At 46.1% G+C, this 57,671-nt stretch carries 52 protein-coding genes (1 of these 52 running past the window's edge); 32 read left to right on the top strand and 20 right to left on the bottom strand.

Annotated elements, in window-relative coordinates:
• The 4 genes from GVJ32_RS17900 to GVJ32_RS17885 all read left to right on the top strand — a co-directional run.
• Positions 1–968: the 3' portion of an arylsulfatase gene (locus tag GVJ32_RS17900; protein ID WP_235035194.1), read on the top strand. Its footprint begins 772 nt before the window's first position; the window shows 968 of its 1,740 coding nt (coding positions 773–1,740); the start codon falls outside the window, past its left edge; the stop codon is at positions 966–968.
• A gap of 6 nt (positions 969–974) precedes the next feature.
• Positions 975–3,224, top strand: coding sequence for a multiheme c-type cytochrome (locus GVJ32_RS17895; protein ID WP_159241449.1), 2,250 nt, complete (start codon positions 975–977; stop codon positions 3,222–3,224).
• Between the two features lie 28 nt (positions 3,225–3,252).
• On the top strand, positions 3,253–3,633 hold the full coding sequence (locus tag GVJ32_RS17890; RefSeq protein ID WP_159241448.1) for a hypothetical protein: 381 nt from the start codon (positions 3,253–3,255) through the stop codon (positions 3,631–3,633).
• A gap of 100 nt (positions 3,634–3,733) precedes the next feature.
• Positions 3,734–4,684 carry an AEC family transporter gene (locus GVJ32_RS17885; protein WP_159241447.1) on the top strand — a complete coding sequence of 317 codons (951 nt, stop codon included), beginning with the start codon at positions 3,734–3,736 and terminating at the stop codon, positions 4,682–4,684.
• A 41-nt stretch (positions 4,685–4,725) separates the two neighbouring features.
• Here the strand turns inward: GVJ32_RS17885 and purK are convergent, their stop codons facing one another.
• Positions 4,726–5,799, bottom strand: a complete 1,074-nt coding sequence (gene purK / locus GVJ32_RS17880) for a 5-(carboxyamino)imidazole ribonucleotide synthase (RefSeq protein ID WP_159241446.1) — start codon at positions 5,797–5,799, stop codon at positions 4,726–4,728.
• Complete coding sequence (purE, locus tag GVJ32_RS17875) at positions 5,799–6,290, bottom strand: 5-(carboxyamino)imidazole ribonucleotide mutase (protein WP_159241445.1); 492 nt, start codon at positions 6,288–6,290, stop codon at positions 5,799–5,801. The genes purK and purE overlap by 1 nt, the downstream gene beginning before the upstream one ends.
• Before the next feature lie 343 nt (positions 6,291–6,633).
• On the opposite strand from purE, the gene arsS reads away from it, so the two are divergent.
• On the top strand, positions 6,634–7,587 hold the full coding sequence (gene arsS / locus GVJ32_RS17870; protein WP_159241444.1) for an arsenosugar biosynthesis radical SAM (seleno)protein ArsS: 954 nt from the start codon (positions 6,634–6,636) through the stop codon (positions 7,585–7,587).
• A 48-nt stretch (positions 7,588–7,635) separates the two neighbouring features.
• Complete coding sequence (locus GVJ32_RS17865; RefSeq protein WP_159241443.1) at positions 7,636–8,076, top strand: DUF2834 domain-containing protein; 441 nt, start codon at positions 7,636–7,638, stop codon at positions 8,074–8,076.
• A gap of 49 nt (positions 8,077–8,125) precedes the next feature.
• Here the strand turns inward: GVJ32_RS17865 and GVJ32_RS17860 are convergent, their stop codons facing one another.
• The 6 genes from GVJ32_RS17860 to GVJ32_RS17835 all read right to left on the bottom strand — a co-directional run bounded on the left by GVJ32_RS17860 (position 8,126) and on the right by GVJ32_RS17835 (position 12,211).
• Positions 8,126–8,878 carry a siderophore-interacting protein gene (locus tag GVJ32_RS17860; protein WP_159241442.1) on the bottom strand — a complete coding sequence of 251 codons (753 nt, stop codon included), beginning with the start codon at positions 8,876–8,878 and terminating at the stop codon, positions 8,126–8,128.
• Between the two features lie 13 nt (positions 8,879–8,891).
• Positions 8,892–9,329 (bottom strand): MarR family winged helix-turn-helix transcriptional regulator, encoded by a 438-nt coding sequence (locus GVJ32_RS17855; RefSeq protein WP_159241441.1) that lies wholly within the window; start codon positions 9,327–9,329, stop codon positions 8,892–8,894.
• Positions 9,330–9,609: 280 nt separating this feature from the next.
• Positions 9,610–10,320 carry an arsenical resistance protein ArsH gene (gene arsH, locus GVJ32_RS17850; RefSeq protein WP_159241440.1) on the bottom strand — a complete coding sequence of 237 codons (711 nt, stop codon included), beginning with the start codon at positions 10,318–10,320 and terminating at the stop codon, positions 9,610–9,612.
• Between the two features lie 30 nt (positions 10,321–10,350).
• Entirely contained in the window at positions 10,351–11,370 is a 1,020-nt protein-coding gene (gene arsB / locus GVJ32_RS17845) for an ACR3 family arsenite efflux transporter (RefSeq protein WP_159241439.1), read from the bottom strand.
• Positions 11,370–11,861, bottom strand: a complete 492-nt coding sequence (locus GVJ32_RS17840; protein ID WP_159241438.1) for an arsenate reductase ArsC — start codon at positions 11,859–11,861, stop codon at positions 11,370–11,372. Before GVJ32_RS17840 ends, arsB begins: the two co-directional genes overlap by 1 nt.
• A gap of 14 nt (positions 11,862–11,875) precedes the next feature.
• Positions 11,876–12,211, bottom strand: a complete 336-nt coding sequence (locus GVJ32_RS17835) for a metalloregulator ArsR/SmtB family transcription factor (RefSeq protein ID WP_159241437.1) — start codon at positions 12,209–12,211, stop codon at positions 11,876–11,878.
• A 4-nt stretch (positions 12,212–12,215) separates the two neighbouring features.
• Here GVJ32_RS17835 and GVJ32_RS17830 point away from each other — a divergent pair, with 4 nt between their 5' ends.
• Together GVJ32_RS17830 and GVJ32_RS17825 are read left to right on the top strand one after the other, a co-directional pair.
• On the top strand, positions 12,216–12,395 hold the full coding sequence (locus tag GVJ32_RS17830) for a hypothetical protein (RefSeq protein WP_159241436.1): 180 nt from the start codon (positions 12,216–12,218) through the stop codon (positions 12,393–12,395).
• A gap of 11 nt (positions 12,396–12,406) precedes the next feature.
• Positions 12,407–13,438 (top strand): NADP(H)-dependent aldo-keto reductase, encoded by a 1,032-nt coding sequence (locus tag GVJ32_RS17825; RefSeq protein ID WP_159241435.1) that lies wholly within the window; start codon positions 12,407–12,409, stop codon positions 13,436–13,438.
• Between the two features lie 31 nt (positions 13,439–13,469).
• Here GVJ32_RS17825 and GVJ32_RS17820 read toward each other — a convergent pair whose 3' ends face one another.
• On the bottom strand, positions 13,470–15,578 hold the full coding sequence (locus GVJ32_RS17820) for a TonB-dependent receptor (protein WP_159241434.1): 2,109 nt from the start codon (positions 15,576–15,578) through the stop codon (positions 13,470–13,472).
• Between the two features lie 263 nt (positions 15,579–15,841).
• Between GVJ32_RS17820 and GVJ32_RS17815 the strand changes: the two genes are divergently transcribed.
• Positions 15,842–16,714: a bile acid:sodium symporter family protein gene (locus GVJ32_RS17815; protein WP_159241433.1), complete on the top strand. Its 873-nt coding sequence runs from the start codon at positions 15,842–15,844 to the stop codon at positions 16,712–16,714.
• Between the two features lie 62 nt (positions 16,715–16,776).
• Here the strand turns inward: GVJ32_RS17815 and GVJ32_RS17810 are convergent, their stop codons facing one another.
• From GVJ32_RS17810 to GVJ32_RS17800, 3 genes are read right to left on the bottom strand one after another with little or no spacing between them, the layout of a single operon-like run.
• The gene (locus tag GVJ32_RS17810; RefSeq protein ID WP_159241432.1) at positions 16,777–17,529 is read right to left on the bottom strand and encodes a hypothetical protein; all 753 of its coding nucleotides are present in this window, start codon (positions 17,527–17,529) and stop codon (positions 16,777–16,779) included.
• Positions 17,513–17,938, bottom strand: a complete 426-nt coding sequence (locus GVJ32_RS17805) for a hypothetical protein (protein ID WP_159241431.1) — start codon at positions 17,936–17,938, stop codon at positions 17,513–17,515. The genes GVJ32_RS17810 and GVJ32_RS17805 overlap by 17 nt, the downstream gene beginning before the upstream one ends.
• Complete coding sequence (locus GVJ32_RS17800) at positions 17,938–18,168, bottom strand: hypothetical protein (protein ID WP_159241430.1); 231 nt, start codon at positions 18,166–18,168, stop codon at positions 17,938–17,940. Before GVJ32_RS17800 ends, GVJ32_RS17805 begins: the two co-directional genes overlap by 1 nt.
• Before the next feature lie 126 nt (positions 18,169–18,294).
• Between GVJ32_RS17800 and GVJ32_RS17795 the strand changes: the two genes are divergently transcribed.
• Positions 18,295–19,251 (top strand): SDR family NAD(P)-dependent oxidoreductase, encoded by a 957-nt coding sequence (locus GVJ32_RS17795; RefSeq protein ID WP_159241429.1) that lies wholly within the window; start codon positions 18,295–18,297, stop codon positions 19,249–19,251.
• 961 nt (positions 19,252–20,212) lie between these two features.
• Here GVJ32_RS17795 and GVJ32_RS17785 read toward each other — a convergent pair.
• A complete protein-coding gene (locus GVJ32_RS17785; RefSeq protein ID WP_159241427.1) occupies positions 20,213–20,815 on the bottom strand; it encodes a TetR/AcrR family transcriptional regulator in 603 nt (200 codons plus the stop codon).
• A gap of 307 nt (positions 20,816–21,122) precedes the next feature.
• Here GVJ32_RS17785 and GVJ32_RS17780 point away from each other — a divergent pair, with 307 nt between their 5' ends.
• The 7 genes from GVJ32_RS17780 (at position 21,123) to GVJ32_RS17750 (ending at position 29,574) form a co-directional block, all read left to right on the top strand.
• Entirely contained in the window at positions 21,123–22,364 is a 1,242-nt protein-coding gene (locus GVJ32_RS17780; protein WP_159241426.1) for a cytochrome P450, read from the top strand.
• A 56-nt stretch (positions 22,365–22,420) separates the two neighbouring features.
• Positions 22,421–22,930 (top strand): SRPBCC family protein, encoded by a 510-nt coding sequence (locus GVJ32_RS17775; protein ID WP_159241425.1) that lies wholly within the window; start codon positions 22,421–22,423, stop codon positions 22,928–22,930.
• Positions 22,931–23,045: 115 nt separating this feature from the next.
• Positions 23,046–24,650 (top strand): GMC family oxidoreductase, encoded by a 1,605-nt coding sequence (locus GVJ32_RS17770; RefSeq protein WP_159241424.1) that lies wholly within the window; start codon positions 23,046–23,048, stop codon positions 24,648–24,650.
• 107 nt (positions 24,651–24,757) lie between these two features.
• The gene (locus GVJ32_RS17765; protein WP_159241423.1) at positions 24,758–25,552 is read left to right on the top strand and encodes an SDR family NAD(P)-dependent oxidoreductase; all 795 of its coding nucleotides are present in this window, start codon (positions 24,758–24,760) and stop codon (positions 25,550–25,552) included.
• Positions 25,553–26,474: 922 nt separating this feature from the next.
• Positions 26,475–27,557, top strand: coding sequence for a hypothetical protein (locus tag GVJ32_RS17760; protein ID WP_235035193.1), 1,083 nt, complete (start codon positions 26,475–26,477; stop codon positions 27,555–27,557).
• 389 nt (positions 27,558–27,946) lie between these two features.
• Positions 27,947–29,281 (top strand): type II toxin-antitoxin system HipA family toxin, encoded by a 1,335-nt coding sequence (locus tag GVJ32_RS17755; RefSeq protein ID WP_159241421.1) that lies wholly within the window; start codon positions 27,947–27,949, stop codon positions 29,279–29,281.
• On the top strand, positions 29,278–29,574 hold the full coding sequence (locus tag GVJ32_RS17750; protein ID WP_159241420.1) for a helix-turn-helix transcriptional regulator: 297 nt from the start codon (positions 29,278–29,280) through the stop codon (positions 29,572–29,574). Before GVJ32_RS17755 ends, GVJ32_RS17750 begins: the two co-directional genes overlap by 4 nt.
• A 127-nt stretch (positions 29,575–29,701) precedes the next feature.
• Here GVJ32_RS17750 and GVJ32_RS17745 read toward each other — a convergent pair whose 3' ends face one another.
• The gene (locus GVJ32_RS17745) at positions 29,702–30,937 is read right to left on the bottom strand and encodes a type II toxin-antitoxin system HipA family toxin (RefSeq protein ID WP_200841473.1); all 1,236 of its coding nucleotides are present in this window, start codon (positions 30,935–30,937) and stop codon (positions 29,702–29,704) included.
• 631 nt (positions 30,938–31,568) lie between these two features.
• Between GVJ32_RS17745 and GVJ32_RS17735 the strand changes: the two genes are divergently transcribed.
• Positions 31,569–33,875 (top strand): TOTE conflict system archaeo-eukaryotic primase domain-containing protein, encoded by a 2,307-nt coding sequence (locus tag GVJ32_RS17735; RefSeq protein ID WP_235035192.1) that lies wholly within the window; start codon positions 31,569–31,571, stop codon positions 33,873–33,875.
• A gap of 282 nt (positions 33,876–34,157) precedes the next feature.
• Here GVJ32_RS17735 and GVJ32_RS17730 read toward each other — a convergent pair whose 3' ends face one another.
• The 3 genes from GVJ32_RS17730 to GVJ32_RS17715 form a co-directional block, all read right to left on the bottom strand.
• Entirely contained in the window at positions 34,158–34,370 is a 213-nt protein-coding gene (locus GVJ32_RS17730) for a hypothetical protein (protein WP_159241417.1), read from the bottom strand.
• Positions 34,371–34,512: 142 nt separating this feature from the next.
• Positions 34,513–35,922: a DUF2130 domain-containing protein gene (locus GVJ32_RS17725; RefSeq protein WP_159241416.1), complete on the bottom strand. Its 1,410-nt coding sequence runs from the start codon at positions 35,920–35,922 to the stop codon at positions 34,513–34,515.
• A gap of 1,299 nt (positions 35,923–37,221) precedes the next feature.
• Positions 37,222–37,938, bottom strand: coding sequence for an exonuclease domain-containing protein (locus tag GVJ32_RS17715; protein WP_159241414.1), 717 nt, complete (start codon positions 37,936–37,938; stop codon positions 37,222–37,224).
• A 159-nt stretch (positions 37,939–38,097) separates the two neighbouring features.
• Here GVJ32_RS17715 and GVJ32_RS17710 point away from each other — a divergent pair, with 159 nt between their 5' ends.
• The 3 genes from GVJ32_RS17710 (at position 38,098) to GVJ32_RS17700 (ending at position 40,740) form a co-directional block, all read left to right on the top strand.
• Entirely contained in the window at positions 38,098–38,946 is an 849-nt protein-coding gene (locus GVJ32_RS17710; RefSeq protein WP_159241413.1) for a DnaB-like helicase C-terminal domain-containing protein, read from the top strand.
• An 83-nt stretch (positions 38,947–39,029) separates the two neighbouring features.
• Positions 39,030–39,863 carry a DnaB-like helicase C-terminal domain-containing protein gene (locus GVJ32_RS17705; protein ID WP_435808096.1) on the top strand — a complete coding sequence of 278 codons (834 nt, stop codon included), beginning with the start codon at positions 39,030–39,032 and terminating at the stop codon, positions 39,861–39,863.
• 346 nt (positions 39,864–40,209) lie between these two features.
• Positions 40,210–40,740 carry a hypothetical protein gene (locus GVJ32_RS17700; protein WP_159241411.1) on the top strand — a complete coding sequence of 177 codons (531 nt, stop codon included), beginning with the start codon at positions 40,210–40,212 and terminating at the stop codon, positions 40,738–40,740.
• 10 nt (positions 40,741–40,750) lie between these two features.
• Here the strand turns inward: GVJ32_RS17700 and GVJ32_RS17695 are convergent, their stop codons facing one another.
• On the bottom strand, positions 40,751–41,737 hold the full coding sequence (locus GVJ32_RS17695) for a helix-turn-helix transcriptional regulator (RefSeq protein WP_159241410.1): 987 nt from the start codon (positions 41,735–41,737) through the stop codon (positions 40,751–40,753).
• Between the two features lie 285 nt (positions 41,738–42,022).
• Between GVJ32_RS17695 and GVJ32_RS17690 the strand changes: the two genes are divergently transcribed.
• On the top strand, positions 42,023–42,532 hold the full coding sequence (locus tag GVJ32_RS17690; protein WP_159241409.1) for a YqiA/YcfP family alpha/beta fold hydrolase: 510 nt from the start codon (positions 42,023–42,025) through the stop codon (positions 42,530–42,532).
• 238 nt (positions 42,533–42,770) lie between these two features.
• Here GVJ32_RS17690 and GVJ32_RS17685 read toward each other — a convergent pair whose 3' ends face one another.
• Together GVJ32_RS17685 and GVJ32_RS17680 are read right to left on the bottom strand one after the other, a co-directional pair.
• On the bottom strand, positions 42,771–43,418 hold the full coding sequence (locus tag GVJ32_RS17685; protein ID WP_159241408.1) for a HEPN domain-containing protein: 648 nt from the start codon (positions 43,416–43,418) through the stop codon (positions 42,771–42,773).
• Between the two features lie 154 nt (positions 43,419–43,572).
• Positions 43,573–44,448 carry a helix-turn-helix transcriptional regulator gene (locus GVJ32_RS17680; RefSeq protein ID WP_235035191.1) on the bottom strand — a complete coding sequence of 292 codons (876 nt, stop codon included), beginning with the start codon at positions 44,446–44,448 and terminating at the stop codon, positions 43,573–43,575.
• Between the two features lie 100 nt (positions 44,449–44,548).
• Here GVJ32_RS17680 and GVJ32_RS17675 point away from each other — a divergent pair, with 100 nt between their 5' ends.
• The 10 genes from GVJ32_RS17675 to tnpA form a co-directional block, all read left to right on the top strand.
• The gene (locus GVJ32_RS17675) at positions 44,549–44,893 is read left to right on the top strand and encodes a hypothetical protein (RefSeq protein WP_159241406.1); all 345 of its coding nucleotides are present in this window, start codon (positions 44,549–44,551) and stop codon (positions 44,891–44,893) included.
• A gap of 147 nt (positions 44,894–45,040) precedes the next feature.
• Positions 45,041–48,457 carry a TM0106 family RecB-like putative nuclease gene (locus GVJ32_RS17670; protein ID WP_159241405.1) on the top strand — a complete coding sequence of 1,139 codons (3,417 nt, stop codon included), beginning with the start codon at positions 45,041–45,043 and terminating at the stop codon, positions 48,455–48,457.
• A 194-nt stretch (positions 48,458–48,651) separates the two neighbouring features.
• Positions 48,652–49,551 carry an AbaSI family restriction endonuclease gene (locus GVJ32_RS17665; protein WP_159241404.1) on the top strand — a complete coding sequence of 300 codons (900 nt, stop codon included), beginning with the start codon at positions 48,652–48,654 and terminating at the stop codon, positions 49,549–49,551.
• A gap of 1,001 nt (positions 49,552–50,552) precedes the next feature.
• The gene (locus GVJ32_RS17660; protein ID WP_159241403.1) at positions 50,553–51,170 is read left to right on the top strand and encodes a hypothetical protein; all 618 of its coding nucleotides are present in this window, start codon (positions 50,553–50,555) and stop codon (positions 51,168–51,170) included.
• A gap of 844 nt (positions 51,171–52,014) precedes the next feature.
• Positions 52,015–53,913, top strand: coding sequence for an HsdM family class I SAM-dependent methyltransferase (locus tag GVJ32_RS17655; RefSeq protein ID WP_159241402.1), 1,899 nt, complete (start codon positions 52,015–52,017; stop codon positions 53,911–53,913).
• 2 nt (positions 53,914–53,915) lie between these two features.
• On the top strand, positions 53,916–54,866 hold the full coding sequence (locus GVJ32_RS17650) for a restriction endonuclease subunit S (RefSeq protein WP_159241401.1): 951 nt from the start codon (positions 53,916–53,918) through the stop codon (positions 54,864–54,866).
• A 137-nt stretch (positions 54,867–55,003) separates the two neighbouring features.
• Complete coding sequence (locus GVJ32_RS17645; protein ID WP_159241400.1) at positions 55,004–55,741, top strand: LEM-3-like GIY-YIG domain-containing protein; 738 nt, start codon at positions 55,004–55,006, stop codon at positions 55,739–55,741.
• 24 nt (positions 55,742–55,765) lie between these two features.
• Complete coding sequence (locus GVJ32_RS17640) at positions 55,766–56,227, top strand: hypothetical protein (protein WP_159241399.1); 462 nt, start codon at positions 55,766–55,768, stop codon at positions 56,225–56,227.
• 91 nt (positions 56,228–56,318) lie between these two features.
• A complete protein-coding gene (locus tag GVJ32_RS17635; protein ID WP_200841471.1) occupies positions 56,319–57,023 on the top strand; it encodes an HNH endonuclease in 705 nt (234 codons plus the stop codon).
• Between the two features lie 481 nt (positions 57,024–57,504).
• Positions 57,505–57,671, top strand: a 167-nt coding sequence (gene tnpA / locus GVJ32_RS18555; RefSeq protein WP_435808097.1) for an IS66 family insertion sequence element accessory protein TnpA, incomplete at its 3' end; no start/stop codon positions are given.

Here is a 57,671-nt window from a genome sequence, read left to right as displayed (position 1 = left end):
GGCTGGTGTCGTCGTCAGCTACTTTGCTTGAGATGGATAGCACCGCCGATTGGGGCGCGCTCACCGAAGTTGAGCAGCGCGATTGGGCGAGACGTATGGCGGTCTATGCGGGCATGGTTCAGGCGATGGATCATCATATTGGCCGTCTTGTTGCGCACCTGAAATCCATAGGGGAATACGATAATACGGTGTTTGTTTTTATGTCGGACAACGGCCCTGAGCCGGCAGATCCGGTTGGCCAGTTTGGCTTGCCCTTTTTCTTGTGGATGAAGGCGATGGGCTACAACACGGATTACGAAACGTTGGGCGAACCCGACAGCTATGTGGTGATCGGTCCGAGTTTTGCGAGTGCGGCAGCTTCGCCGCTGTCGTACTACAAATACTATGCTGGGGAGGGCGGCCTGCGGGTGCCAATGATTATCGCCGGTGCGGGGGTGGAGCCAAGAGGGCAGCTATCATCCGCGCTAACCCATGTCACCGATATTGTGCCGACCTTGCTCGAACTAAGCGGCGCTTCTATGCCGAGAGCGCAGTATCGTCAGCCAACAGGCAAAAGTTTGCTGCCTCTGCTGCTTGGGCAAGATGATAGAGTAAGGTGGGAGCATGACACCCTTGGTTATGAATTGGGCGGTAATGCGGCCTTGTTCAAGGGGGATTACAAACTCGTAAAAAACTTGCCCCCCGCCAGTGACGGTCATTGGCATTTATATAATATTGTTGATGATCCTGGAGAGAGCCGCGATCTGGCTGCGAGCATGCCAGAGCGGTTTGCAGAAATGCAGGCTGACTATGAGGAGTATGCGCGGCGCAACGGTGTGCTACCCGTACCAGATGGTTATGATCAGCTTCAACAAGTGAGTTGGAATTCGATTATGGCAAGAAAAAGGGAATGGATTTCTGCACTACTGATTATAGCCGTGCTGATGTATGTCGGTATTCGCCGGCGACGTAACAAAAATAGAGGCTAGCTGGCTTTGCTATACCGTATGGCCGCGTGGGCGGTATTCATCAGCTTGTACTGCTGCATTGCGTGGGCGGAGACATCACCTGCACCTGCTGTAGCCAATCAGCCTGAGAGTTGTGCTGCTTGTCATCAGTCCGAGTTTAAACAATGGCAGGCATCACAACATGCCGCCGCTATGCAGGTAGCTAGTGAGCAGACGGTACTTGGTGCCTTCGACGGTCAGTCACTGGAGCATCAAGGCTTACGTTATCGGTTTTTGAAGGATGGTGGCCGCTTCTGGATTACCCTAAATGAGCCTGAACAGGCGTTGCGTCGGCTGGAAGCGCGGTACACGTTTGGTGTCTATCCGCTGCAACAATATTTGGTTGCGATGTCGGGTGGGCGCATGCAAGCGCTGCCCATTGCCTGGGACAGTCGCAGTAAGGCAGAGGGCGGTCAGCGCTGGTACGGGCTGGACTCTGATCTGGGCTGGGATCATTACGCGTTTACCTGGAATACCAGTTGTGCGGAATGCCATTCTACCGGTTTGGAAAAGGGCTATAGTCCTGAGCAGAATCGCTTTGATACTCACTGGCAATTTATTAATGTCAGTTGCCAAGCTTGCCATGGCGATGCGAGCGGTCACGGTCAGTGGCTGAAGGGTAAGCAGCCTTCCTCGATCGCCCATGGCGGATTTTCCGCCACGTTGGCTGAGCGGGGCACTTGGCATTTTTCTGAAGGTGCCACTATTGCCCAGCGTCGTGATCGCCCCTTTGGGCGCCAGCTTTCGGCTTGTGGTCAGTGTCACAGTCTAGGCACCCGTATTGATAACTGGCAATTGGATTCACAGTTGGCAGACCACCTAAGCTTGATGTTGCCTAATACGCCTCTTTACCATCTTGATGGCCAGATCGATGCTGAAGTGTTTGTTGTCGGTTCTTTTATGCAAAGCAAAATGCATGACGCTGGCGTGGTGTGTAGTGATTGTCACAATCCCCATTCGCTTGCACTTAAGGTTGAAGGTAATGCCCTTTGCGCTCAGTGCCACTTACCGAGTAATTACAACCAACGACAGCATCATGGCCACGCTGAAAATAGCAGTGGCGCGCAGTGTGTGAACTGCCATATGCCGTCCAAGCTTTATATGGGCGTGGACGCACGGCGTGACCATCGTTTTGGAATTCCCAGTCATGCGTTAAGTGAGGCGATAAGTGTGCCCAATGTTTGTAGTCAGTGCCATGAGGACAAAGGCGCGGACTGGTTGCGCGCGCAAACTCTGGGTAGTAATCCTGATGTGAATGATGTGGCAATGTGGCTGAGCGAGTTAGATCGCGGTGCACTGGCAAGCTTACCCAAGCTATTGGAGTACGTCACGGATCCGCAGGGTTTGACGTTTCGGCAGGCGAGTGTGATGGCGGGGGTGGGGGCACGAATAGATGATCCAGCCCTCAGCGAGTTGGCTCGACAACAAATGCAACGTGGTGATCCGGCTCTGCAAGGGGCGGCGGTGGAGATTCTGGAGCGGCTACCGCTCGAAGAGCGCTTGCCAATCTTGTTGCCTTATCTTGATAGCCAGAGCAAGTCTGTGAGAATCGCCGTTACTCGAGCACTGGCCGAGGCATTGTCTAGCGGTAGTCTGAAGGGGGAGCCTCGTAAGCGTCTGTCTCTGTATGTAGACGAGTACCGGCAGTCACTGCTGCGTAATGCCGACCACCCTGCGTCGCAGATGGCGCTGGGGAATTTGTCACTGTCACTGGGTAAAATTGAACTTGCAGAACAGGCCTATCGACAGGCGCTGCGTATAGATGCCACTTATGCGCCAGCGTCCATAAATCTTGCCGATCTGCATCGGCAGCGCGGCGACGAAGGGCAGGCACAAACTGTGCTGCTATCGGCGCGGACGCTAAATGATGATGCTGCTATTTCCTATGCTTTGAGTATGAGCTACTTTCGACAGCGCAAGCTGGACGATGGATTGAAAGCCATCATTCATGCTGTGGAGCTGGCTCCGATGAACAGTAATTACGCTTATGCCCAAGCCGTGGCGCTGGAACAATCTGGCCAGCCTCAGGCGGCGATTGCCGCCCTTGAACACGCCTTGCAGCGCCAAGGTTCGCGCCGCGAATTGTTAGAGCTACTAAGTTTGTATGCGGTGAATTATCAATCGCCGAGACAGGCTTTACCCTATGTTCTGCGCTGGCGAAAACTGGTGCCGAATAACCCTCGGGCGGCGGCGATTGAGCAGCGCTTACGATGGCAGCTCGGTCAGACCGCCCAATAAAAAATGCTATTAAAATAGGATAATAATGATGACGAAATTATTGAATGTGCTGCTGTGGGTGTTAGGGCTATTATTCATAATCTTGGGTTTACGCTGGTTAATTGATCCGCAGGCAGCCGCCGCGACCTTGGGAATGGCTTTGTCTGACGGTGTTGGGCGCAGCTCGCAAATTGGCGACTTTGGCGCTTTCTTTTTTACCGGCGGGCTTTGGGTGTTATTTGGTGTTTGGCATAAAGCGCCAATTTTTCTGTATGTTTCGGCTACCACTTTGGGTGTTGCAGCGCTGTTCCGGTTGATTGCGTGGGCGGTGCAGGGCGCGGCGCTGACCGTGGATATGATTGCGGTGGAAGTCGTCATTGCAGTTATTTTATTGGTAGCGGCAAAGCAATTTGAGCGCTCGGCCGAGTAGTTAGCGCTGTCGTGTTTTTCTTAACGGTATAGATTGTCGTGCATGGTAAGCTAGTGGTGGATTTGCCGTCACTATTCTTGAATATCTAAGAACTTATTCCATGCACGATTTTTTACAATCACTCGCCTTTTCATTTTCGATCACCGGCCCCATTTTTGTGGTGCTGGCCCTAGGCGTTTACCTGCGGCGTGTTGGTCTGATTAACGACAACTTTATCGACGTCGGTTCTAAGCTGGTTTTCAACGTTACCTTACCCGCGCTGCTGTTTTTAAATATTAGTCAGACTCATATTGCTGACTCTGCAAATATTTCTCTGGTCGTGTTGGGCTTGGTTGGCACACTGATCGCTTATTTAATGTTGGAATTATTGGCGGCGGCCATGGTGCCAAAGCGTGAAGATCGCGGCGTGGTGGTGCAGGGTGGTTTTCGCTCTAATATGGGAATCATCGGGCTAGCCTATTGCGTAAACGCGTTTGGTGACGCGGGGCTGGTGGCGGCGTCTTTGTATTTGGGTTTGGTTACAATTTTATTTAATATTTTGGCGGTTATTACCCTTAATCGGTCTTTGAATCACCGTGGCGGTGTCGCTTCAACGCTGAAAGGTATTGCTCGTAACCCCTTAATTATAAGTATTGTTGCAGCTTTATTTGTTGCGGGCTTAGAGTGGGAGCTTCCTGAGCTATTGGTTCAGAGCGGTGGCTATTTCTCGCAAATGACTCTGCCCTTGGCATTAATATGCACGGGGGCGAGTTTGGATTTTAGAGCCTTGCGAGCGGATTTTCGCAGCGCAATGATTAGTGCGGTCTGTAAATTAATGATCGTGCCTTTGCTGCTAATTGCAGCCGGTATCTCAGTTGGGTTTAGGGGCTTGGAATTAGGGGTGTTGGCTTTGATGTCATCGGCACCTTCCGCCGCAGCGAGCTATATTATGGTGCGAGCAATGGGCGGTAATTCGGCCTTAGCGGCAAATATTATTGTGCTGACGACGATAGGTTCGCTGTTTACAACGAGCGTATTGATGATGGTACTGCATGGTTTTGCATTGCTGTAGTGCAGCAAGCTCCGCTGGCTAAGCGGAGCTTAAACACGCAATTAAAGGCTAGAGAGTTCTTCTTTTACCCAGTCAAAAACATCGCCGTAGTTTTCGGGCAATAAATTACGCAGCTCATTCAGTGCGGTTTGCACGGCGCTCTTCTTGGGATGATTGATATTGATATGGCCAAGCTTGCGTCCGGGGCGAACGTCTTTGCCATACCAGTAGCACTGGGTAGATGGAATTTTTAACCAGTTGGTTTCGCGCTCAACACCAATCACATTGATCATCACGCTTTGGCCGCGCACTTCGGGTGCTTTAATGGGCAGGCCACTTACTGCGCGTAAATGCATTTCAAACTGGCTGACACAGGCACCGGCTTGGGTCCAGTGACCGCTATTGTGAACGCGCGGTGCAAGTTCGTTGACGATGAGTTCCTCGCCAACGCGGAAGCATTCCATCGCCATAACGCCAATGTAGTCAGCGGCATCCATAATTTTGCCAAGCATCGACTCGGCCTTGCCTTGCAGGTGATCAACCCTAGCAAGCGGCGCAACAGACGCCATTAAAATGCCGTTGCGGTGCAGATTCAGCGTTAAAGGATAAAAGACTTTATTGCCGTCTTTGTCCCGCGCACCAACCAGCGACAATTCTTCATTAAAAGGGATTTTCTTTTCGGCGATGCCGGTGCCTAACCAATCGCTAGGAACGTCGAGCCCCTTGTCTTGGTAAAGCCAAAACTGGCCCTTGCCGTCATAACCACCTTCGCGGCGTTTTAATAAAACGTCGGGGCCTAAGGCCGCATGAAGTGATTTGGCTTGGGTATCTACTTCGACAGAACGCCACGGCGCGGTGTTAATGCCGAGGGTGTCGAGCATGGTTTTTTGATGGAAGCGGTCGGCGATCTTGCCAAAAATATCCGCGTTCATAAAGCCAGATTGCTGGCTCATGTGGCGGGTTACGGCTGTGTCTGGCCACTGCTCGCGCTCAACGGTAATGATGTCACCGTCTTTGATCGCTGGTAGCTGTTCGCTCTCAGGCTCAACGGGCTCGACGCGGAGCGCCAATGGATATGCAGCCTGCTTTAGCATGGCACCTAATTGTCCGGCGCCGAGAACCCAAACCGTCGGCATTAAGCGTCCCTCGGATCCGGATTGTCTAACACGTCCTGGGTCTGCTTCGCGCGGAAGGCGTCAAGTCGCATAGCTAAATCAGCGTCAGTAAGTGCCAAAATCTGACAGGCCATGAGGCCAGCATTAAAAGCGCCGGCGCTGCCGATCGCCAAGGTGCCAACGGCAATGCCTTTAGGCATTTGGGCGATAGAAAGTAAGCTGTCGACACCGTTTAGCGCCTTGCTTTGCACCGGCACACCCAGCACAGGTAGGCGAGTTTTGGCTGCCACCATGCCCGGTAAGTGCGCCGCGCCGCCGGCGCCGGCAATAATGACGTCAAAGCCACGGTCTACGGCCTGGCTGGCAAATTCCATTAGTTTGTCCGGAGTGCGATGCGCCGAGACCACTTCTACGTGGTGCTCCACGCCAAGTTCGCTCATGATCTCGGTGGCTGGGCGCATTGTTTCCCAGTCACTTTTTGAGCCCATGATCAGGGCAACTTTTGCGGTCATTGCTTTGCTCTCTTCGCGTGAAAGCGGCGTATTATACGGGAATTCTTGGTTTTAGGCCGAATATCAGTGTAAAACTCGTCAAAACATCAATTTTAGTGTGTTGATTTTGATGAGGTTAGACCCGCCTTATGTGCTAAGTTATTGTAAGTATAAGAAAAATAATTCGATATTGAGGTTTTCTAAACAGTATATTTTTTGGCCAAAAAGACGGTGTTAATACCTTAGACTGCTTTGCAGTGTGGCCTGTTGCCATATCGTGGTCGTAGAAGCTGAAATTACCCAGTTTGTAACATTGACGACGTTGCTGAGTCAGTGTGTAACGGATAGATAAATAGAGGCGAAAATGCACGATACCCTGGCACTTTTAGAGCTGACAGATTTTCCCGCAATAACGCGAAAGCCGCTGGATACCTTACAGGTCAACCTTGGCTATAAATGCAATCAGCGCTGCTTACATTGCCATGTTAATGCTGGGCCAACACGGACAGAAATGATGCCGGCAGAACTCATCGCGCTTATTCCTGAGGTGCTGGCGGCCAGAAATATACAAACCCTCGACTTAACAGGTGGTGCGCCAGAGCTACATGAGCAATTCCGAGAGTTGGTCAGTGCTGCTACTGACATCGGCGTTAAAGTTATTGATCGCTGTAATCTGACGATATTGTTTGAGCCGGGTCAGGAGGGCTTGGCCGAATTTTTAGCAGCAAATAAGGTTGAGATCGTGGCTTCCTTGCCCTGTTACTCCCTAAAAAATGTGGATGCACAGCGCGGTGAAGGCGTATTCGACAAAAGTATTGCTGGTCTGCAATTATTAAATTCCTTGGGCTATGGCATGCCTGACTCGGGTTTGGTGTTGAATTTGGTTTATAACCCGCAGGGCGCATCGCTACCGCCAAATCAACAGGCATTAGAGGCAGATTATCGGCGGGAGCTGCGCGCCCACTTCGGTATTGAATTTAGCAATCTATTTGCTTTGGCCAATATGCCCATCAAGCGCTTTGGTTCTACCTTGGTATCTAAAGGCGAATTTAAACCCTATATGGACTTGCTGAAAAATAATTTTAGCGAAGAAAATTTAGCTTCACTCATGTGCCGTAATTTGGTGAGCGTAGATTGGCTGGGAAATCTATATGACTGTGATTTTAATCAGCAGCTAGATTTGCCGGTGCTGGGTAAAGAGAGCAGGCATTTGCGTGATCTTTTGAATGTGGATATTGCAGGTAGTGAGATCGCTATTGCCGATCATTGCTTCGGATGTACTGCCGGGCAAGGTAGTAGCTGCGGTGGTGCCTTGTAAGGTGCGTGGAATGCGCTAAATACTTTAATAAAATAATAAGGAATTAACATGGAATTAAAAGCTAAGCCATTAGTCATCGTCTATTTAATAAGCGCATTATTAGCGCTCATTATGACCTGGATTCATGTGCCTGCGTATTTAGGTGATGGCTTTGTAAATGCAAATATAAAATTTTGGAACGACGCATTATTTAATGCGAATCCAGCGGGAAAATTTTTAACCATAGATATTTTATTTTTAGCTTTTGTCTGTAATGTGTGGATGTTTATTGAGGGCAGGCGCTTAGGGGTTAAATATATCTACCTCTATGTTATTGGGGGTGTTGTTATTGCTATCAGTGTCGCCTTTCCTTTGTTTATGGCGGCTAGAGAGTTGAAGTTGGCCGCAAAGGAATCATCAGCGGTGTCGTATAAAATAAAAAGTGTAGACCTTGTTGCCTTGCTGTGTTTGTTTTTAACAGCGGTGCTGGCTAGTTATGCGGTGTTGTGAACCCTTCTGTTTGTATGTTGCTATAGGCTGACATTAATTAAGGCGACCGTTACGTCGCCATTTCTAGTTGGTCAGCGTCTTGCCGTTTTTCTACTTTGTGCTGATCTTCGTCATTGCCTATTTTCCAATAGCTGGAAATATATAACTGCTCTTTGTTTAATTGCTGGGTTTGTTTTAGATACTTGCGCAATTGGCGCATAGAATTAAATTCACAGGCAACCCACGCCGACACTTTTCCCGGTAGCCATTTTAAATTCTCTACGTAGTTCAGCAACGTTTCACGGCTGGGGTCTGGTTGGGGATTGATCAGCCAATGCACGTTAATATTGTCTGGCACAGGCAGTTCTTGAATGTCTTCTTTGTCAGGCACTTCAATGACTACGTAGCCGCGGGCACGCTGGGGCAGCAATGTTATATTCACGCTTATGGCGGGAAGGGCCGTCATATCGCCCACCATAAGAAACCAATCTGCTTCCGCATCTATCAGCTTTTTAGGGCCGGGGCCGCCAATGAGTATTTGATCTCCTGTTTGCGCTGAGCGCGCCCATGCTGAGGCGGGGCCGTCGGCATCGTGGATGACGAAGTCTACGTCAATTTCGTGTTGGCGTTGCTGGCGTACAGTGTAGGTTCGCATTAGTGGTTTGGCGTTGTCACCCTGCGGAAAAATAAGCTTTATATAGGCGCTTGCTTGATCTGCCGGGAAGTTAGTCATGCCCTCGCCGCCGAGGGTGACTCTGAGCATGTGCGGGCTAAGTTGGCTGCTGCGAATGACATCGAGTGTTCTGGGTGCGGGTTTGTTCATGGGGGTGTTCCTTTTATTGCGACGTGTCTGCGCTGAGATTGCTAATCATGGTATTGGCGATACGAATAAATAATGTCATTTCCTCATCGCTAAGGTTGGCGGTCATCGCGCAGCTGGTTTTCTGTTCAATGGTGTCGAGCTGGGCGACGATTTTTTCTCCTGCTTTTGTAAGATGAAGTAGTTGGCTGCGGCGATCCTCAGGGTTATCTGATTTGCTGATAAAGCCGTCCTGCAGCAGTTCGTTTAGCACTCGGGTGATTTGCGCCTTGTCGCGTTGCATACGCTGAGCAATTGACTGTGCTGTGCAGTGTGGATTGCGGCGAATGCCTTTTAGCGCGCGTATGTGCGTGATGGGTAGTGGAATTTGATGTTCTTTAACACCTGCGCGTAACCCCGATTTGTAGGCGTGGGTAAGGCTGTGCAAAATCTCGTTCAGAGCAAGGGGCGGCATATTGAAATTCCATATTGGTTGATATGGTCAACTATATTTATATTGATTGACTATGTCAACTACTTTACTGTGCGGGGTATGTCGGAAGACGCAGTAATATCGCGGTTCTGTCGTACAGGGAGCGTAATAAATAATATAACGGGGCTTTGGCGTGATCTGGTTTTGTCGCTATTACTGCGATGGCAATTTTTGGCGATGAGGCGAGTAAGCCGAATGGATTTATCGTGTGGGGGCAGAGAAGCTAGACCACGACATGTCGTGGTCTAGCTTCGGCATATATTTAGTTGGTTTCTGTGCGCTGGGCGATGCGCTTTTTAAATTCAGCGAGGTCTTCTTTGCGCTCGGAGTAGCGGTCTACAAAATAGTCCGCGCTGCCTCTGGTGAGTAATGTGAACTTCACTAGCTCTTCCATTACGTCCACTATGCGGTCGTAGTATGAGGACGGTTTCATACGGTCATTCTCGTCAAACTCCAGCCACGCTTTGGCGACGGATGATTGGTTGGGTATGGTGACCATGCGCATCCAGCGGCCTAACACGCGTAATTGATTCACCGCATTGAAGCTTTGTGAGCCACCGCAGACCTGCATGACCGCAAGGGTTTTACCTTGGGTTGGGCGTACTGCGCCAATGGAAAGTGGAATCCAATCTATTTGTGCTTTCATGATCCCGGTCATTGCGCCGTGGCGCTCGGGTGAGCACCACACCATGCCTTCGCACCAGCTGGCGAGTTCTCTTAATTCTTGAACCTTTGGGTGGTTGGCGTCGCAGTCGTCGGGGAGCGGCAAGCCAGATGGGTTGAAAATACGCGTTTCGGCGCCGAAAAATTCTAGCAAGCGCGCGGCTTCTTCGGTGGCGAGTCGGCTAAAGGAGCGTTCCCGCACTGAGCCGTAGAGCAGCAATATTTTTGGTGGATGCTCTAATCTTTTAAATAATTTACTCGTGTCGATTGGCTTGAGTAAGTCGGCGTCGATATGTTGAAGATCGCTCATCGTATTTCCGTTAATAAAGTAGATGTGTGTTTAGGCTGGGAAGCTGTCGCGACTGTGGTTTATTAGCGCGACCAGTGACAACATGACGGGGACTTCTACTAATACCCCGACCACAGTTGCCAGTGCCGCACCGGAGTGTAATCCGAATAAGGATATGGCGACGGCGACGGCCAGTTCAAAAAAGTTGGACGTGCCAATAAGGCAGGCTGGTCCTGCAATATTGTGGGGTAGGCGCAGGGCTTTTGCGCCGTAAAATGCAATGGCGAATATGCCGTAGGTTTGGATTAGCAGTGGTATAGCAATCAGTACTATCGAAATAGGGTTTTGCATAATGACTTCTGCTTGAAAGCCAAATAATAGTATGACGGTGGCCAATAGACCGCTTATTGAGATGGGTTTTACTCGGTCTAAAAAATTCTGTAGGTGTTTGTGGTTGTCGGGTTTGTCGAGTGCGCGGCGGGTTAGCACACCAGCTATGAGTGGAATAAGCACATAGAGTACAACAGATAGTAATAAGGTATCCCACGGCACAGTAACATCGCTAATACCCAGCAAAAATGCGGCAATAGGCGCAAAAGCAAAAACCATGATGACATCGTTAATCGAGACTTGCGCCAGTGTGTAGTTGGCGTCACCTTTAGTGAGTTGGCTCCAGACGAAGACCATCGCAGTACAGGGCGCTACGCCAAGTAAAATCATACCGGCGATATACTCAGTCGCAGTTTGCGGGTCTACCCAGTCGGCAAACAGCACGCGGAAAAATAACCAACCCAGCGCAGCCATGGTAAAGGGTTTGATCAGCCAATTAATCACCAGTGTTAAAGCTAAGCCCTTGGGCTTTTTGCCAACGTCTTTGATGGATGAAAAATCGACTTGCACCATCATTGGGTAAATCATTACCCAAATAAATAGCGCGACGGGTAAGTTAACGTGGGCGATTTCCATACTCGCAATGAGTTGGAATAGTTCTGGCACGATATTACCTAAGAGCAAACCTGCGATGATGCAGAGCCCAACCCAGACACTTAAGTAGCGTTCAAATAGACCCATTAGATGAGGCTCCCTTCCGAGGCATTAGTATGAATTTGTTTTAAAGACGCGATGAGTTCGGTCTTGCTTAGCTGTTCTAAATCGAGCGCCAGCAGTGCTTTTATTCGCGCTTGAATTGAAGCGATGCAGTCATTAAATGCGGCGTCAATTTCTGCATCGCTGCCGTTGAGTTTGGATGGGTCGCTAAGTCCCCAATGCACTTTTGGTGAGCCTCCCAGCCACAGTGGGCAGCTTTCACCTGCGGCACTATCGCAGACGGTAATGGCAATATCGATGGTTTGATCGGCAAAGTCATCCCAGGATTGGCTGCGTAAATTAGCCGTTGAAATACCGTGTGCGGCGAGATGTTTCAATGACAGCGGGTGCACTTCGCCGGCGGGTTGGCTGCCGGCGCTGAAGGCTTGAATGCGCGGATCATTGAAGTGATTGCTAATGGCTTCGCACAGAATGCTGCGGCAGCGATTATGGGTGCAGATAAATAATATATTCATGTAATCCTCTTAATTTATGTGCAGCTTTCGGGGCGACAGTCCATGGTTTTTAATTTCTGTAAGCAGGGTTTTAATCGTTCCAGCTGGGCGGCATATGTTGTGGCAAGAATATCTGTCACCCATTGTGGTAGTTGCGGGTGTAAACGATAGTAGACCCACTGACGATCACGTCTATCGGTGAGAATTCCGCAGTTTCTTAACTGGGCCAAATGCCGCGAGATTTTGGGTTGGCTGTCTTCCAGCGCTTNCATTAACTCGCACACGCAAAGCTCGCCCTCGGCCTGAATTAACAGGGTGGACAGCAAGCGCGTTTCGTCTGCTAGACATTTAAAAAGCTGTTCTGGGTTCATGCGAATGAAGCTTACTTTGTTGATGTTGCGGGAATGCTATCGTAAATTTGAATATATGTATATCCATATATTAGTATTTGATGTGTTCAATGTGACGGCCTTGGTGTTGTTCATGGCAGGCGAAATTGCCGTACACTTAGAAAATACATTTGATGAATATGGCGAAAATAGACAATTGAATTAAGAGGAGCTCAAATGAAAACGCGTGAATTGGGACGAACGGGAATTAGCGTTAGTGAGATTTGTTTAGGCACTATGACATGGGGTGAACAAAACACGCTGGATGACGCATGTGAGCAAATGGATTATGCGGTGTCGCGGGGTATTAACTTTTTTGACACCGCTGAAATGTACCCCGTGCCGCCAGTCCCTGAAACCCAAGGTAAGACCGAGGAGTATATCGGTGAGTGGTTTCGACAAAGTGGTAAACGCAAGGAGATAGTGCTGGCCAGTAAGGCAACTGGCCCCGGCCACCCGCATGTGCGCGAAGGTAAACCGCTTGGTCGCAGCGGTATTTTGAACGCCATAGAAGGGAGTTTGGCGCGGTTGCAGACGGACTATATCGATTTGTATCAAATCCATTGGCCCAATAGGGCAACAAATTTTTTCGGCAAATTGGGTTATCAACACGGTGCTGACGATGCCGAACGTGATTTGCATGAGATATTAGAAACACTATCGGAGTTGTTTAACAGCGGTGTGGTAAAGGCCATTGGTATTAGCAATGAAACGCCTTGGGGTTTGATGAGCTATTTAAATTTGGCCGAGCAATATGGCTTGCCGCGCATAGCGAGTATTCAAAATCCTTACAGTTTGCTGAATCGCACCTTCGAAATTGGTTTGGCTGAAATGGCTATTCGCGAAGACGTCGGCTTGCTGGCATATTCACCAATGGCGTTTGGAATGCTAAGTGGAAAATACCGCAATGGGGCTCGCCCAGTTGATGCTCGTATAACTTTGTTTGAGCGTTTTCAGCGCTATAGCAATCCACAGGCCGTGGCGGCCAGCGAGGCTTATGTCGCGCTGGCGGAGCGTCATCAACTGTCTCCCGCGCAGATGGCCTTGGCCTTCGTGACGGGGCAAAGTTTTTTGACGAGCAATATTATTGGCGCAACGACAATGCTGCAATTAAAGGAAAATATAGATAGTTCGGAATTGCAGCTTAGTGATGATGTTATGGAAGAGATTGAGGCAATTCATCGGCGCATACCTAATCCTGCGCCGTAGCAAAGCTGGCGCAGGGCTGGGTAATTGCAGATTAAAACTTATATGTAATACGCGCGCCGATTTCCTTTGGGTCACCAACGTAAACGGCGTTAATGCCCAGTGAGGGGCTGTTGAAGCGATCTGTAATATAGAATTTATCCGTTAGATTTTGGCCATATAATTCTGCGCCAAAGTGCTCACCTTGATAGCCAATACGGGCGCCAAATAAATCGCGAGCATCAGCTAGTAATGTGGGCGTGTTCTCGCGATCTATATAGCTGTCGTCAGTTCTTGACCAGCTAATATCGCTATAAAAACCTTTGTCAATTGCGTAGCGCAAGCTGAGGTTGGCGGTGTTGCGCGGTGCGTTGGGGAAGTGATTGCCTGCGTAATTTACGCCGTCATCTTCGTATTCAACAAATGCGGTGTCTACATAACCAATGCCGCCGAATACGCTAAAGCCCTTGCCAAGTTCGCCGCGAAACTCCAGTTCGGCCCCTTCTGATTTTGCTTCACCGGCGTTGTCGGTACGAAAGTTAGAGGCGTCAACGCGCACACCAATTTGCATGTCATCGTAGTCAATGCGAAATACCGTACCCTGCACAAACCAACTACCGCGCTGAAACTTTACGCCAAGATCATAGTTGTTGGTGTATTCCGGCCCGTAGCTAGGGGAATTGCCTGAGCTAACAAAATCTACCGAACCGGCACGATAGCCTTGGCTGCGGGTAAAAAATGCACTTAATTCGTCATTAATTTGAAAGCTCACTGCTACTTTTGGCAGCAGAACGTCGTCGCCGCTAGGGGCGCTGGTGTCGTTGTCGAGTATGGGCTTTAACACTGGGCTGATATCGCCGGGGATGGTGGTGCCGGTGACGGGGTCGATTAACTCTGCGCCGGTAACAATAAATGCACTGCGGTTTTTGGCTTCATTTTCTTCATAGCGTGCGCCGAGGGTCAGGGTCCAGCGCGTGCTTAAATTAATATCGGCTTCGCTGTATATGGCACGGGTAGTCGCGTCGCGATCTGCAGCTAAGTCAGCGTCGGCACGTAATTGCATACCGCTAACATTGTAAGGTAGATCAATTGAGCTTGAGGTGCCGACTAGCTCGTCGCTGCTGTAGTACAGGCCAGCGACGGCTTTGATTAAAGAGCTTTGGTATTGCAGGCGAACTTCTACGGCGTCGTTTTCGGTGTTGACGGTATTAATGAAATAGCCGTTGTTGTCGTCAGAAATATCGTAGTCGCCTTTGCGTTGGTTGTAGTTCTCAGAGTGGCTGGCAATGAGGCTTAGGCGCAGCTCATTGCTGAGTTCGGCGTGTTGGCTCAGTACCCAGAGTTGGCTGTTGTCATCGTAAAAGCCGTCGACGTTGTCGGTAGAAATGCCATCTTCAGCGGTTTCTGGGGGGAGGTATTCATTGCCTTCCCGCAGCTTGCTGTCTTGAATGGTCAGCATGGCGGAATACCATTCATTGGCATCCCAGCTTAGTTTTAAACGCTGCATATAACGCTTGCGAGCCTGCCATTCATCGTCGTTTAGAGTGGTGTTGGTGACTTCGCCGTCGGTTTGATTTGTTTCTGCGGCGTAGCGAAATGCAAGGCCACCGATTAGCGGCCCACCCAGCGCAATACCTGCTTCACGGCCGCCATAATTGCTGGCGCCGACTTTTATTTCGCCGCTGTATTCTTCATTTGACGGATCACGGGTTTGAACAACAACGGCGCCGGCTAGTGAGCCGGGGCCAAAGGCGGTGGATTGCGGGCCGCGGTAAAATTCTATTTGCCGTACGTCCCAGCTATTGGCAATACCACGGCCAGGTTGCCGCGCACCGTCAATAAAAATGCTCACTGTTGGACGGCCGGTGCCCCCTGGACCAATGCCTTCATTGGCAATACCGCGCACCGAGAATTTGTCTTCCCGCGCGGCGTTTAAGTTGGGGCTACGTAATAGAAGATCGTAAAGGTCGCGAATATTCAGTGCGCGTAGCTGATCTTCAGGCACGATGCTAATGCTGGAAACAGTGTCTAAACTGTTGCGCCTCATTGGGTCGCCAGTTACCAGCACTTCTTCGATCTTTTTTGTGTTGGTGGTTTCGGCGACAACGGTGACGAATGGGGTGCAGAGTACTGTGGCTGCGAGTGCGTATCGCATAGATAACATGGCTTGAGTCCGACGCTGGGAAGTTGGAGGCGATGAGTGAGTTCTTAGATTAACACTACTGAAGGTACAAATGATAATTATTACTATTTAGTAATGCTGAGGTTTTGTTGATACCGTTTATTGGGTGCAGCGCGCAGGCGTCGACGGTTTAAATAATTCGATGGTTTAGCAGAAGTTGTCACCTTTGTAACAGATAAACACAGCGTTTAAGCCTAAACTGCGGTATGAGAGTTATTTCATTCTAACAATAAAGAAGAAAACCTATGGAACAGAGTGTGTTTATTAGTATTGGTTTACCAGTTTCTCTTTTTATCATCATGATCGGTATGGGGCTTGGTTTAACACTTGGTGATTTTGCCAAAGAGGCTCGGCTTCCACGAGCGGCCATTGCGGGTAGCGTTGGGCAATTGTTGGTTTTGCCTGCTCTTGGGTTTTTGGTGGCGTGGAGCTTGGATTTATCTCCCGCGATTGCTGTTGGTTTGGTGATATTAGCGGCATGCCCCGGCGGTGCGACGTCTAACGTTATTACCTATTTAGCGAGAGGAAATGTGGCGTTATCGATTGTGGTTACCGCCATAGCCAGCATTGCCACCATTATGACTTTGCCGTTATTGGTCAATCAGGCCTTGAGTTGGCAGCTTGGGCAGTCCGCTAATGTCACCATGCCGGTCGTCGACACCATTGCCATGTTGGTGATTATTGTATTGCTGCCCACGGGCATTGGTATGCTTATTCGAGCCAAGGCGCCTAATCTTGCCGCCCGCGCGGAAAAGCCCCTAAATGGTTTTGGCGCGGTGGTGTTACTGGGTTTGATTGTACTTATATCTTACGGTCTGCGTGATCAGCTCTTAGGTCTGCTGATTCAAGCAGGACCTGCGTGCTTGCTTCTTAACACCGTGGGAATAGGTGCAGGCTTTGCTATAGCGCGTATTGCGGGTGTGGCAAAAGTGGATCAGCTGGCGATTGCGGTAGAGCTAGGAATAAAAAACAGCACCATCGGGATTCTTGTCGCGACCACCATTCTTGGCTCGCAGGAAATGGCGATTCCGTCAATGGTATACGGACTAACCATGTATGTTTTTGGCGCGGGTTTGGTTGCGTTTGGGCGGTCTACCGTTGCGGCTACAAAGGTATAAATAGCGGATCTTTACTTCGTGTTGGGCGTTGCGTGAAAGCGGTATAAATTTGCGGTACTGCTTTACGGCGTGCTTTCTGGTTGCGAGTGCTGACGCCGTAAAATCTCATGTCGGTGTTTTGTGGCGATAATGGTCAATAGCACCGGCATCAATTTATTCCAGTCGGTGCCTGTTACTTTAAAAAAACCATAGGTTGCCAGTGCGAGCCAGCCCGGCGGGCCAATGAGCTGAGCGATCGTTGCCGATAAGCCCGTGTAAGCGGCATAGGGTAGTGTTATACCTACTGCGTGGGTGGCAAAACCGAGGGCTGTGGTAGCTCCGGCATACACTGCATAGCCAGATGCATTTGCCAGTGCTAATACGCTGGCCGCCGTGCGGAGACCACCGATTTCACGGCTTTTAATGCCTGCTGCTTCCCACATGGGTGAGGCATTAAATTCTTCAGTAAAAAAACGATCTCGTTGCGCGGGATTCATTTTTGTTAGTGCCGCAACAATTACAGCTTGAGGAATGTAGCGTTCGTGCTCGTCTATTGATGTGCAGTGCTTGTGAATGCCGAGCTTTTTAGCGGCGCCCGCTAATAAAACTTCGTACGTTGGACAGGGCATGTCCTTGGTCACGTCTTGCCTTGTTACGCGTTTAAAATTGCGTTTGATGCTGTGTCTGGTGCGTGAGTTGTACATCCAGCGTATCTGTTCGGTAATGGCATTAGTCGACGTGGTGTTTTCGTCGAGATCGCAGAGAATAGCCATGATGGTTTTGTCGCGCTCGTCCCAGTCGGCCAGTATCGTCGTGAGCTCAGTCTGTTTGGTCACGTTTTTTCCGTTCCAACATGATGTCTGCACGTGAGCGCAAAGGGGCGTTATGGCGTAAGGCATCGAAGCCATCGTGTTGTTCGACGGGTTTTGTGGCTACCGGCTTGGTTTTCGCTTTACCAGAGTCTGTGCCCTGAGTTTTGGCTACTTTAGCGACTTTGGAAATCTTCCGTTCAACAAACCATAAATAGCCGACCCCGGCCATTAGCCAGCCCAGCCACCGAAAATAAAAAGCCAGCGGCGTTAGATCGAGTCGTTCTGTTGCTTTAAAGAAGGCGACGGCTTCCGAGTGAATTAAATTCACCGCCAAAACGAAGAGTACGGTAACCACCAAGCCAAGTGCGCGCTGCCTAATGTGGCGTCGCCAAATCATATACAGCACGCCGCTGCGTAATAAGGGGATTAACATTAAAAATGACCTAGTGTTAAGGCGGCAATCAGCGCAGCAAGGCTGTAATTTTTCAGTCTGCCTCGCAGCTTAACTTCTTCATCGTGTACCAGAATCTCCAGCTCGTCTGGCCCTAGCTCTCCCGGCGCGACACCTCTCATAGCAAGTTGCTTCTTGGCGTTGGCAATGGCGCCTTCGCGGATGCGCGTGCGATATTTGTTGAGTAGTTTGTCTTTAGCTTGTGTAATCATGGGCTTGAAGGGGCTGCTCGTTAGTTGCTGGTATCCAATTGTGATGGCTAGGTATTGATAGTAAGTCCATCCCAGCGATGGTTTGATGAGATATTTTATTAGATATAACAAAGGATTATGAAGGCCATGTTTGGAAAAATACAGGGCTTTATCAGCGGTGCAAAAATGGCTGAAATTAGTTGCTTGCAGGGGCGTCATATTCTTGTAACTGGTTGTGCCGAAGGATCTTTGGGGTTTGCCACGGCATTGCAATTGCTGGAGCAGGGCGCGGTGGTATCCGTCACTGTGCGTAATAATAGCGCGGCGATTGCCGAGGCTTTGTGCCAGCATTTGGATCGTAGCTACCATCAAAATATTCATGCCTTTGATTTAGATTTGTCGCTCTATGATTCTGTTGAATCTTTCGTGCAAGCCTATAAAGAAACGGATTTGGCTTTAGATGTGCTTATTAATAATGCGGGAATCCATCTTGATCTCATGTCTAGGTGGGACTCACCGCAGTTAAGTGCCGATGGTTTTGAAATTCAGTGGCGCGTTAATTATCTAGGTACTGCACATTTAACGTATCGTCTGCTGCCCTTACTACAAGATTCGGCAATGACATCAGGCGATAGTCGCGTGGTGAATGTGGTTTCACAACTGCATAGTAAAGGGCTCAACAGTGAATTTTTTAATCCGCAGCGCCCTTATACTTCGTGGAACGCGTATGGACAATCCAAGTTAGCCTTGGTGCATTTCACGCGTAGTATTGACACCCATTTCTCTAAAGATGGTGTTACTAGTTATTGCCTACACCCCGGCGCGGTATACACGAATGTGGCAGGCAAAGGTTTAGCTGACACCGGCATAATAGAAAAAATACGCAAGGCCTTGGCGCCAGTAGAAAAGCTTTTTCTGAAAACCCCAAAGCAGGGTGCTCAAACCCAGATTCACTGCGCCACCGCAGCGAAAGGCGTATTAATGTCGGGAAAATACTATCGCAACGCGCAGATAGCCGTGGCCAGTACGGAAGCGGATGATTCTGATGTGGCTGAGAAGCTCTGGCTTGAATTAAAGAGTTGGTTGGCTGCAAATCAAGAATAGCCGCGCGTGCCCTCAAAGTTCATCAAGACTATATTCTAATAATAAAGCAGGCGCTCCATTCTGTGGTCTGTGAGTGCTGATATTGGTTTTCCCAGTTTTGCCGAGTTCTGAAAAAGTTTGAGCCGGTACTCCTCCAGCTACCGTTCTGCTTTGAAGTTTATGATTGTTGATTTTGACGTAAATTTATGACGATTTGCGTAAAAGGATAACAAGTCTGCGCCGAGTGAAAAGCGCGGCAAGCATAGTTTTTCTAGTATCGGTATTAACAATATTTGTCAGTGACGACAATGCCAATCATTTTTGAGCGATAGAAATGAGGGGTGCCGCTGAATTTGAATTCTGCCACAGCCAAAAAATACATGGGAAGGCCGGGCATCAATCGTGTCGCCATAGCTAATGCAGATTTGTAAAAGGTGTGCGGACTTTTACATTTGGCGACGGCTGGATATTTTTGCAGATTGAAGATTATAAAGCTGTAGATTTAAATTTTGACGAAGGAGAGCAATCATGAAAAAAAGTGGGAATAAAATTATTTTGAGTCTAGGACTTTGTGGCGCAATATTCAGTGGCGGAGCGTTTGCGCAATTAAACATACCCATTGTTCGCACCTTGCCCGTGATTGGCGATCCACCGATTGGTGTTCTTGCCAAACTTCCGGTACTTGCTGAGCTGGATCAAAGTATTGGNTATGTGGATTTGCTGGGTGCGAAAGCATTGCCCGATATAGAGCCTTTGCTGTCGCTGGAGAAAATGCTTGATATTAAGTCGCTGCTGGCATTGGGTAGCCTACCTTTGCTTGGCGACCTCCTTAGTTTGGGTGGCATGTCGGGTTTCGGTACTCTGCCTGGATTAGGTGGCTTGTCCGGCCTTGAGTAATCGTTGATACCTGTAGTGTGGGTATGATTTGTAGTTTATCTATACTTAAAAATAGGGCGTCTGTTGATGGCGCCATATTTTAATTTTAATGGTCTTTTTTAAGGATTAGGTCCGCAATATGCTGCTTGAGTTCCTGCATCCTTTGTGTGGCGGGATAGCTGGGGTCACTCACCCAGCTTAAAATGATTCCCACGGATGCATTTACAGTAAGGTCAGCAATAAAGCCTATGTCAAAGTCGTTATTTGTATCGATATCTTTTTTGCACTCGTTAAAATAATGAAAGGCGGCCTCACGATATTCTGAAAATTTACCGGAATATGCTGACAGTCTCATTGTCATGTTCTGGATTAGCTGAACAAATACTTCAATCTTTTCTCCCTGATAAGTGCTTAGTGGGATACTGAGCTGAGTGAAGGTTTGATTCATCCGGTTTTGCGTACCTGTAACTTCTTTGAGTGGGTCAGTAAACGCGCTGATTGCTCCGGTAAACATGACTTGTTGGCTGACAATATCGAGTATTTCTTCCTTACTTGAAAAATGGCCGTATAGCGTCTTTCTGGCTACATTCGCTTGCTTGCAAATGTCGGTGACGGAAATTTGCTGGAAACTCATTTCTCCAAGCAGCTCTATATAGGCTTGGATAATCTTCTGTCGGTTTTTTTGTTTCTGATCTTCACGCTTTGACATTTTTGAACCTTATAAAAATCTCTTTACTATCAGTGCCTTATTTGGCCTGTCGGGTCTCAATTTCAATTTATGTAGACTATCGGTCTACTTTTGATACACTGATGGTAGATCGACAGTCTACCTTTAGTGTCGTCAATTGACGAATACAAGGCTCAATTGATCACACCTTGGCCATCTGGGCGCGATTGAGCGATGTGGTGTTCGGTGGCCTGTATGAGTGGTGACCGTGCTTTAAGAGCCGGAGACTGACAAGAAGAAAATGAAGTCCAAAGCAGGCTAGTAAAAATAAAAAAATAAGGATTCCAGCATGTCGACCTGTCCCTATCAAAACCTGTTAGACCCTAACCTTTATGCTCAAGGTAATCACCACAAAGTGCTTGCAGAAATTAGAGGGAGCGGTGGAGCTTTGGTCGAAATTGACGACCCCTTAACTGGCGTGCCTTATCGTGCCGTGATGAAACGTGACTTGGCCGATAAGATTTGCAAAGAGCCAATGCTATATTCAAGTGAGCGAATGACGGCTGTTCCCAAGGAAATGCCGGAAGAAGAAATGTTATTGCAGCGCTTAATGATCGTCAACATGGATCCCCCCCACCACATCAAATACCGACGTATTGCTCGCAAGGCTTTTACACCTAAAGCAGTTGAATCCTATGAGCCACGTTTTAGGGAGGTCGCCAAGCAGGTTATTGATAATGTGGCCGCGAAAGGGCGCTGCGAGTTTGTGTCTGATGTGGCTGCAGAGCTGCCGCTAATCGCCATCATGGAGCTTTGCGGCATCGGCATGGAGTACAAGAAGCAGTTTTTTGACTGGACGAATACCATGTTCTTTACCGAAGACGAAGACATGAGTGGAGAAGAGAGCGCGACTGCGGCGCAGACGGCGGCGATGGAGGTATATGCTTTTGCGGCTTCTCTGGCAGAAAAGCACAAACAAGAGCCGCTAACCGATATTGTGGGTGCGCTTCTTGACGGTGAGGTTGACGACGAAAAGCTGACACCCGACGAGTTCCAATTATTCTTTTTGATGCTCATTGCCGCTGGTAACGAAAGCACTCGATCTGTAACTGCTCACGGCATGCGCTTACTTATAGAGAACCCTGATCAGCTCAAAAAACTGGTGGATAACCCCGCATTAATTCCGCATGCCGTTGAGGAAATGCTGCGGTTTAATCCGGCGTTTGTCCAAATGCGCAGAACGGTAACTGCGGATGTTGAGGTCGAGGGGCAGCAGCTAAAAGAAAACGACAAGCTGATTCTGAATTGGCATGCAATTAACCACGATCCAGATATTTTTGAAAATCCAGAAAAATTTGATGTGGAGCGATTCAAAAAGATGCCAGATCTCCACAGCCAGCACAGGGCGTTCGGTAATGGCGAGCATTTCTGCATTGGCGCGCATTTGGCGCGCTTGGAACTGAAAGTCATGTTTGAAGAGTTGGTTCCTCGATTGAAGAATCCAAAGTTCAGCGAGCCGGTGAACTATGTTAAGGATTTCTTTGTGAATGGTATCAAGACCATGCATATCGAGTTCGATCCTGAATCATGATTGATCGGCGTCATTGTTTGTAATGTTAATTTCCAACTCATATAAAAGGTATAGCGATGAGTGATGAATTTGAGTGTACGCCAGTCGGTGTCGACTTCCTGAATACCGCCAGAAATGTGTTTAAAGCGGAGCAGGTGATCAAGGCTACCCCAGAACAGATATTTGAGGTGTTTGAGGATGCGGTGTCTTGGACGATCTGGGCGCTGCCTATACAGAAAGTAGAATGGACATCGCCCAAACCCTTTGATGTGGGTACGACGCGCACCGTGTCTATGATGGGTGATATTGTAGGGTATGAAGAGTTTGTCGCGTGGGAGCGCGGGAAGCGTATGGCATTTACCTTCGTGCGCTGCAGTAAGAAAGATCCCGAGAAATTTCTTGAGGACTATCGCGTGACCGATTTGGGAGATGGAAGTTGCCATGTAGTTTGGTATATGGCGATGGAAAACCGCGGCGGTCCTCATTGGTCGGAAGGCTTGGTGCGTCCCATTATGACGATGGCAAATAGATGGATGTTTAAACGCTTTAAGAAGTACACGGAAAAATACGCCTTAAATGCTGGCTAAGTGATTGAAGTGTAGATCTCACGGTTGGCTAATTTCAGGGGGGCTCTTGTTGGGTCAATGCTACCCCCAATTCTGTAAATAATATTCATCGTTATTGAATCGAAGAATCAAAATAATGAAATACGATTATATTGTTGTTGGTGCCGGCTCTGCTGGCTGTGTTGTGGCGAATCGCTTGTCTGAGAACCCTGGAAATTCGGTGCTGCTTTTGGAGGCGGGCGGTAAAGATAATAATCCTCTGATTCACATGCCTGCCGGTTGGACTCAAGTAGCTTACAATCGGAAAGTTAGTTGGGTTTATTATTCTCAGCCCGAGAAAGCGATGGCGAATCGCTGTATTCAATCTCCTCGTGGCAGGATCATGGGAGGCAGTAGCTCAACGAATGGCATGGTATACGTTCGCGGACAAAAGGCCGATTACGACAACTGGGCTGCCCTTGGTAATACCGAGTGGAGCTATGAAAAAGTATTGCCATATTTTAAAAAATCAGAAAATTGCGAAATTGATTCTTTAAATGAAAAATTTCACGGGAAGGGCGGGCCACTGAATGTGGCTGTGATTCGCTTTCAAAGCCCGTTGTCAGATATCTATATGCGAGCGGTGGAAGATGTTGCTTGCCCTCGAAACTCGGATTTTAACGGCGATAGCCAAGAGGGCGTTGGGCGTTACCATGTTACGCAAAAAGCGGGTAAGCGTCACAGTGCAGCGGCAGCATTTATCACACCTATCCGAAGCAGAAAGAATCTACACATTATTACCCAGGCCTATGCGAGCAAGATCCTATTCGATGCTGACCGAGCTATTGGTGTTGAATATTTAGACAAATCTAATAATAGACAAGAGGTATATTGCGACAAGGAGGTGGTGTTGTCTTTGGGGAGCTATCATTCTCCACAGTTGCTTGAATTGTCAGGAATTGGTAACAGTGAACACCTCTCAGCACAGGGTATAGAGACTAAGGTCAATTTGCGCGGTGTAGGTGAAAATTTGCAAGAACACCTCACGATTAGTGTCGTTCAAAAAGTAAAAAATACTAGAACTATCAATGAAGAAAGCAAATCGTTCGCACTACTTAAACACCTATTAAACTACCTGTTTAATAAGCGTGGTTTGCTAACCTTACCTGCTGCAGAGGTAGGCGCATTTATTCAATCATCAGAAGTGGCCGGTCGGCCTGATATGCAAATTCATTTTGCTCCTGCTGGGGGTGAGATCACAGAAGACGGCCCAGTAGATCCTGAATTTCCGAGCGTTACGTCAACGGCGTGTGCATTACGGCCCGAAAGTCGGGGCTCGGTTCACATTCAATCGAATGACCCGAGGCAGGCACCCAGTATACATTTTAACTTTCTGAGTTCTGATTACGATCAGCGCTTAATGATTGAAGCAGTGAAGGTTCAGCGAAAAATTTATCAATCAGAACTGTTTGACGAAGTGAATAACGGTGAGTTAACGCCTGGAAGCCACGTGCAGTCAGACGAGGAAATATTGAACTTTGTCCGTGAAAAGGCGCAGACCGTTTATCATCCGGTTGGAACCTGCAAAATGGGTAATGATGAAAGTGCGGTTGTTGATCAATACTTGCGCGTAAAAGGGGTGAGAGGGTTGCGAGTTGCTGATGCATCCGTACTGCCTAATATTATCTCGGGAAACACCAATGCAGTTTGTTTTATGATTGGTGAGAGATGCGCTGACTTTATATTGACTGGTCAAGGCTGAAATCTACACTCCTAATATTAGAGCTGTGGGGCATTTCTAAAGAGATTGAATGCTGACAAATTTTCCGGATTATTTTTTGTAATAACTCCCATAAGGACGCCTCAGTTATGAGTAAAGATTTTTGCAATCTCTATGGTCCGTGGGCTCTGATCACCGGCGCTTCATCCGGTATCGGCGAAGCTTTTGCCCATGCGATAGCGGCGCGAGGCGTCAACGTCATTTTGCTGGCAAGGCGCGAGGAAGAGTTGTATCGGGTTCGCGCTGACGTCGTAGCGAAGCACGGCGTTGAGTGCGAGACGCTTGTGGTGGACTTGGCTGTCCCAAGCTTTATCGATCAGGTGGAAGTCTTTCTTGGTGATCGCGAGCTTGGCTTAGTCGTAAGTAATGCTGGTTACAATCCGATTGGTAGCTTTGAAGATATAGATCGTGAAGCGGTGCTGCGTATTTTAGATGTTAATGATCGGGCTCCGTTGTTGCTAGCCCAGAGCTTTTTGCCGGGCTTGGCAAAGCGAGGTCGGGGTGGGTTTTTAATAGTTGGCTCTATTGAAGGATTTAATGGCACGCCATGGTCAGCAGTGTATTCAGCGAGCAAAGCGTTTGTGCAATCACTAGGTGAAGCTTTATGGGGGGAGTATCGCAAGCGCGGAGTAGACGTATTAGTGCTTTCTCCAGGTGCAACAGACACACCGATACTTCGAGCCCGTGAAGTAGAAGTACCGGGGATTATGACGCCAGCAGCTGTAGCAGAGTACGGTTTGAAACACCTCGGTAATGGCCCCTGTGCGATCCCTGGGCTGAGTAACCGCATGATATTGGGCGTGCTCAAATTTATGCCAAGAAAGTTAGTATCGAAGGCTATGGGTAAAGCACTTAGAGCGGTGGTAGAGCGTAGCAAGATTTGATTAAGGCAAGGTTAAGTGGCAGGTTTACGGGTGGAGGCGTGAGTCTTGTTCAGCCATATGGCGCTCAAATAATCCGGAGTATTCTGTTGCGAAGTGGCATCTCGTAATGCCTCGGCTTCTATAAAAAGTGATTTAATTCCATTGCGAATGTCGCTTTTTTTGCAAGATATATCGATTGAGTTTGTTTGTATTTAGGGAAGCATAGAAACTTGCAAATAAGGGGCGCGAATAAAGCCCGATTTGTATAAGGTTTGCATAGATTCCGGCAATGTAAAAAACGATGTCGCGCCTGTGCGAAGATGCAGCATGATTGAAATTTTGGCTGCTTTACGAGTTAGTTCAATCAAACTCAATTCAAGAACTCCCAGAGTCAAGGTTGCTTAGGGAGCTAGGGTCTTGTTGTCAGAATGTCGGTATATAGGCGACCGCTGTATTTCTTCAGCGGTACTCCGGATTAATTTCCCATTTAGTCCTTTTTCGTCCAACGGCACCAGCTATTGTAAGGTCCGCTTTAATGTCATTGGCGATGCTCGGTATCACTCGTTGTAATTTGTGTTTATTAAATCTAGGCATTATTAATGCGTGTGGTACGGTATGAGCGGCAATAGTGATGGGCAATTGAGTTTGTTCGTTAGTATTGCGACGTCGTCTGATAAGGCGTTTAACGATAGAAGGCTTGGGCCTCGCGGTAGTGTTCTGCCATATAATACGGAGGCAAGTATCGCAGCTCTAAATTGACGTCGTCTAGATGGCAATGTAAAGTTAAAAGTGTAATTACCAGTCTGAATTTTCTGTATAGAGCCCCGTTTTAATGTCAATTATTTCCCTAAGAAGTATGCAATCGATGCGTGCTATTTTGCGTGTGTTATGTCTGGCTTTTATTTCAGCGGTCACAACTTACGCATACGCTGAAACTAGCGACATGAGAGCCGAGTTAGAGGATGTCGGCGAGCAGATGATTCTGGTATTGAGCGAGCTAGCCTTACTAACGGGTGAATCGATAGAGGCTGAACAGATTACAGAATTACGTGCTTCTATTGCTAGCGCTCCTGATGATGAGGTGGCGGAAATCTTAGAGAACGCCTTAAACGCGATTGCTATGGCAGAGCAGGAAATTGAGCGTTTAAAGACGTCTCCGCCCGAGAGCGATGATTCCGAGGACGTTGGCGACGAGTCGGTACAGCTGCGCAGCCAGTTTTATGACCTGTATTCAATGTGTAATAGTCAGTTTCGTAAATATAAAAAATCACAAGAAATTTTCAAAAATAGTCCGTGCTCAGAACATGAAGAGCGTGTTGAGATGTCGATATACCACGCAGATAATAAATTGGAGAAAATTGAAGCTTACCAAGAGGGTATCGCTACCCTTACGGCAATATACAAGCAACTGGCTGAAACAGATGCAGAAGAACTAGTCCGTATTTACGAGCAAGCTAAGTCCTTTAATGTCAGTCATAATCGGATAGTAGGGCTCGTGGGAGAGCGTGAAAACCTTGAGAAGAGCCTGACTCCTATCATTGAAAAGATGGATAACCTTCGAAATAGAGCCGAGTCTTATGTGGATGATGCGAGCTTGAATTGCCGCGCAGAACAGGTCGATTTTGATTGCGGTAACCGATGTCAGCGAAGTGTTAAAGATCCCATTTTTGGCACATACCGAAATGAACCAGATATGAGATGTTTAAACAGTTGTAATTTTCAAGAGCAGCAAGCGATAGATGATGTTAACGAACAAATTGATGATTGTATCGACGAGCGGGATTGGGCTAGCGATAAATTAGAAACGCTAGAATCTGAGTACAATAGTGCAAGATCAAACGCATTGTCGCTTTCTAATCAATTTGATCGGGTGAATGATGAAATTAAATCACTTATCAATGTTAACAAAAGCGTAAACGGCGAATTGGACCAGTTCTTAGGCCAGTTACATCCGGTCGTTTTTTACGCGATGAACGATGAAATTGGACGTTACGTGATGAACGCGATGTCGTATCAGTCAGATTAACGCAGCGATTCCTGAGTGTTTTTTGATAACTCTAGAGATCTGCGCCGTAGCCTCTAGTGAGTTTTTCCTGAGTCCCAAAATCAGACCCCAAATATCACTCTATCCCTAAAAAGTCCAAATGTAGTCTCGTCACGCGCAATGCTTGTTAGTGGCGAGGTGACAAGTTCTTATTGGCTATTAAAATAGCTACTTCCGTATCTCCTTTCTTATTTATTAGCTGCTTTAATGACTAAATTATCTGTTAAGCCTATATGGGGTTTACTGGAAAGTAGTAGTAATACGTCGGGAGCGTCGCGATTTTATTTTTGGCTATCATAATGTCCAGTTTTATTGACCTATTGCTATTTATTAGCTATTTTAATGACTTATTTATTGATTAAGGGCTTTTTGTGGATACAGCAACCATTGAAATTTATCGCGAGGGTGAATGGCAGGTCGCTGCCACCATCTGCGTTGCTGGCTCCAGCCACCTTGATACATCTCGCCTGCAATATGACGATGATTATGCGATCGCCCGTATTCAAGAGAATACCGAAAAGGCCGCCGGACTTGCCTGCAACTATCCCGTTGAGCTGCTGATTCGCGATATTGCCAGTTGGCCAGCGTTTCTTTTGGATGTTCTTCCCAGTGGCGCAGGTCGAGATCACTGGGTGAAACGCCTAGGGATAACAGACGGCTACGATGCAGACCTTGAGTTACTTTTGCATGGCGCTGGCTCGCCGCCAGGTAATCTGCGCATTCGCGAAGCGGCGATGGCTCGCGACCCCAATATGCAGGCGCCGGGGCCAGACGGCGCGGTAGTTAAAATGGCTGACCACGCTGGTTTCACGCTCGATGAGATTTGCGAACGCCAAGAACATTTTATTGAATATGCTTACCAAAACGGTGCTCACACCTCAGGTGCCTCAGATGTGGCGGGTGTCGCCCCAAAGTTCCTCATGGTGCTTGATGAAGCTGGTCGCTGGCATGCAGAAGGCGCGTTGCCTGATACCGCTATCGCCTCATCTTGGCTAATTAAGTTTCCGCGTGGCAAAGCCGACAGTGACCGGCAGGTGTTGCGTTTAGAGGCCACCTATATGAAGTTAGCTAAAGCACTTGGTATTCGGGTGCATGGCGAGCTGCAATGGACAAGAAATACCCTGTTGATTCCACGCTTTGACCGTCCTCGCACGGCACAAGGGCTTCAACGTATCGGTATGGAGAGTCTATTGTCCTTGGCAGAGATTTGTCGCTACGGCGGGGAAGCGGGAGGCACACCTTCGCACAGCGTGCTGCTCAACGCTTTGATCGCTCATACCACTGACCCGCAGCGCGAAGTGACGGAATACTTAAAGCGCGATTCCTTGAACATTGCCCTCGGTAACAAAGATAACCATGGCCGGAATACGGCGGTATTTCGTCATGAGGATGGTCGCGTTGAGCTGACCCCCTTATTCGATTTTGCGCCGATGTATTTGGACCCTGAAGGCATTGCCCGAGTAAGCCGATGGGAGGGTGATCAGGAAAAGGGCGGTATTCCAATTTGGGAAAAAGTGATTGATGCCATGCCGACAATTATCAATAAAAAGGCGCTCATTGCAGAGCTTAAGGCGTTTGGTCATCGCCTGGCGACGTTGCCTGACATTATGGCGCAGGAGGCAATTGAACCGGCGGTAATAGTGCAGCGCAAACACGCTATTGAGCGAGAGGCATCTGCACTCATAGACCTAAAGGTGATCTCATGAAGCGCCCTAATAATCCCACCGAAAAAAAGTTGGAGCTGCAACGGCAGCTCGCAGACGGCGAGCTCACCCTGGGCCAAGCTGCGCGAAAAATGCGCAAAATTGTTGGCATGACCCAAGAAGACTATGCCAAAAATGTGCTGCATATTGCGCCAAGGGCGTTAATGGAAGTAGAGCGAGACAAGGGCAATCCAACACTGGAAACCCTGAAGAAAATTGCTAGACCTTTTGGGCTAGAGGTGGGTTTTATTATTCCCGCCTCGCGGAAGCCGGCTAAAGACGGTGGAGACGTATAAGCCCTTCGTTGCTGCTTGCTTTTTGAGGTGTGTTGTTGCGAGTTTTTACTCTGACCCCGAATAGCTCCCCAGGGCATTAAACGAAAATGGGGAAACTGCTGAGCGGCGTCAAAGTAGTGGATATATTTTATATCGAAAGTAGGCGCTTTATTGCAGAATAATCTGAATCGCTGACTTTGCACTCTGCCGCGAAATTCTCCCATTGCTGAATGGCATCCATAATCTGTTCAGCTATGTTTTTTACCGTGGTTTTGTCTAAACCGAATACTTTTCCTTGGTTAATGACCTCGCTGGGTTTTGGCGGATAAGGCGAGTATTGATAACCAGCAACATGATATGCCCCGGCTGTTAGGCTGGGTACTAAGTCGTATGCGGGCGATAAGCGATAACCGCTGCCATCATTGATCATTGAAAAATTGCGCTCGTGATCGTCGGTATTATTGATCGCTCGATTAAACAGCATTTGTCGCAACAGCTGCTCGGCATCCTCGCGAAAATCGACACTGTGTGATTGCAGTAGCTTATGAACGTCGTCATAACGAAATACACCCGCGTCGTCCCGCTGGTAAGCGTCCTTACGTAAACCGTTTATAGAAATAAGATGGCGCCGATGTGATTCGGAAATATCAAAGCGTTGCAGCAACAGGACATCACGGCCGGCTATATCCTCAACCAGCTCGCCGCCATACACATTAATTCCCGCCGCTTTTGCCATCTTAAGAGAGGCTAACTCAACGCGAGCGACGTTGAATTGATCACTTCCTAGCCGGTTAAATTTGGCAAGAAAAGCTTCGTCACCACGGTAGATCAGTGATTTTGGGCGGGCACCGCCAGCTCCTGATCCTTCGTTGGCGAGATAAATTAAATCGAGAGATTCGTGTGGGATTTCCTCGAATGACAAGGTGTCGATTTGGTGGGCAATTTTTTCTGCTTGAGCGAGCTCTCCCCAGGCGATACCTAATTGGTACAACGGCCTTTCGTTGTTTGCGGTGAGCTCTAGAGCGCCAATCCGGCTGCGACGTAAGGCGTTTAAGCAAGCAATAGCGCTGTTGGCGTTCATCTTCTCGCCGCTCTGTTTTAGCACTGCATAACTTAATACTCGGCGCCCCCATGCATCGGGTAAATAATCGTCAAGGAATGCGGGGATGCCGCCGCGGCATTCTATGGCGCGCTCTTTGGGTGACAGCGGCAGGCAGATCGGGTCAATGGCGATGGCGCCGGGCAGCTCAAGGTATTCAGGTCGGTATCGAAAACCGACTCGCTCAACATGCCCGCGATCTTCCACGATCACAACGTCGGCGGCCTGAGTTCGCCCAGTGCTCGGCAGATCTATATGTAGTGCATAGCGTGCTTTATCAATCATCGAATAAGGACGTCGGCATGACAAATAACAGGTTGAACTGATCCTCTAGGCCCAGCACTCTCGCAGCTTCATGGTAGTTGCCGAGTGACACCGACAATTTACNCTGCTCCATCTTGACGAGCGTTGACACGCTTACGCCAATGCGTGGTGCAAAACCGCGCACACCATCCTTAGGAAAGCGCTCTTTGCGGGCCGCGCATAGGCGCTTGCCGAGTTCGGGTAGTGTCTCTTTCATGTTGTATTATAGTAGAGCAAATCGCTATTAATTGGGTAAATGTTGTAAAATATTATAACTTTTATGGACTGGGCACAAGTTCTTAGTACTTCATCCGCGGGGCAGGTATCAACTGTGGATGAGGCAACGATGAGCTTAGATGTAGCGTCAATCGACTTGTTTAGCCTTGAGCGCCGTCGATTATCGTTTATCGTCGACTAAATAGTCGGCTCGAGTTTATGATAGGTAGCAGTAAAATCCTCCATGATTATAGGCCCATGACCTTATCAATGACTGTTGAGTCGCATGACTATCTTCGAATATCCTCTGAATTACTGATCGAGTGACCGCAATCCTATGCGTGAAAAGGAGGTAAGTGGGCGACAATACCCGAGTGTTGCTGCAATAGACGCACGCTTGGCTGCGATTGAAGCGGAAAGAGCTTATCTGCTGCTGCAGCGAGCGGAAATTAAGGCGTCCGAGGCGGAAAGGATACCCGTATCCGAGGAACTTTCACCTGCGCAAAAGGTAGCCATTTTCAGAGGTCTATTTCGGGGGCGGACAGATATTTTTGCGACCCGCTGGCAAAATCAACAGGGCCGCAGCGGTTATTCAGTTGCCTGTAATAATGAATGGGTGCCCGGCGTATGTAATAAACCGCGGATTAAATGCCAGGACTGTAATCATCGGCAGTTTACTGAGCTCAATGACGATGTGGTTTACCGTCATCTCGCTGGTCAGAAAATTGTAGGTCTATACCCTCTGCTCCATGACAATACTTGCTACTTTCTCGCCGCTGATTTTGATAAATCGGGCTGGCGAGACGACGTCAAGGCAATGTCGCGGGCATGCAGCGAATTCGGCGTAGCCCATGCAATAGAGATCTCCCGATCTGGCAACGGCGCCCATCTCTGGATATTTTTTAGCGACAATATTCCTGCTAGGGAGGCCCGTTCTCTGGGTTTTGGTCTGCTGGATAAGGCTATGGAGATCTGCCCAAACTTATCGTTTGACTCATATGATCGCTTATTTCCCAATCAGGATATTTTGCCCGAAGGTGGATTCGGCAATTTAATTGCTCTTCCTTTACAGAAAGAGGCCAGATTGTCGGGAAATAGTTCGTTTGTTGGCGCTGAGCTAGAGCTTATTCAGAGCCAGTGGCAATACTTGGCAGGCCTGAAATCGCTATCAGCGCATGATGTTAATCGTCTGCTTGCAATATTGTCGCCGAGTTTGGATTTAGGTGCTGAGCAGGCGTTACCCGAAAATATCCCTCCATGGGAGCTTACGGCCAAGCCTAAGCCCCTCCCGCTAATTAACCTTGCGGGGACGCTGACGATTACGCTGGCCAATCACATCTATTTCAATTTAAACGATGTGCCGGGGCCCTTAATCGCCAGGCTCAGGCGGCTGGCCAGTTTTTCTAACCCGGTTTTCTTCAAGACACAGGCGCTCCGATTTTCAACGCACGGAATTCCACGTTTCATCACATGCGCTCGTATCGAGCTTGGTTATCTCGCATTACCTCGAGGTTGTCTGGACGATGTGGTGACGCTACTAAACGAAAACAAGATCGCGTTTGAATTTGACGATAAGCGGCAAGTGGGCGAAAAACTGCGCGGTATGAAGGCCGCTTTAACGCTGAGAAAAAGTCAGCAAACGGCCATTAGTGCTCTCGTAAAATACGATACCGGGATATTGCACGCGCCGACTGCGTTTGGGAAAACCGTTACCGCGATTAGTATGATTGCGAAGCGTAAGACCAATACACTCATTCTAGTGCACAGTCGGCAGTTGTTAGACCAGTGGGCCGAGCGTCTTAGATCATTTCTGCCAGATGTAAAAATTGGCATCATTGGCGGCGGTAAAAAAAAGCCTTCAGGTGTCATTGATATAGCCACTTATCAGAGTCTGATTGATAAGAAGGACAATTCAGTCTCAGCGCTAGTGCAGGATTATGGTCATGTTGTCGTTGATGAGTGCCACCACGTGTCGGCACCGCGCTATGAAATGGTTTTAAACGAAGTCCGCGCAAAGTATTTGCTAGGTCTAACGGCTACGCCAGAAAGGCAGGATGGCCATCAGAAAATCATTTTCATGATCACTGGGCCAATACGCCATAGCGCTAAAAAAACGCAGGAAGACACGTTTACACAAGAAGTCCAAGTGCATCAGCTATACCACCCAATGCCAGAGTACCTGCTTCAAGCAGCTGAGCGTCCGAAAATTTCTGATGTGTACCGATGGATCATGGAAAACGATGATCGGACGCAGCTTATTGTTAACAGCGTACTGGAAAGCATTCAGCAGTCTAGGCATCCGATCGTACTGACAGAAAGACGGGAGCATGCTGAAAGCATTAATGCGATTTTGGTCGAAAAGGGAATTCAGTCCGTTGTCCTAAAGGGGGCTATGCGTGCTGCTGAGCGCAAAAACGTTGAAAAGCATTTGCCGACGGCACAGGTGGTCGTAGCAACCGGAAAATATGCGGGTGAGGGTTTTGACCTGCCGAGATTGGATACCCTGTACTTAGCTATGCCAATAGCGTGGAAAGGCGCCCTAGCCCAGTACGCTGGGAGAATTCATCGTGAAATCGATGGTAAAACCAATGTGACTATCCACGACTATGCTGATTTTGCGTTGCCGATGCTTCAACGCATGTATAAGAAACGGGAGAAAAGCTACAAGGCAATGGGCTACAAAATTTCGTATGAAGATGGTTAATATAAGTATATTCATATTAGCCGCAGGCGCTGGTGAATAATTTTCCGCTAGTACTTGAGTCTTAGTGTTTCACTTAGCGATGCATCTGATGTTGCTGTGATTCTATTAGAGAGCAATTTTTTCCAGGGCTGGAGCTCAGGCGATGGGAGTAACGGAACAAAATAGTAGCAGATACCATCAAGTAACCAGATTGGTGTCGAATTGCGTCGAATATTGTTCCGTGGTCAAATTAGAATTAGAACGCAAATCAACACCCTATTGCAAGACATAACCGGTTAGCTTTTACTCGACTAAATTAACCTCGACTTCACCCAGTTCTTGTTGATTTATATAGGCGGTACTTTCGTACATATTGCTAGCAGCAATATTGATCATTAATGTAATGTCGCTGGGCTCGCAGCTTTCGTCAACATGATCTTCTGTTTGTTTTCGAGAAAACACCAAATATTTATTGGTGGCTTCTTCGGTCAAGGTTATTACTAATTTAGCCTTCATATTATCCTCGATACTTTAATGATTGGGTTTTAGTGATTAAACTTCGCTCACGAGTGGATTTCGTTCCAACCGTATTACCGGTTGGGTGTTTCGTTTGGGAGTTCCCGGTCTCCGGCGCTTGCTCTTGTGGGTTGAGTATTAACTAATCACTATCTGGTGAATGAGGGTTGCTTAGCTGCTTAAAAGCAGTAGTCATGGTTGGATTGTTTCGAGTCAGCTTCTTTACCGTAACATCTTGCGCCTTGTCATTGGCAAGGCGCAGGTTGCGGTCGGTACCAATTAAAGCGTCCTTCGTCTTTTGCAGGTGATGGATTGACTTATCAATCTCATCAATTGCTGATTGAAACTTTCGTGATGCTAGATCGTAGTTCTTGCCGAATGCTTCTTTAAAGTTGTTAAGATCATGTTCGAAGCTCGTGACATCGATATTCTGGGATTTAACAAGCGCTAGCTCTTGTTTGTACTCTAATGAATTCATCGCCGCGTTCCGAAGGAGCGTTATTATGGGGATGAAAAATTGAGGCCTGATAACATACATTTTGGGATAACGATAAAATACATCTACTATCCCTGTATTGTAGAGTTCGCTGTCTGGCTCAATTAGCGAAACTAATATCGCGTATTCGCAGCCCTTTTCGATCCGATCCTTGTCTAGCTCTTTCAGGAAATCTTCATTCTTCTTTTTGGTAGCGGTAGTGTCCATCTCATTTTTCATTTCAAACATGATGGATACGATAGGCGTACCTTTTTCGTCTGAATCCCGGAAGATGTAGTCACCTTTGCTGCCAGATTTAGCGTCATTGTCCTTTTCGAAATAGGCTCTTGGAAAAGCGGTGGCACGGATACGGTTAAACTCGGTTTCACAGTGTTGTTCGAGGGTTTCTCCAACCATCTTGGTGGAAAGGCGAGCTTTCATGTCACGAAGGCGCTCAATTGCATCATCGCGATCTTTGATTTGTGTTTCGTATTTGTCCTTGAGGGATTTCTCAGAAAGCTGTTTCTCAAGTTCTGCTCGGTTTAGATTGTTCTGAAGCTGGTCTCGCTCTTTTGCGATGAGGCCGATAGCCTCATTCACCGCTAGTTTGCGATCCGTTTCGCTGGCATCTAGCTTTGCCTTAAGCTCTTGGATAGTGGCATCTTTCTTTGCCGCCGCTTCTTGGCGCTCATGTGAAAGGCGAGCTTCTAGTAGCCTTGAAGTAGATTCATTGTCATGTTTGGTTTGTCTTAGCTCATTAACTAATGCGTCGCGCTCTTTCTCTACTGCGGCCAATGCTTCCGTAACGGCGAGCTTTTGAGCTACTACGCCTGCATCGAGCTTTGACTTTAAGTCTCGAATTTCGGATTCTTGAGTGGAGGTAGTCTTTTGCATTTCGCCAATTGCTCGCTCGCGCGCGAGTTCAATGGCATTTTCCTTGTCCTTTTCGGCGAGCTCAAGACGTTCATGTAGCTGCTTATCGAAATCTCGATCACGAACTTGCTTTAATATGTCCGCATATCCGGCTTCGTCAATCTTGAAAGCTTTTGCACAGTGCGGACAAATAATGTTGTGCATACATATTTCNCTTTAGTCAGCGTATTTTTTGTTGGGATAAATTTTAACTCATTTTCGGGAAGGACTAGAATGTAATTCCGGTGTGTAAATAATCCCTCACGTCGTTGTTAGAGTACTTATATCTGTGGGCTGCTCCTTTAGTTCGAGATGCGGACTACGTTGGAGGGGTTTCGTTTATACTTCATTTCGTGGATGGTTGTTAGGTTAATGCCTAAATAATAGGAAGAAAGGTTGCTGGAGGATTTCTTAAAATTTCGATCTATTATAGCTTGGAATATTACTACAATTACTCGCTATCTTCTCACTCATAGGGGTTTAACTAAAGCATAATAGTGCTGCTCGTTACTTGCTTTTGACAAGCACAATTCTTGTTCTACTATTTCGTTAGGCGAGGTTCGTGTTCAAAAAAAATTATTCTAAAGCCTGGATTCAGTGAAAAGTTAAACTATATCAATGAGAAATAGATTGATATTTAGTAATATATTTAAAATTCTTGACTGGCTAAAATTTATTGCCTTCCCAGGATTGGATTGATTTTATCTCGCAATGATTTTTCTAGCATCGGCATTATTATGTCGTAGTTCGTAACATCAACCTTAATTGTACTAAATCTAAAGTTTTCAGCGTTCATATTGGTTCTAGCTTTTAACTTTAAGNTTGTTGTTGGTTGTTCTAATTTAAGGTTAAGGTGTGTTAGCAGCCTCTTTGACACTCTCTTTGACTTACCTATATACAGAGGCACCCAGTCACCAAGAGATGTATGTTTTTCGGCTCGCTTCTTTTTCGTGTTTGGAGTCCAGTTTTTTTTATACTCAGGAAGTTCCCAGTTATACTGAAAATAATTGAACCACGATTCAAAATCATTAAATGAAGTGTTATTTTTTATTTCTACTAAATAGACTCCAGGATAGTCATGCTGATTAATTAAATTCTCATTTCTTATATTTCCGGAAACTTCAAAATTTAAACTTTCAGCTATTTTTGAAAACCCAATTAATGTTTCGGTTAGAGCGCTATCTATTTCAGTGATTCTATTCATGATATAGCCTATATTTATTTTTTTTTGAATTTATTTGGTAATTTCTACAATGCTGGTCTAACTTGTCAAATAAGGAGCGTTAGCATAATGGCAAAATTTCCTAGAGATTAATGACCCGATTACTTTATAGTATGGTAAGTATCTGGAAAATTAGGACTAAGTTTTAATCTATATTATTCATTGTCTATGATCATAGCTCCTCGCGCAATTAAATCAATAACTTGGCCTAACATAGAAGTTAGAGTCACGGGGATGAAAGCCTAGATGCTATCTTCTATTTGGCTTTGATGTTCTTGATATAACGCCTCGCAAAGTGACTCAAACGCACGATGCTGTGATATCAATAGGAATACAATTGCAAAGCAGTCCATATACGTAAACATGTGAGATAGGTGCCAGCCATATTCCGCTAATAAGGCAGATAAGCTTATTCGCCGGTAGCCAAAATTAGTCCACGGGATATCTTCTTGTAAACAGAGCCATTCACGCTCGCAAAGTGCTGGAAAACGTTTTTCAATAAAAGCTTGTTCATGTTTTTTAGAATTAACGAGTATAGCGCCGGGCTCAGCGAACCATTGCGCTACTTCTTCGTTGTTAAACATTCTGCCCGTTAGCATCTCGTTGGAAATCCCGGTGATCTCGACGACATCGTCAGAGAGCGGCTTAAAGGGTGCCTCATAGCAAGACAGCATATCATCGATGCTTGTTAGTCGTTGTGCAGACGGGCTATAGCGAACTTTCAATGCCCCGAGCTCAATGATGTCACAAACATCGACATGTACACCGTTTGTTTCCGAATCGACGATATACATAGTTAGTTCATCGCCAATGGGGGCGCAGAGCGAAATTGGCCAATTAATAAGATGCTTGTTGCCACTCAGCGATTCGAGAAGGCGCATGTGCGTGCGGTTAGATGTAACGTTGATTAAGTCGATGTCGCGTTGTGGGCGACGTAAGCTGCGCATTCCAAACTTCATATAATTAACACTCCATGTCTAGTGAAATGCCTATTATCAGAATTGGTGCGACATATTCTGTCGCTTGCGCGTTGTTTAATCATTACACCGACATTCACCTAACTTGATGCATTGTTGATTGTTTGCGGAATGTTTCTACAGAGATAAGGGTGTTTACAAATGATAGATACAACAACGATAGCTAGCTGTTTATCGTATTTCCTGAAAATTGGTAGTGATAGCTCGCAAATTGAGAATGCCGACCAGATCTCTAGCGGGTGGGATCAGTTTAATGATGCATTTGGTAGATTTTCTCCAGGTACTGTTTCGGTGTTTGGCAATAAGCCGCGGGAAGGGAGTGATGAGCTGCTACTAAATATAGCCTCGAACTTGGTGTTGGAGCAAAATTTGCCAGCATTATATATAAGTATTCGAAAAGATAAATTAAGTGTGCGTCAAAGAATAGCTTCTGCAAAGCTATCAATAGATAGAAAATATGTACAAGGGTTAGAGGATGATCTTGATACAAATATAATTGATTTGTACTCGAAGCTACAAAAGGAGCCGTTCACCATTCTGGAGCGTGGAATAATGACTCCTGATGATATGATTAGTATTTTTGATAGCCCATCCCTTCGAGATAAAAAATTTTCATGTATATTCATTGAAGGCGGCGAGGATATTGTTTCTCAGTGGAGCTGCCTTCTTGGTGCGTCAGCGCCTGCATTCCTCCTGTCCTTTTTAAAATATGTTGCAATAACGTATAAATCTCCAGTTCTTACAACCTGGGGGCTGGAGGAAAACGAGCGGTCATATTTTGATCTCTCTTATTCCAGGGACATTTTTAAGTTCGCTGACAAAATCTTCACACTAAATTGTGATACCAATTATTTCGATGATGAGGCCACTGATTTAAGAGGATTACAAAAAGGTGTGTTGGTAGTGGAATTGCTTGCAAGTGCAAATGGCGTAGGTCACGCCATCTTCAATTTTGATGCGCCGTGCTGTGTTATTAGTAAATTTCCTTAGGATATCTTGATTTTCTACCCCGGGATAACCATGTTTATCATGCAAGCTGTTGTTCAAAAAATTCAGCTATTATTAGGTAACCAATGATGGATACGACATCTGCTTCCAAATTATTAGCCCTTCTACTGAAAGTGGAAAATCCGCACAGACCTGAGTCAGCCAGTGTATTTAGTGGTTGGGACGGTATTGATGCTGCGTTTGGACCATTTCAACCCGCCACGTTGTCCGTTTTTGGAGGCCTGGCTTGCGGCAGCGCTGGCGCACTTATTTTAAGTCTAGCGACGAAACTTGCGTTTGAGCAGGGGCTGCCTTGTCTATATATCAGTATTAGAAATAAAGATCGCCCTGTTGATCTCCGGGTAGCGCAAGCGCAGCTTGGAATAGATTATCTTGAGCTACGTAATATCGAAAATGAGGAATCCATCAGTGCTCATCATACAAAATTAGAGAAAAGCCCACTTGAAGTTTTTGAGAAACTGTCGTTTACGCCTGAAGAGATTATTAGCGTTGTTGAGGATCTATTTAGCCGTAAGAAGCGGTTTTCTTGTGTATTTTTTGACGGTGCAGAAATGCTGATTGAGCAGTGGAATAGCTATCTTGGCGAAGCAGCCGCTGCGTTCGCCCTTTCTTTTTTTAAAGCCATCGCTATCAAACACCAAGTGCCGGTATTGGCAACACTCGGGCTTAAAAGTAGAAATGACTATTGTGAGCAGTATAGCGTCTCCCTTTCTGACTTTGAGCACCCACGGGAAGTACTGAGGTTCGCCGATAAGATTTCTATTGTGGATCGAAGATACTTGTATTCGAATAGCCCCAATGACAAAGGTTTCATGCATTTGTGGCCTATTACGGTTAACTCTGGAAGAGTCGGCACAAGTATAAAAATTAATCCTCGAACGGGCCGGGNTGGCGAATGATTGGGATAAGTGGGATATGGTAAGCCTACTTATAGGGAGCTATATAGTATGGCGCTGCCTCACCAATTTTGCTTAGCCACATGAAGTTATTAGGTTTTTAGAAAAAATTCTCCTATTATATTTGGCATATGTTTGTTTCGGTAACCGACGAGCTGGAGAGTCAATAATCTACCCTATGCTTGGCGAGCCACCTCATTATAAATTTTGACGCAATAATCGGTAATATAGATAGAATCTGAGTGGCAGATTTGATGAGTGTGCGGATATCAGGTGTATTTCGTAACTATGCTGTATTTAGTATTGAGTATTTTCTCGTAAATATTCTTAAATAATTTTTGGAATTAAAATGACTATTGAAGAGCTAGTGGAAAGAATTGAAGCCAATAGATACGATGAAAAACAACTCATTAATCTTTATAACAACGCTAATGCCAACAATGAGCTAAGTGAAGAGGACAAAGAGAGCTTAATCGAAGCGATCGAGAAAAATACTAGATTGCGATTTCCTAGGGCGGCTAAACGCATTTTTGGCGCAAAAGAGTCTGTCGCAACTGAAATGCTGGAAAAGCTGTATTCGAAAATATCTGCTACATATGATTTAACTCACAACAGACTCAAAAATGGTGTTAAAACCGGAGGGCTAATGATTTCCGGAAAGCTTTATATTGAAGTCTATATTTCATATAAAAACGCAGATAATCAAGGTGTCTTTTTGTCTTTGACACAAGATACGGTCGATGATGAGTTGGTAGTAATCGTAAGGCGATACAGTACACACAAGCCTGAATCTGGGGTGAAGGGGGAGAAAACGGGAGGGATAGACCGCTTTGATGAATTTTCGAACGTATATGAAGAATACTTGAAAGAGATTCTTTGACGCTATCTGTTTATGTTTCTCTCGCTGCGTAGTTTTTGATGGCGCCTTGCAATGTATTGTAGATTTGTTTTCGAATCGTAATGGGGGATATGACTTCTACTTTGTCGCCAAACCCAAGAATCCACCAGAGTAGATCTTTTCTGTCGAGAACCGATGCGGTTACGATAACCCAGCCGTCCTCCGCGTCGATTATATTCTGATCTTCAGAAATCGGTGTTTCCTTAAGATGATTAGCTGCATCCTTTGTCATCTTCAGTTTGAGTTTAATGCGTTTTTTTGAGTTCAAATAGCCAAATGCGCCTGTTTCTTCATATTTCCGGATGCTAAAATCTTTTGGTATGTGTGCATCATCACCTGTGACGGAGCAGGCTTCAATACGGTGTAAAGCGAGTTGTCTAATGTCTTGGTAATCCCAGAAAGTACAAACTAGGTAGGTGATCTGATCTCGGAACACGAGCCCAAGTGGATGTACTTTGACTTGCTTTTTAGTTGCGTAGTTAAGGACAAGAATTTTCTCTCGAAGTAAGCCGTCGTACACAGCATCTAGGATTGATTGGGGGATTTCCGCAGGCATCAATCCAAAGCCGCGAGGGATTCTAGCCACTTTTTCATCAAATAACGCTAAGCTAGACGAAAACGAATCCAGCACGCGTTTGGCGGCTCTTTCTTGGGGCGCGAGATACTGTGCGATACCACTTGGTAATCTGCTTGAATACTCCCGAGAAGCAATGATAAAGGCAAGGGCTTCAAAGGGGTTCATGGCTTCATTTCGCCCGTTATACCCGGCTATATATGACCAACCATAGGGCTTGCTTCTTTCATCTAATACGATGGCGTGGGTAGCACTAACTTCATGGAGATCCCGTTGAATTGTTCTCTGCGTTACATCATGGCCCGCATCAGATAGGTAACCCATAATTCGATCGGTAGATATTTTTGCTGGTTCGCGAGGTATTAGGCTAAGCATAGTCATAATTCGTTCGGTTTTCTTACCCATTGAGCTTCCTCTGTAAGGGTTTAGTTAAGTAATTGTATGCGACAAAAATTGTCGCTGTTATATGGATGATAGCTACATACAATATAAATTGCGAATATTTAGTCATAGGCAGGGGTTACCTCTAAAGCACAATAGGGAAATGTCTCGGTTTCTGTTTTGATAGGACTCGAATTGGTCATACGGTGGCATCTATGTGTGTGCGCTGAAAATGGTTACTTTTATTGAAACGTATTCGGCGTGTTCAACATTTCACATTTATAAACCATAGCGAATAGGAGATTATTCATGAAAGTCATTTTCTCCCATGGCCTGGAGTCCGGCCCATGGGGATCAAAAATCAAGTATCTTGCTAGTATCGCGATTGAAATGGGTTGGGACGTTGATAGCATAGACTATAGCGGTATACGGAACCCTGATGATCGTGTAAATAAATTGTTGGAATATCTAAATCAAGAAAAGCAGCCATTTCTCCTGTGCGGATCATCCATGGGCGGCTACGTTAGTGTTGTTGCAAGCAAATATAAAAAGCCCTTGGCCCTGTTTTTAATGGCGCCTGCACTTTATTTGCCTGGTTATAGAGAGCAAATATTTGCACCTAATGGGAGAGTAACAATCATCCATGGCGTGTCAGATGATGTTGTGCCTTTTGAAAACTCGCAGCGGTTCGTGAGAGAGCATCTTGAGACGGAATTGCACTTGATAGAATCTGATCATAGGCTCAACGATAGCCTTGAGGTGGTTGGAAAAGTATTCAAGCATGTTCTCGAAAATTTGAGCCAAGCGGACAAAAATTAATAGTGACTTGGGAAAAATGCGGCACGCAATTGATATATCTCAGCGTATACCAATGCAGTATGCCAGGATGTTTTTGTCGATTGGTTCGTAGTATGTGTGTTTATCATCCTTTGTGCGCTAGTAAGGTGCATTTAAGTCCATTGTAGCTATGCTCGTTCCTCTGTTGCTTGCAATAAGAAGCAGTAAAGCTGGTCACCGGGCTCCGTGCGGCAAGAAGAAATTTAACTAGTTCTTCATATTAGCCTTCAATGACTGGATAACAAGCGTCACCCCACAGAGTATTAGGTGAATCCAGCATGATTTCGATAATGATTGGAATAAGGCAATTTAGAAAATTGGTACAATCTTTTAATTGCAGACGGTTCACTTTGCTTTCGTAGGTCGATCCACCGTGTACAAGCTGGTTTCGGAGCGTGTAAATTCGACTTAGTACAATGCCGAGTACTTTGTTTGTCTCGCGTTGGCCTACGGCTTTATGAGCTGCAGAATTCGCATCGGAAAACGATTTCTGCCAGTCTGGCTCGCTGATCTTTCCGTTCTGGTAATCCCAGAATCTTGCGAAAACGTACTGATTTTTTAGAAGACTTCTGATGGCGCCTGGAAATTCATTCCAGACTAGGTTTTCGAGTTTCTTATTTGTATCGAGGTCGCACAGCTTGCCGACAAATTCCTTGAAAGCTTCTTGCTCAGCGGTTCGGTATCTGTCGTCAATTTCAACCGAGTAAGCCGCATTGAAGGCGATCCATAGGAAAATAAATTTGCCGTCGTTTTCCTCTGAGGCTTCTGCTGCTTTTAGCCAACTTAGTGCGCGATGGATGCGTAAATTTAGATTTTCAGGATAATTTTCTCTTACAGCTCGGTGCCGCTCTTTCAGTTCGTTGAACATAGAATGATCTTCCTTGCGTTGTTAGGTTCGCGATTCCCGTTATTATTGCCCACTTACCGATGTTGAGCTTTGGAGGAGAAATTTTTTAAGACAAGTGGTTGTTATCCCGTACAGTGTCGAACCATTGTACTTTGCTCTCCATTTCTACGGTCAATTAATCCTGACCAAAAAGCCATTTTTTTATTTTGGCGCGGTTCTGAAGGAAAATTTGTTGCACCTCCGGTGGCGTCGACGCTAATTCCCCTTCGAGACGCATGTTTTGCAGTATGTAAGCCACGAGGGCGCCACGCGTAGAGATCTTCAAGACTCCGTCAGTCATTCCGTAGTCGCGTGCTATTAATGCCTTTTGTGCTGTATTGAGGCGCGGATCAGGGCAAATGACGAGTTCCACTATTGTCTGCCAGGCCTCGTCCTTTTCAGCGGTATTGTCACCCACTAACGTGAGCTCTGGTTTGTCTGAAATCCGGCTCAGTACGAAATCACTATAGATCATTTTTTGCTCACAGAAGGCGCGTACATGCCATCGATGCCCATTGAAGATGACGGTATGTGGTTGGATCATTCTATATTCAGGTTCAGGGTTACGTAGCGAGCTATAGCATATCTCGACACGTTTCTTTTCTCGCGCAGCTTGGGTGATAGGAGCGAGTACTTCAGGGCGCAAGTCCCGAAGTGGTGGGGTAAGCGTTTCCGTTAGGATAATACTTGGTTGTAGTGATGCAAAGGTACTGGCTAAGTCTTGCTGGGTGGCAAGTACTTGAAGGTACTCGTCGGCGACCCCCTGCGTGAATATAGGGCGAAACTTGGCGCCGGGTTTATAACCTTTGAGCTTCGTATCGTAAACGAGATTTTCTGGCGCAAACTCGCGGATATACGCGTTGATGTCGCGGGATGCTTGCTGTCGGCCGATACCAAAAGCGTCTATGAGGTGATTGGTCGTCAATCGACCTTCCCAGAAGCTGATGATCTCAATTAGCCGGTATCGAAGTAGCAAATCCCATCTTACGGGCCATTCTTTATTCACGCTCATCATTCCTCCGTAGGAGTCTGCTTGAAAATGCGACATGTATATGTAGCCATTATATACATGTCGTTATAAGTTGCAGTATAGTTTTTCCTGAGGTGACAATATGGGTGTTCAAAATGTAAGGCGGGGAGTGACTCGCGCGGGTTGGAACAAGAAGCATGCTGACTGGTACAGCCTGCATTACACGTTGCTGTGCATTGTAATTGGTTTGATCTCTGCGTCGTGGTGGGCCTTTTTAGCCGCGCTGGTGCTTGTTGCGGCGATTGAGTTAACAAACCTTGGCGGCAAGGTAATGCTTTGGATTTACTGCCTACTTTGGATTTTGATTTTTGGCGCAATTGGTATGGCCCTGGGCGGCATCCCTGCGGCGTGTGTTTTTGCCATTATGGCCGGCGGCATGGTTTATATAATGCTCGAGAGTGGTCGTGAGTATTTTCACGATCTATAGTTCATGCGACAGACTGATGATAGCCTGCGGCGGGTATTGCTTAGCGGATGGGCGCGGAGTGTTTGGATGTCCTCCGCAATATTAATATGGAAGCCCGCTGTGATTAGCTAAGTAATGGCTGGCTGTAGTAACGATTAAGGATGATAAATGCAATATAAACATGGAAAGCTCTATTTTTCTGCCTCAGATCTGACGAATTTTCTACAAAGCCCTTTTGCATCTTGGATGGATCGGTTCCGCCTTGAATGTCCCGACGAGGCGCCGATTCGCGATGAAGTCGATGCGATGAATAACTTACTCTCGGTGAAAGGGTATGCGCATGAAGAGCGGATCGAAACGGAGCTTAAAGAATCGGTCAATTCATTTCAGCGTATCGACGGCGATACTGATGAGCAAAAAATTACCGCCACAATTAAGGCCATTGAAGCTGGCGTCGAGGTCATCACTCAAGCGTGCTTTCGGGGTAGTGATTTTTTCGGTTACGCAGATTTTATCGTTCGCGTGCCTGGTAAGAGTCGTTTGGGTGATTTCCACTATGAAGTTTGGGACGCGAAGCTTACAAAGCGAGCTAAGCCATCCCACTTAATCCAGCTGTGCGTATATGTAGAGATGCTAGATGTAATTCAAGGGCGCAAGGCAGATCGTGTAGTTATTGTCCTCGGTACCGGTGAAAAGCATGTCACTCGTATTTCTGACTGTTACGCCTACTTTTTAAGTGTTAAGCAGAGCTTTCTTGCGTTTCATGAGCATTTTTTACCTGCCGAGGAGCCAGATCCTGCTCAGTCAAAAAGCTGGGGACGTTGGTCGACGTATGCTGAAGAAAAGCTAATGCAGCGTGACCACTTGTACCAAGTTGCCAATATTACTCGCGAACAGATTGCTAAGTTGAATCGAGCGGGCTTTATTACGATGGCTGAGCTTGCTCTAGCGGGTGAAGTCAAAGTCCCTGGGATCAACCCCTCTGTGTTGGAGAAATTGAAGGCGCAAGCATCTATTCAGATTCAGAGTCGCGGAATCGATGTTCCAGAGTACCGCGTCATCAAGCCTGCTGCCGGCGAGCGCATGGGGCTCGCCCTTCTGCCTCCACACTCGGATTTGGATGTTTTTTTCGATATAGAAGGATACCCGCTTGATGATGGTGGGCTTGAGTATCTGTGGGGGTGTACCTATTTTAATGAGTCTAGCGAGCGAGTATTTCGTGACTTCTGGGCTCATGACCGAGAGCAGGAAAAGCACGCATTTAAAGAATTCGTCGAATGGGTTTACGACCGCTGGGTGAAAGATCCATCAATGCATATTTATCACTATGCCAGTTACGAGATCACGGCGTGCCGGAAGCTAATGAGTCGTTATGGCATATGCGAATATGAGGTCGATCAGTTACTACGAAACGAAGTGTTTGTAGATTTATACAAGGTGGTGAAAGCCGGGATCTTACTGGGAGAGCCTCGTTACTCAATTAAAAATGTCGAGCACCTGTATCGTGGCAGGCGAGAGACAGACGTCGCTTCCGGCGGCGAATCTGTTGTCGTTTATGAAGCTTGGCGTGACAAAAATGCTGCTGGTGAGGAAGGTGATACGTGGGAAACCTCAGAGATACTACGCAGTATTCGTGACTACAACATTGATGACTGTGATTCGACTCAAGAGCTCGTTGATTGGTTACGCCTGAAAAAGACTGAAGAAGGCATTACTTACCTAGGTAAGGTTGATGTAGAGGAGCCTGAGGTTAAGGAAGAAATCACAGCTCGTCTTGCGTTGAGAGATCGCTTGCTCGATAAGGCAGAAAGACTTAGAGCGGCCGATGAATCTGAGGCACAGCTGACCGAGAACCTTGCTTGGATGCTTGAGTTTCACCGGCGGGAGGCAAAACCGGGCTTTTGGCGGCTGTTTGATCGGCTGGGTGCTGAGCATGAAGAACTTGAGGACGACCTTGAGTGCTTGGGTAATTGCTATCGAACTGACCGGCCGAGTTTTAAAATAAAGCCTAAGGATAAAAATGAGGCATATGAATATACCTTTGATAAAGCGCAGGAGCTAAAGGGCCTAACGAAGTATCTATATTTGCTTGGTGAGTTCGACGCAGCTGGTAAGCAGAAAAAAGTCGAGTATGTTGAGCAGTGCAGTGATCTTGAAAATGGCCTTATAGTACTAAAAAACAAGGAAGAGCCGCCGGAGCATATCAGTCTTATCCCAGATCAGCATGTGAATGCAGAACCCATACCGAGTGCAGTTGCGGATGTCGTACAAAAATTCGAAAAAGGTAGCTTGACGGGTAGTGCGATTACGGGATTTTTGAGTCGCGATCGACCTAGAGTGAGAGGTCTCACGCCGGGTGAGCCGCTAGTGGTGGCTGACGCCCCCCAAGCTCGCATCAATGAGGTGATAGATATCGTTCGGCGGCTTGATAATAGCTATTTGCCTATTCAGGGCCCGCCAGGTACCGGTAAATCCTATACAGCAAAGCATATTATTGCTGAGCTCATTAAAGACGGCGCGAAAATTGGGATAACCAGTAATAGCCACAAGGCAATTAATCATCTAATTAAGGTGACGGTAGAGCACTGCACGGAGCGGGGAATAGAAGCTCAGTTTGCTTGCGCAAAAGATCCAGACGGGGAAATGGCAGCCCTAGGTGTGTTTGAGTGTCCGAATAACGAACTTGGAGAAGCTATCGAGAACGGTTGGGTTGCTGGCACGACGGCTTGGGGATTTTCCCGTGGTGAGGTTGTCGATACATTGGATTATCTCTTTGTCGATGAAGCTGGCCAGGTTTCAGTAGCAAATTTAGTGGGGATGAGCCGGAGCGCGAAAAATTTAGTATTGATGGGCGATCAGATGCAACTGGGTCAGCCCTCTCAAGGTGTGCATCCTGGAGAAAGCGGATTGTCAGTATTAGATTATTTAATGCATGAGATGCCGACAATTCCGCCAGATCGAGGTGTTTTTCTTGGTACAACTTTTCGTATGCATGAGCGAGTGAATGCTTATATAAGCGAGCAGGTGTATGAAGGTAAGTTGTATTCAGATCCGTCAACGAATCTGCGAACATTGAAATTTGAAGGGACGCTTCGTTATCCACTCCGCGAGGCGGGAATTGTCTATTGGCCAGTTGAACATCAGGGTAACTCCCAGTCTTCAATGGAGGAGGTTGAGGTTGTGGTCGATGTGGTAAAGGAACTGCTAACACAATCGTTATCCCTTTCGGGTGAAAGCGCTCGCCTAATCACGTTGAAGGATATCTTGTTTGTGGCTCCCTATAACCATCAGGTAAGGAAACTTCAGGAGGTGCTTGGGGCTGGTGCAAAAGTGGGCAGCGTTGATAAATTCCAAGGGCAAGAGGCGCCTATCGTTATTTTAAGTCTTTGCTCAAGCGATGCGACCGAATCCCCCCGTGGCATTGAATTTTTGTTTAACCGCCAGCGGTTGAATGTTGCAGTTTCTCGGGCTCAATCATTAGTTATTGTTGTTGGAAGCCCTGCGTTAATTCAGAGTGAGCCAGCGCGCATTGAGGACGTTCGAAGGTTGAATATGGTCGCAGCTTTATATCAGAGTGGAAAATGATTTTTAATTAGGTAGAAAATTGTGGTGCATTGCTTGAAGTAGTGTAACGGTAATAGTGGTAATTGGAAGGCAACAAGGAAGTGAAATTTAGTTCATGGCCTAGCGATTAGCGGGGAAGTTTAAATGCAAATAACAGCCACATTTCTCGCGCGGGCTTCTTATGTCACAGTTAAGAATTTATATTGGATAATCACATGGATAAAAAAGAATATATAGTGCGTCAATTAGCTCGTACAAAGCATAAAAAATACGAGCAGTATGTGGTTTCTCGCATTATTCACTTGCTGAATGATTTCGACATAAAGTTTATAACTCAGCAGCACGTAGCCCGGCCTCAAGGCAGGGCACTTACGGATTTGTTTTTCCCTCAGTTTGGTTATCATGTTGAAGTTCTAGAAGGACAGCACTTTTATCTGGATAATATAGAATCTGACAAAATGAGGGAAGCCGACATCATTAACGCGACCGGCCATACTTTCAGGGAGGTTGCCGTTGAGTGTGAAATCGTTGATGACCAAAAGCGGGTTGTCGCATTAGAAGATATTAATGGCGAAATTGATAAAATCGTTTTTGAGCTAAAGGAGCTAAGTAAAAGCACTGACTTCGTGCCGTGGGATATTGATGCTGAAATGAATCCAGAAACCTATATTAAGAGAGGATTCGTGGATACCAAGGATGATGTTTTTTTTCGAACAATTAAAGACGCATGCAATTGTTTTGGCCACTCATACAAGGTGTATCAGCGCGCAGGCGCTAAGCATCCCGAAGGCGAGGCGATGCTTTGGTTTCCGAAGCTATATAAGAATGATGAATGGGATAATCAGATTTCAAGAGATGAGGAAACGATCACTGAAAAAGCAATAAACGACGATATCAATGTAAGCCACGTAGGCAGGCATTTAGATAATCCTCGAAAGCACAAAAATAAACGCATTGTCTTTGCGAGGGTAAGAGGAAGCCTCGGTGATGTGTTTTACCGGTTTAGGGGGGTTTATCAGCTCGATCGAGATCAATCTAATAACGACACCGGGCTCGTTTGGCGAAGAGTCGGTACTCGAGCAGTAACGTTTGAGCCGGGCGTAGAGTTCGTTTAGAGTGCCACAAGCGTTTCAGTCGACACCTGTGCGTATGGGTGCGATTTCTATTTTAAGCTGGAAGACCCTCCTTGAAATTGATGTGTGGGCTTCTCAGGGTTTGTTAGACAGGGAAGTCCATTAGTCGTCATATGAATAATCAAGCGGATGATGACCTATAAGGTCGATTGAATATGTCCAATATGCGTTGATATCGGATGGAAACGTAAGATCAGATCTGGACTTCTACTTTTTTAGTCACGGATACACAGCGAAAAAACAGCCAGTGAATAAATCCATTGTTGTTCTGTATCGAGAAACAAGGTTGCCAAATTGATTCTCTAATATTCAGCGGTATAAAATTCCCAACATCGAAATTATTGCGTTCTATACGTATTTTAGATGTATCGTAAATAGGTAGACTACCAACGTTATAGGCTATAACTGAAACGACAAACCTACAGGATGTTTAATGTCCGGCTCTAAGTTACAAGGCCCTCAGCTGTGGCTTCCTAGCTCGATGCGTACCGTTGAAACCTTACCCCCTGCAGCTAGGTCGAAATTTGTAAACCGTGAATGGAAGGCTAGGAATATTGTAAGCCAATGGAGTTCTCAGGCCGCCAAAAGAGGGGAGAAGTTCAATCTTAGCTTAGCCAATCTTCTATTACAGGATATGTCAGAGCGCCAATACTGGCGCTCGTTTGAGAGGATGGCCCAAGAGCTCGGTGATTTATTTCTATTAGGGTTGATTACGCCTCGCGGTCGGGGCAAGCCACCTGAGCAACTCATTGCGATTTACATGCAACCAAAAGGACGGTACTCCGCAATAGCTCACAATCAAGATGTATATCCCATAATGGAAATCATCGTTGCCCCAATAAAAATAAATAATTGTTGCAGCAAAGTGCTGGGATCAGTATAAACAAAGTGAAAGAAAAGTCAATCATTATGGCGCCTTTTGCGTCTAATCAGATTTAATATACCAGTAATTAATTTTACAAAGGCGCCTGGCGGGGGTATCTGTGGCTGAGGAAAGTGTGAAAATTACCAAAAAATTGGGTGATATTGCGTCAATTTGGGTAGGTCATCCCCTTAGGGGGACGATTCCTGATGACTCGGGCTCGGGTATTTATATGGTTCAGCCGCGCAATATTGACGAATTTTGTCAGGTTGATTGGTCGTCAGTGGTCGAAACGAAGCTCGAATGGCGTGGAAAATCGCGCTGGCTTGATGTCGGGGATGTGATTTTTAGGATGAATGGCCGAACAAATCATGCAACGTTCATCGATAAAATCGATTTGCCAGATAATGCTCGAGTCGCCTGCCACCATCAGTTTTTTCATCTAAAAGTGCATGATACCGATGTAAATCCTGCCTATTTGGCATGGTTTATCAATCTGCCGGAGATGCAAGAGGTGCTAGCTGAGTCCAAACTCGGTGTGGGGACGGGGCCTGTGGTTAATAGGCGGATGCTTTCGGAGCTTTCTGTCGGCGTCCCGTCGGCAGAGTTGCAGAAAAGTTGCCTTGAATTATGGTCTGGATACGTTGATGCTCGGAGGGCGTCAGGCCGGGAATTGGCTAAGATGGCTGGGATGTATCACGAGTCCGTTCAAGTGTTGATTGGCTCCGGCGGCCGTTGAGAATTTAATGAGCGCTGGTGATATTTGATCCGNAATGGCAGTCGAATACCAGTAAAAAGAGTCGATTCTGGTTTGGCGCGTGTTGTAGCGTGTTACTGGGTACGACGACAAATGATGCGTCGCGGTGCTGCGTCTTTATGGTTGAGTGTCAGGTTCGTTGTACTAGCGAATTTGCAGTGGCGCGATACATCGAGGATACGTCCCAAGTTAATACCAAAAAGCTAGCATGCTTTGCGAGAGTTGCTGGCAGCAATATGTTTGTCTTGGTGCTTCAATCATAAATCGAAGGCATATAAGGTTTAATCAAGATCGGGTCTTGACCGACTTCGTAGGCATGGGCGCGGGATATTGGGTGCTAATTTAAATTAAATTGACCTATGTTCTAAAGGAAGTGCGGTTACCTGTTGATAATCTCGCTCGTGCATAGAGGGGGCAAGAAAATAGCCTATTTACNGGCCTCAAAACGCCATTCCGGATACGAACGTCATTGGTTGAGTATCCCGGATGCTTGCTGGATCTGCGCTTGTAAGCAACGTGCACAGTAGAGCCATTCCCCTTAAAATATTGGCGAGTCACTTAGATCATTGAAATTAGTCATAAACGGTATATGATCAGGCGAAAGGAGTTATTGATGTAACTATAAGGAATTAGTCTACTTTTGTCCGGCGCTCGTCAATAGCAAAGCTGCCATATTATTGAATTAACTTATGTTTTTTAATCTATGCTGAAGCCCCGACTTTGATAAGGGGGCCAAAGTGATGGGGGCGCGAGTCTCGATAACTAGCTGTCAGTTGCTTACACCTTCGCCTACAGCCCTAAAATTATATTTAACTAAGGATAAAGCGTGTCAAACGAAAGAGTCACAGAGAATCTTGTCAGGGAGCTATTAAGAGGGAGAGGCTACTACGAAAGTGATAACGGAATAGTAATAGAAGAGCAAAAATCTCAGATTAAAAGAGTCCAGTCACTTTTAAAAACTTCTAGTAAGGCAAAAACAGGAAAGGTGGGATTTCCTGAATTTATAATTTCTTGGGACTCGGATCCTAACTTCCTTATAGTCGTTGAGTGCAAGGCTGACACAAAAAAACACCAAAGTAGCGATCTATGCAACCCCAAAGATTATGCCGTCGATGGAGTGCTCCACTACGCTAGGCATCTATCAAAAGAGTATTCCGTGTTAGCTATTGCTGCTAGTGGTGTTACGGAAGACTCTTTATTGATTTCAAACTTTTTGATTCCATGTGGTTCCACTGATCACAAAGATTTAGTTAACGAGTCAAATGTTAGCGTTGGTGAGATAATTTCTTTTGATGATTACTATAGATTATCAGCCTTTGATCCAGACGTAGAAAGGAAGCGTCATCAAGATTTAATAAGTTTTGCAAAAGATCTGCATGAATTTATTTGGACTACCGCAAAAATTCCTGAGGAAGATAAGCCTTTGTTGGTGAGCGGAACGCTTATAGCGCTTATGAATCAGCCGTTTTTGAACTCGTTCAAGTTTTACAGCTCCATAGATATGCCTAAAAAATGGCTAGAAGCTATAAAAGACGAATTAGATAAGGCTGAAATACCTCAGGCGAAAAAAGATACGATGCTTCAGCCATATGCAAATGTCGCAGGGCTTCCAAATCTTGGCAAGCCAGATTCAAAGCTTATAAAAAAGTACCCACAAGGAGTTTTACACGAAGTAATCAAGGAGATCAACGAGAGTGTTTGGCCGTTTATTAGCGTCTATCACAATTTTGACGTTGTTGGCCATTTTTATGGCGAGTTTCTAAAATATACCGGTGGTGATAAGAAGGCGCTTGGTATTGTATTGACTCCTCGCCATGTCACCGAGTTGTTCTGTGAGCTAGCAAATATCACCAAGAAGGACACAGTCCTCGATATTTGTGCTGGCACAGGGGCTTTTCTGATTTCAGCTATGCAAGCAATGCTTAAGACTGCTGTAACTGAAGAGGAGAGAACTGATATTAAGAAAAATCGACTGATAGGCATTGAGAATAGTCCAAAGATGTTTGCATTGGCGGCTAGCAATATGATTTTGCGTGGGGATGGGAAGGCAAACCTTCATCAAGGGAGCTGTTTTGACGAGGCAATTACCAAATCTATCAGAGATAGAAATAAAGAAAAAAATAAAGTGGTAAAAGGTAAGAGCCTAAGTCGTCCAAATGTAGGGCTTTTGAATCCACCGTACGCCCAATCTAAAAGCGATGCTGAATTGCATGAACTATATTTTGTAAAGCACATGTTAGATCAATTGGAGGAAGGGGGAACAGGAATAGCAATTATTCCAATTAGCTGCGTAATTTCACCTGGTAGTGCGAAGACTGAAATTATGACCAAGCACACATTAAAAGCTGTTATGTCGATGCCAAATGAGCTTTTCTACCCTGTAGGAACGGTCACCTGTATTGTGGTCTTTGAAGCTCACAAACCACATGCTACTACTAATAAGAAAACATGGTTTGGATATTGGAGAAATGACGGCTTTGAAAAAACCAAACACCTAGGCCGAATAGATGTAAATCGCTCTTGGTCTGAAATCAAGGAAAGATGGGTGGACGCGTACAAGAACAATGAGGTTCACGCAGGTGAGTCTGTAACAGCATATGTTACAGCACAGGATGAGTGGATAGCTGAAGCGTACTTAGAGACAGATTACTCAACGATAACAAAAAAAGATTTCGAAGAAACCGTAAAGAGTTATGCCATAATTAATCTGTTAAATAAAGGGTAGTCATGATCGAGCTACAAGAGATATTTGACATAAAATATGGCAATAAGTTGGATTTAAATAAGCTTACTTTGAATGCAAAGGGAATAAATTTTGTATCAAGAACTTCAAAAAATAATGGTATTTCAGAAATAGTCGAAGAAATAGTTGGAGTCGAGCCCATGCCAAAAGGTGCCATATCGGTATCTCTTGGGGGAACCAAGTTACTTTCTTCATTTGTTCAGAATAGCCCGTTTTACACCGCTCAAAATGTTGCAGTATTAATTCCTAAAGCTGAGTTAACGTTATTGGAGAAATTATATATATGCCAATGTATTCAGCATAATAGATTTCGTTATAGCGCTTTTGGTCGTGAAGCCAACCGAACAATAAAGACAATTAGAATACCTTCAAGAAATGAGTTTCCAAAATGGCTGTATGACGTAGATGTAGATAGATATTTTGGTGCTGATGCACCGCATATTAAAAAAAGCATTGACTTAAGATTGCCAGATGAGTGGAAAACCTTCAGATACGACGAGCTCTTTGATATAGAGAGAGGGCGAGGGCCGAGGAAAAAAGAATTAGATGGCACTGGCAGCACCCCGTTTATAACTTCGACTGATAGTAACAACGGAATAACTGGTTATACATCAATGGAGCCAATCCATGTAAAGAATACTATTAGCGTAAATAGGAACGGAAGTGTCGCTGAAGCCTTTTTTCAGCCTGTACCATTTTGTTCGACTGAGGATGTTCACATATTCATTCCCAAGTTTCCTCTTAATCAATATATTGCCATGTTCATAATTACATTAATTAAAAGAGAAAAATATAGATACAATTACGGGAGAAAGTGGGGAATACAAAGAATGAAAGATTCACATATAAAACTACCCGTAGATGCGCTTGGTAAGCCCGACTGGAGCTATATGGAAAAATTTGTCAAGTCATTAAAGTTTAGTGGATGCATTTAACCCTGCAACTAACAAACCGCTGCACACCGACACGTACTGCTATGCTCGTTTTTGTGTGTCGCTGCGCTCCATTTTACAAAAAAATACTCTCCGCAGTACGTGCGGGTGAGCGGAGTGTTATACGGTTGGAGTAACCTGTGTTTGATCAAAAAACAATAGAACATCTAAAGAACTACGTTTACCTACTTATCGATCCAGAAACAGATAAGCCATTTTACGTTGGTGAAGGGGCGGGTAATCGTGTATTTGAACATGCGAAAGCAGCAGTCGTTGATAATGATGAATCACTGAAATTGGACAAAATAAGGGAGATCATCAATTCAGGGGCAGAGGTAAAACATTTATTACTCAAACATGGCCTATCAAAAAATGTAGCCCTAAAAATTGAAGCTTCGATTATTGATTTTTCACGTCATTTTTCATTGCAGATGACAAACATAGCTGGGGGTCACGACAGTATTGAAAATGGGCTAATGACCACCGAAGAAGCTATACGTAAGTATAATGCAATGCCTCTAACTAAAATGGACTCGGGTTTCGCGATTATAAATATCAACAAAACTTATAAGCGTGGAAGTGGATTTGAGGGCATATATCAAGCAACGAAAGAAGCATGGCCTATCGACCGCAGTCGTATACCAAGTCTAAGGTACGTGTTATCAGAGTATCGTGGCTTAATTGTAGAAGCGTTTTCTGTTCAAAGTTGGTATGAAGTACCAGCAGTTGATCGCTCTGGAAAACTAAGAGTTCGATGGGGGTTTGAAGGGGTGGTAGCTGAGGAGGCTATTCGCAATTCATATATCAATACGTCTGTAGCGCATCTGAAAAAGCCTGGGGCTTCGTTTCCCATTCGTTATGAAGTAAAAGCCGTATAATAAACTGTTATACATGAGCACACGATGAACATTGAAGAAGCAATGCAGCGCGAAATGAAGATATTTCAAAAAGAGATATCTAAGGCAAGCGATTCTATCTATGGAGTTCTGATCAGTCATCTTTATATAGATCACCTATTAGATCGTATAATAATAGCATCTACAGTTAATGATTCAGGACTCACCGGCAAAGGAGGGCTGTCATTTTCAAGCAAGATTAAATTAGCCTTCGCTTTATCCGGTATTGCCCCTCAGCTTGCAGACTCCTTGAATAAACTTAATTCAATTCGCAATGACTGCGCGCACGAATTCGGTCATGAAATAAGCCAGGAAAAAATAGATAAGTTAGGTCGCACTCTCGGCTCAGACTATAAGCGAATTTTAGACGAGCATCCCAAGATTGGAGTAGCAGCTGTTGCTCCATTCGCTTGGCATATATGTGGTCAAATGTTACACGCGACGCTTCATCAAGAAGGCTGCGAGTAATGTATAACAATCGTATCAAATCGACTCCAAAAAGCTGCGCTTTTTTGCGCAATTTGTACGGGCGTTATGTGTCAAAAGAATGGAGTATATCGTGACGTTTGAAAACTGGATGAGGCTTCGTGGCCTATCTGAATCCTCCGTGAAGAAATATGAAGGTGCAGTGAGTGGAGCAATGTCCGAATGGGCCATTGACGGCGGCATTCTGGATGGGCCGCTGACATCTATTTTGAGCCATAGCCGCTTTGAATCTATAGTAATTAGCCTTCGTAAGCTCCCGATCTATCAAGAGCGAAATGAGCGCGGCCACAATATGTACAGCAGTGCTCTGAACAAATACGCGGAATACTTGCAGGAAGGCTTTGATTCAGATATTGAGGCCGATGTTGAAGCAATCTTGTCCCAAGACAGCGTTACCGATACAGAGAAAGCGACATTACTTAAAACCAGAATAGGGCAAGGAAATTTCCGTCAAAAACTGATTTCGCTATGGGGTGGTTGTGCTGTTACTGGATATAAAGATACCTCAATGTTAGTGGCATCACATATCAAACCTTGGCGCGCATCTTCAAACACAGAGAGGCTTGATGGTTACAACGGATTGCTGCTGTTGCCGACACTAGATAAAGCATTCGACTCTGGCCTTGTATCATTCGGTGAAACCGGAAATATTCTTATCTCTCCTCTGCTTCAAGAGCCAGAAAATTTAGTTATAACCGAATCTATGTCGGTTAATCTGAAATCAGAGCATCAGGTATACATGGAGTTTCATCGTGATTCCGTATTTCGCAACAAATAACAAGGCCAGCCAGAGAGCCAAAACGCTGCGCGTTGTGCCTGCCCCTGCTGGCAGCGTTGAGGCTGTAGAAAAACCTACCAACTTCCATCCGATTCGAGATGTCTGAGCGTCCGCTTATTACCAATTGTAGCCCTTCGTTCGATAGCTAAGCGTTGGTCGCAAACGCATCTAATAACAAGTTCCTAATGCCGCTCACTTGAAGAGCGCCTCTTTTTATTTCCTTTGCTATACAGGCGAGTTTATTAACAGATAGCTGCACTGCCTTTCCAATTTATGGGGTTTTCTGGGTCTGGTTAACTGGGCGGAGCTTGATTAACTAATTAAAAAGTATAATAAAGAAAGCCGCAATGTGCGGCCTTTGGTGAATTTAGGAGTTTTTTCTACTGCTAAAACATTCTCTCTAGGTAAGCGCTCAATAAACCCCATCTAATAATCTTCCCGCTGCGGCTTTACTCTTCGGCTTTAACCTGAGGAGCCATCCATGAGCACAATCAATAAATCGCAATTCTGGCAAGACCACATCACCGCTTGGCAAGGCAGCGGTCTTTCTCAAGCAGCGTATTGCAAGCAGCATGAGATCAAATTTCATAACTTCGCGTATTGGCGAAATCGTTTAAGCCCCGCAAAAGAGCCCTCAGCAAAATTATT

It is taken from the genome of Zhongshania aliphaticivorans (assembly GCF_902705855.1).
Lineage (GTDB): Bacteria > Pseudomonadota > Gammaproteobacteria > Pseudomonadales > Spongiibacteraceae > Spongiibacter > Spongiibacter aliphaticivorans_B.
This window is presented reverse-complemented; position numbering and strand designations above follow the sequence as displayed.

Bases quoted from the DNA above. Each gene is read 5' to 3' on its own strand.
- GVJ32_RS17890 (WP_159241448.1), top strand. From the start codon at position 3,253: ATGACGAAATTATTGAATGTGCTGCTGTGGGTGTTAGGGCTATTATTC.
- GVJ32_RS17885 (WP_159241447.1), top strand. From the start codon at position 3,734: ATGCACGATTTTTTACAATCACTCGCCTTTTCATTTTCGATCACCGGC.
- purK (WP_159241446.1), bottom strand. From the start codon at position 5,799: ATGCCGACGGTTTGGGTTCTCGGCGCCGGACAATTAGGTGCCATGCTA.
- purE (WP_159241445.1), bottom strand. From the start codon at position 6,290: ATGACCGCAAAAGTTGCCCTGATCATGGGCTCAAAAAGTGACTGGGAA.
- arsS (WP_159241444.1), top strand. From the start codon at position 6,634: ATGCACGATACCCTGGCACTTTTAGAGCTGACAGATTTTCCCGCAATA.
- GVJ32_RS17865 (WP_159241443.1), top strand. From the start codon at position 7,636: ATGGAATTAAAAGCTAAGCCATTAGTCATCGTCTATTTAATAAGCGCA.
- GVJ32_RS17860 (WP_159241442.1), bottom strand. From the start codon at position 8,878: ATGAACAAACCCGCACCCAGAACACTCGATGTCATTCGCAGCAGCCAA.
- GVJ32_RS17855 (WP_159241441.1), bottom strand. From the start codon at position 9,329: ATGCCGCCCCTTGCTCTGAACGAGATTTTGCACAGCCTTACCCACGCC.
- arsH (WP_159241440.1), bottom strand. From the start codon at position 10,320: ATGAGCGATCTTCAACATATCGACGCCGACTTACTCAAGCCAATCGAC.
- arsB (WP_159241439.1), bottom strand. From the start codon at position 11,370: ATGGGTCTATTTGAACGCTACTTAAGTGTCTGGGTTGGGCTCTGCATC.
- GVJ32_RS17840 (WP_159241438.1), bottom strand. From the start codon at position 11,861: ATGAATATATTATTTATCTGCACCCATAATCGCTGCCGCAGCATTCTG.
- GVJ32_RS17830 (WP_159241436.1), top strand. From the start codon at position 12,216: ATGAAGCTTACTTTGTTGATGTTGCGGGAATGCTATCGTAAATTTGAA.
- GVJ32_RS17825 (WP_159241435.1), top strand. From the start codon at position 12,407: ATGAAAACGCGTGAATTGGGACGAACGGGAATTAGCGTTAGTGAGATT.
- GVJ32_RS17820 (WP_159241434.1), bottom strand. From the start codon at position 15,578: ATGTTATCTATGCGATACGCACTCGCAGCCACAGTACTCTGCACCCCA.
- GVJ32_RS17815 (WP_159241433.1), top strand. From the start codon at position 15,842: ATGGAACAGAGTGTGTTTATTAGTATTGGTTTACCAGTTTCTCTTTTT.
- GVJ32_RS17805 (WP_159241431.1), bottom strand. From the start codon at position 17,938: ATGTTAATCCCCTTATTACGCAGCGGCGTGCTGTATATGATTTGGCGA.
- GVJ32_RS17800 (WP_159241430.1), bottom strand. From the start codon at position 18,168: ATGATTACACAAGCTAAAGACAAACTACTCAACAAATATCGCACGCGC.
- GVJ32_RS17795 (WP_159241429.1), top strand. From the start codon at position 18,295: ATGTTTGGAAAAATACAGGGCTTTATCAGCGGTGCAAAAATGGCTGAA.
- GVJ32_RS17785 (WP_159241427.1), bottom strand. From the start codon at position 20,815: ATGTCAAAGCGTGAAGATCAGAAACAAAAAAACCGACAGAAGATTATC.
- GVJ32_RS17780 (WP_159241426.1), top strand. From the start codon at position 21,123: ATGTCGACCTGTCCCTATCAAAACCTGTTAGACCCTAACCTTTATGCT.
- GVJ32_RS17775 (WP_159241425.1), top strand. From the start codon at position 22,421: ATGAGTGATGAATTTGAGTGTACGCCAGTCGGTGTCGACTTCCTGAAT.
- GVJ32_RS17770 (WP_159241424.1), top strand. From the start codon at position 23,046: ATGAAATACGATTATATTGTTGTTGGTGCCGGCTCTGCTGGCTGTGTT.
- GVJ32_RS17765 (WP_159241423.1), top strand. From the start codon at position 24,758: ATGAGTAAAGATTTTTGCAATCTCTATGGTCCGTGGGCTCTGATCACC.
- GVJ32_RS17760 (WP_235035193.1), top strand. From the start codon at position 26,475: ATGAGAGCCGAGTTAGAGGATGTCGGCGAGCAGATGATTCTGGTATTG.
- GVJ32_RS17750 (WP_159241420.1), top strand. From the start codon at position 29,278: ATGAAGCGCCCTAATAATCCCACCGAAAAAAAGTTGGAGCTGCAACGG.
- GVJ32_RS17745 (WP_200841473.1), bottom strand. From the start codon at position 30,937: ATGATTGATAAAGCACGCTATGCACTACATATAGATCTGCCGAGCACT.
- GVJ32_RS17730 (WP_159241417.1), bottom strand. From the start codon at position 34,370: ATGAAGGCTAAATTAGTAATAACCTTGACCGAAGAAGCCACCAATAAA.
- GVJ32_RS17725 (WP_159241416.1), bottom strand. From the start codon at position 35,922: ATGCACAACATTATTTGTCCGCACTGTGCAAAAGCTTTCAAGATTGAC.
- GVJ32_RS17715 (WP_159241414.1), bottom strand. From the start codon at position 37,938: ATGAAGTTTGGAATGCGCAGCTTACGTCGCCCACAACGCGACATCGAC.
- GVJ32_RS17710 (WP_159241413.1), top strand. From the start codon at position 38,098: ATGATAGATACAACAACGATAGCTAGCTGTTTATCGTATTTCCTGAAA.
- GVJ32_RS17700 (WP_159241411.1), top strand. From the start codon at position 40,210: ATGACTATTGAAGAGCTAGTGGAAAGAATTGAAGCCAATAGATACGAT.
- GVJ32_RS17695 (WP_159241410.1), bottom strand. From the start codon at position 41,737: ATGGGTAAGAAAACCGAACGAATTATGACTATGCTTAGCCTAATACCT.
- GVJ32_RS17690 (WP_159241409.1), top strand. From the start codon at position 42,023: ATGAAAGTCATTTTCTCCCATGGCCTGGAGTCCGGCCCATGGGGATCA.
- GVJ32_RS17685 (WP_159241408.1), bottom strand. From the start codon at position 43,418: ATGTTCAACGAACTGAAAGAGCGGCACCGAGCTGTAAGAGAAAATTAT.
- GVJ32_RS17680 (WP_235035191.1), bottom strand. From the start codon at position 44,448: ATGAGCGTGAATAAAGAATGGCCCGTAAGATGGGATTTGCTACTTCGA.
- GVJ32_RS17675 (WP_159241406.1), top strand. From the start codon at position 44,549: ATGGGTGTTCAAAATGTAAGGCGGGGAGTGACTCGCGCGGGTTGGAAC.
- GVJ32_RS17670 (WP_159241405.1), top strand. From the start codon at position 45,041: ATGCAATATAAACATGGAAAGCTCTATTTTTCTGCCTCAGATCTGACG.
- GVJ32_RS17665 (WP_159241404.1), top strand. From the start codon at position 48,652: ATGGATAAAAAAGAATATATAGTGCGTCAATTAGCTCGTACAAAGCAT.
- GVJ32_RS17650 (WP_159241401.1), top strand. From the start codon at position 53,916: ATGATCGAGCTACAAGAGATATTTGACATAAAATATGGCAATAAGTTG.
- GVJ32_RS17640 (WP_159241399.1), top strand. From the start codon at position 55,766: ATGAACATTGAAGAAGCAATGCAGCGCGAAATGAAGATATTTCAAAAA.